Origin of the sequence: Marinobacter maroccanus (assembly GCF_002933275.1) — a bacterium.
GTDB lineage: Bacteria > Pseudomonadota > Gammaproteobacteria > Pseudomonadales > Oleiphilaceae > Marinobacter > Marinobacter maroccanus.
Genome location: NZ_PSSX01000019.1, coordinates 1 through 55,549, shown reverse-complemented (window position 1 = coordinate 55,549; position 55,549 = coordinate 1). Strand labels below are relative to the sequence as shown.

The 55,549-nt window shown below is 57.7% G+C and carries 53 protein-coding genes and 1 tRNA gene (1 of these 54 cut by a window edge); 36 read left to right on the top strand and 18 right to left on the bottom strand.

Annotated features, from left to right (window positions below; translation table 11 throughout):
* Positions 1-1,003 carry the 5' portion of a dihydroxy-acid dehydratase gene (ilvD, locus tag KEHDKFFH_RS16950; protein WP_104323001.1) on the bottom strand. 833 nt of this gene lie to the left of the window's left edge, so 1,003 of the gene's 1,836 nt are visible here — the first part of the coding sequence; the start codon lies at positions 1,001-1,003; its stop codon lies off the left edge, out of view.
* Positions 1,004-1,163: 160 nt separating this feature from the next.
* Here ilvD and KEHDKFFH_RS16945 point away from each other — a divergent pair, with 160 nt between their 5' ends.
* Both KEHDKFFH_RS16945 and KEHDKFFH_RS16940 read left to right on the top strand, forming a co-directional pair.
* Positions 1,164-2,420, top strand: a complete 1,257-nt coding sequence (locus tag KEHDKFFH_RS16945; RefSeq protein ID WP_104323000.1) for an HDOD domain-containing protein — start codon at positions 1,164-1,166, stop codon at positions 2,418-2,420.
* A 52-nt stretch (positions 2,421-2,472) separates the two neighbouring features.
* Positions 2,473-3,051, top strand: a complete 579-nt coding sequence (locus KEHDKFFH_RS16940) for an LON peptidase substrate-binding domain-containing protein (RefSeq protein WP_104322999.1) — start codon at positions 2,473-2,475, stop codon at positions 3,049-3,051.
* Between the two features lie 3 nt (positions 3,052-3,054).
* Here the strand turns inward: KEHDKFFH_RS16940 and KEHDKFFH_RS16935 are convergent, their stop codons facing one another.
* From KEHDKFFH_RS16935 to KEHDKFFH_RS16925, 3 genes are read right to left on the bottom strand one after another with little or no spacing between them, the layout of a single operon-like run.
* Entirely contained in the window at positions 3,055-4,506 is a 1,452-nt protein-coding gene (locus KEHDKFFH_RS16935; RefSeq protein WP_104322998.1) for a bifunctional DedA family/phosphatase PAP2 family protein, read from the bottom strand.
* Positions 4,503-5,501 (bottom strand): GGDEF domain-containing protein, encoded by a 999-nt coding sequence (locus KEHDKFFH_RS16930; protein WP_104322997.1) that lies wholly within the window; start codon positions 5,499-5,501, stop codon positions 4,503-4,505. The genes KEHDKFFH_RS16935 and KEHDKFFH_RS16930 overlap by 4 nt, the downstream gene beginning before the upstream one ends.
* Positions 5,501-6,514 (bottom strand): GGDEF domain-containing protein, encoded by a 1,014-nt coding sequence (locus tag KEHDKFFH_RS16925; RefSeq protein WP_104322996.1) that lies wholly within the window; start codon positions 6,512-6,514, stop codon positions 5,501-5,503. The genes KEHDKFFH_RS16930 and KEHDKFFH_RS16925 overlap by 1 nt, the downstream gene beginning before the upstream one ends.
* A gap of 185 nt (positions 6,515-6,699) precedes the next feature.
* Between KEHDKFFH_RS16925 and KEHDKFFH_RS16920 the strand changes: the two genes are divergently transcribed.
* The 10 genes from KEHDKFFH_RS16920 to lipB all read left to right on the top strand — a co-directional run bounded on the left by KEHDKFFH_RS16920 (position 6,700) and on the right by lipB (position 15,732).
* Positions 6,700-7,956 carry a glutamate-5-semialdehyde dehydrogenase gene (locus tag KEHDKFFH_RS16920; protein WP_104322995.1) on the top strand — a complete coding sequence of 419 codons (1,257 nt, stop codon included), beginning with the start codon at positions 6,700-6,702 and terminating at the stop codon, positions 7,954-7,956.
* Between the two features lie 5 nt (positions 7,957-7,961).
* Positions 7,962-8,612, top strand: a complete 651-nt coding sequence (nadD, locus tag KEHDKFFH_RS16915; RefSeq protein WP_104322994.1) for a nicotinate-nucleotide adenylyltransferase — start codon at positions 7,962-7,964, stop codon at positions 8,610-8,612.
* Between the two features lie 70 nt (positions 8,613-8,682).
* Positions 8,683-9,033, top strand: a complete 351-nt coding sequence (gene rsfS, locus KEHDKFFH_RS16910; RefSeq protein ID WP_064227041.1) for a ribosome silencing factor — start codon at positions 8,683-8,685, stop codon at positions 9,031-9,033.
* 2 nt (positions 9,034-9,035) lie between these two features.
* Entirely contained in the window at positions 9,036-9,506 is a 471-nt protein-coding gene (rlmH, locus tag KEHDKFFH_RS16905; protein WP_104322993.1) for a 23S rRNA (pseudouridine(1915)-N(3))-methyltransferase RlmH, read from the top strand.
* Positions 9,507-9,515: 9 nt separating this feature from the next.
* Entirely contained in the window at positions 9,516-11,405 is a 1,890-nt protein-coding gene (gene mrdA / locus KEHDKFFH_RS16900) for a penicillin-binding protein 2 (protein WP_104322992.1), read from the top strand.
* The gene (gene rodA / locus KEHDKFFH_RS16895; protein WP_104322991.1) at positions 11,405-12,547 is read left to right on the top strand and encodes a rod shape-determining protein RodA; all 1,143 of its coding nucleotides are present in this window, start codon (positions 11,405-11,407) and stop codon (positions 12,545-12,547) included. Before mrdA ends, rodA begins: the two co-directional genes overlap by 1 nt.
* 123 nt (positions 12,548-12,670) lie before the next feature.
* Positions 12,671-13,564, top strand: a complete 894-nt coding sequence (locus KEHDKFFH_RS16890; RefSeq protein ID WP_104323018.1) for a septal ring lytic transglycosylase RlpA family protein — start codon at positions 12,671-12,673, stop codon at positions 13,562-13,564.
* A 57-nt stretch (positions 13,565-13,621) separates the two neighbouring features.
* Entirely contained in the window at positions 13,622-14,788 is a 1,167-nt protein-coding gene (locus tag KEHDKFFH_RS16885; protein WP_104322990.1) for a D-alanyl-D-alanine carboxypeptidase family protein, read from the top strand.
* 30 nt (positions 14,789-14,818) lie between these two features.
* The gene (locus KEHDKFFH_RS16880; RefSeq protein WP_069183958.1) at positions 14,819-15,088 is read left to right on the top strand and encodes an HP0495 family protein; all 270 of its coding nucleotides are present in this window, start codon (positions 14,819-14,821) and stop codon (positions 15,086-15,088) included.
* Positions 15,089-15,093: 5 nt separating this feature from the next.
* Positions 15,094-15,732 carry a lipoyl(octanoyl) transferase LipB gene (gene lipB, locus KEHDKFFH_RS16875; protein ID WP_104322989.1) on the top strand — a complete coding sequence of 213 codons (639 nt, stop codon included), beginning with the start codon at positions 15,094-15,096 and terminating at the stop codon, positions 15,730-15,732.
* A 1-nt stretch (position 15,733) separates the two neighbouring features.
* On the opposite strand, the gene KEHDKFFH_RS16870 is transcribed toward lipB, so the two are convergent.
* Positions 15,734-16,825, bottom strand: coding sequence for a GGDEF domain-containing protein (locus tag KEHDKFFH_RS16870; protein WP_104322988.1), 1,092 nt, complete (start codon positions 16,823-16,825; stop codon positions 15,734-15,736).
* Positions 16,826-17,077: 252 nt separating this feature from the next.
* Between KEHDKFFH_RS16870 and KEHDKFFH_RS16865 the strand changes: the two genes are divergently transcribed.
* Entirely contained in the window at positions 17,078-18,523 is a 1,446-nt protein-coding gene (locus KEHDKFFH_RS16865; protein ID WP_104322987.1) for an ABC1 kinase family protein, read from the top strand.
* Here KEHDKFFH_RS16865 and KEHDKFFH_RS16860 read toward each other — a convergent pair.
* The gene (locus KEHDKFFH_RS16860; protein ID WP_064227051.1) at positions 18,463-18,906 is read right to left on the bottom strand and encodes a YqaA family protein; all 444 of its coding nucleotides are present in this window, start codon (positions 18,904-18,906) and stop codon (positions 18,463-18,465) included. The two genes, KEHDKFFH_RS16865 and KEHDKFFH_RS16860, sit on opposite strands and share 61 nt — an antisense overlap.
* A gap of 60 nt (positions 18,907-18,966) precedes the next feature.
* Between KEHDKFFH_RS16860 and KEHDKFFH_RS16855 the strand changes: the two genes are divergently transcribed.
* Together KEHDKFFH_RS16855 and KEHDKFFH_RS16850 are read left to right on the top strand one after the other, a co-directional pair.
* Positions 18,967-21,093: a methyl-accepting chemotaxis protein gene (locus KEHDKFFH_RS16855; RefSeq protein WP_104322986.1), complete on the top strand. Its 2,127-nt coding sequence runs from the start codon at positions 18,967-18,969 to the stop codon at positions 21,091-21,093.
* Positions 21,094-21,213: 120 nt separating this feature from the next.
* The gene (locus KEHDKFFH_RS16850; protein ID WP_064227053.1) at positions 21,214-21,468 is read left to right on the top strand and encodes a GrxA family glutaredoxin; all 255 of its coding nucleotides are present in this window, start codon (positions 21,214-21,216) and stop codon (positions 21,466-21,468) included.
* Positions 21,469-21,557: 89 nt separating this feature from the next.
* Here the strand turns inward: KEHDKFFH_RS16850 and KEHDKFFH_RS16845 are convergent, their stop codons facing one another.
* Complete coding sequence (locus tag KEHDKFFH_RS16845; RefSeq protein ID WP_104322985.1) at positions 21,558-22,820, bottom strand: 6-phosphofructokinase; 1,263 nt, start codon at positions 22,818-22,820, stop codon at positions 21,558-21,560.
* Between the two features lie 155 nt (positions 22,821-22,975).
* Here KEHDKFFH_RS16845 and mpl point away from each other — a divergent pair, with 155 nt between their 5' ends.
* The 5 genes from mpl to KEHDKFFH_RS16820 all read left to right on the top strand — a co-directional run bounded on the left by mpl (position 22,976) and on the right by KEHDKFFH_RS16820 (position 30,252).
* The gene (mpl, locus tag KEHDKFFH_RS16840) at positions 22,976-24,370 is read left to right on the top strand and encodes a UDP-N-acetylmuramate:L-alanyl-gamma-D-glutamyl-meso-diaminopimelate ligase (RefSeq protein ID WP_104322984.1); all 1,395 of its coding nucleotides are present in this window, start codon (positions 22,976-22,978) and stop codon (positions 24,368-24,370) included.
* Between the two features lie 46 nt (positions 24,371-24,416).
* On the top strand, positions 24,417-25,064 hold the full coding sequence (locus KEHDKFFH_RS16835) for a flavin prenyltransferase UbiX (protein ID WP_104322983.1): 648 nt from the start codon (positions 24,417-24,419) through the stop codon (positions 25,062-25,064).
* A 122-nt stretch (positions 25,065-25,186) separates the two neighbouring features.
* On the top strand, positions 25,187-26,326 hold the full coding sequence (locus KEHDKFFH_RS16830; protein ID WP_104322982.1) for an acyl-CoA dehydrogenase family protein: 1,140 nt from the start codon (positions 25,187-25,189) through the stop codon (positions 26,324-26,326).
* Positions 26,327-26,473: 147 nt separating this feature from the next.
* Complete coding sequence (locus tag KEHDKFFH_RS16825) at positions 26,474-28,216, top strand: protein adenylyltransferase SelO (protein WP_104322981.1); 1,743 nt, start codon at positions 26,474-26,476, stop codon at positions 28,214-28,216.
* A 152-nt stretch (positions 28,217-28,368) separates the two neighbouring features.
* Positions 28,369-30,252 (top strand): hypothetical protein, encoded by a 1,884-nt coding sequence (locus KEHDKFFH_RS16820; RefSeq protein ID WP_104322980.1) that lies wholly within the window; start codon positions 28,369-28,371, stop codon positions 30,250-30,252.
* 118 nt (positions 30,253-30,370) lie between these two features.
* On the opposite strand, the gene KEHDKFFH_RS16815 is transcribed toward KEHDKFFH_RS16820, so the two are convergent.
* Positions 30,371-30,457, bottom strand: a tRNA-Leu gene (locus KEHDKFFH_RS16815).
* Positions 30,458-30,711: 254 nt separating this feature from the next.
* Between KEHDKFFH_RS16815 and rnr the strand changes: the two genes are divergently transcribed.
* The 8 genes from rnr to alr all read left to right on the top strand — a co-directional run bounded on the left by rnr (position 30,712) and on the right by alr (position 39,033).
* Positions 30,712-33,285 carry a ribonuclease R gene (gene rnr / locus KEHDKFFH_RS16810; RefSeq protein ID WP_104322979.1) on the top strand — a complete coding sequence of 858 codons (2,574 nt, stop codon included), beginning with the start codon at positions 30,712-30,714 and terminating at the stop codon, positions 33,283-33,285.
* Between the two features lie 15 nt (positions 33,286-33,300).
* On the top strand, positions 33,301-34,038 hold the full coding sequence (rlmB, locus tag KEHDKFFH_RS16805) for a 23S rRNA (guanosine(2251)-2'-O)-methyltransferase RlmB (protein WP_104322978.1): 738 nt from the start codon (positions 33,301-33,303) through the stop codon (positions 34,036-34,038).
* 246 nt (positions 34,039-34,284) lie between these two features.
* Positions 34,285-34,701 (top strand): 30S ribosomal protein S6, encoded by a 417-nt coding sequence (gene rpsF, locus KEHDKFFH_RS16800; protein WP_008176389.1) that lies wholly within the window; start codon positions 34,285-34,287, stop codon positions 34,699-34,701.
* A gap of 25 nt (positions 34,702-34,726) precedes the next feature.
* The gene (gene rpsR, locus KEHDKFFH_RS16795) at positions 34,727-34,957 is read left to right on the top strand and encodes a 30S ribosomal protein S18 (RefSeq protein ID WP_007154918.1); all 231 of its coding nucleotides are present in this window, start codon (positions 34,727-34,729) and stop codon (positions 34,955-34,957) included.
* 26 nt (positions 34,958-34,983) lie between these two features.
* Entirely contained in the window at positions 34,984-35,850 is an 867-nt protein-coding gene (locus KEHDKFFH_RS16790; protein ID WP_104322977.1) for a hypothetical protein, read from the top strand.
* A gap of 20 nt (positions 35,851-35,870) precedes the next feature.
* On the top strand, positions 35,871-36,317 hold the full coding sequence (gene rplI / locus KEHDKFFH_RS16785) for a 50S ribosomal protein L9 (protein ID WP_064227062.1): 447 nt from the start codon (positions 35,871-35,873) through the stop codon (positions 36,315-36,317).
* Positions 36,318-36,550: 233 nt separating this feature from the next.
* Positions 36,551-37,957, top strand: coding sequence for a replicative DNA helicase (gene dnaB, locus KEHDKFFH_RS16780; protein WP_104322976.1), 1,407 nt, complete (start codon positions 36,551-36,553; stop codon positions 37,955-37,957).
* Positions 37,957-39,033, top strand: coding sequence for an alanine racemase (alr, locus tag KEHDKFFH_RS16775; protein WP_104322975.1), 1,077 nt, complete (start codon positions 37,957-37,959; stop codon positions 39,031-39,033). The genes dnaB and alr overlap by 1 nt, the downstream gene beginning before the upstream one ends.
* Positions 39,034-39,050: 17 nt before the next feature.
* Here alr and KEHDKFFH_RS16770 read toward each other — a convergent pair whose 3' ends face one another.
* Positions 39,051-39,407: a hypothetical protein gene (locus KEHDKFFH_RS16770; protein WP_104322974.1), complete on the bottom strand. Its 357-nt coding sequence runs from the start codon at positions 39,405-39,407 to the stop codon at positions 39,051-39,053.
* 151 nt (positions 39,408-39,558) lie between these two features.
* Here KEHDKFFH_RS16770 and KEHDKFFH_RS16765 point away from each other — a divergent pair, with 151 nt between their 5' ends.
* The gene (locus KEHDKFFH_RS16765) at positions 39,559-40,437 is read left to right on the top strand and encodes an SDR family oxidoreductase (RefSeq protein ID WP_104322973.1); all 879 of its coding nucleotides are present in this window, start codon (positions 39,559-39,561) and stop codon (positions 40,435-40,437) included.
* A gap of 25 nt (positions 40,438-40,462) precedes the next feature.
* Here the strand turns inward: KEHDKFFH_RS16765 and fnr are convergent, their stop codons facing one another.
* The 3 genes from fnr to ylqF form a co-directional block, all read right to left on the bottom strand.
* Positions 40,463-41,212 carry a fumarate/nitrate reduction transcriptional regulator Fnr gene (fnr, locus tag KEHDKFFH_RS16760; RefSeq protein WP_104322972.1) on the bottom strand — a complete coding sequence of 250 codons (750 nt, stop codon included), beginning with the start codon at positions 41,210-41,212 and terminating at the stop codon, positions 40,463-40,465.
* A 139-nt stretch (positions 41,213-41,351) separates the two neighbouring features.
* Positions 41,352-42,560, bottom strand: a complete 1,209-nt coding sequence (gene fabB, locus KEHDKFFH_RS16755) for a beta-ketoacyl-ACP synthase I (RefSeq protein WP_104322971.1) — start codon at positions 42,558-42,560, stop codon at positions 41,352-41,354.
* 110 nt (positions 42,561-42,670) lie between these two features.
* Positions 42,671-43,531, bottom strand: coding sequence for a ribosome biogenesis GTPase YlqF (ylqF, locus tag KEHDKFFH_RS16750; protein WP_104322970.1), 861 nt, complete (start codon positions 43,529-43,531; stop codon positions 42,671-42,673).
* Between the two features lie 242 nt (positions 43,532-43,773).
* On the opposite strand from ylqF, the gene KEHDKFFH_RS16745 reads away from it, so the two are divergent.
* The gene (locus KEHDKFFH_RS16745) at positions 43,774-44,238 is read left to right on the top strand and encodes a Spy/CpxP family protein refolding chaperone (RefSeq protein ID WP_241956545.1); all 465 of its coding nucleotides are present in this window, start codon (positions 43,774-43,776) and stop codon (positions 44,236-44,238) included.
* 416 nt (positions 44,239-44,654) lie between these two features.
* Here KEHDKFFH_RS16745 and KEHDKFFH_RS16740 read toward each other — a convergent pair whose 3' ends face one another.
* From KEHDKFFH_RS16740 to KEHDKFFH_RS16715, 6 genes are all read right to left on the bottom strand, one after another.
* On the bottom strand, positions 44,655-47,159 hold the full coding sequence (locus tag KEHDKFFH_RS16740; RefSeq protein ID WP_104322968.1) for an efflux RND transporter permease subunit: 2,505 nt from the start codon (positions 47,157-47,159) through the stop codon (positions 44,655-44,657).
* 48 nt (positions 47,160-47,207) lie between these two features.
* Positions 47,208-48,428, bottom strand: coding sequence for a methyl-accepting chemotaxis protein (locus KEHDKFFH_RS16735; RefSeq protein WP_104322967.1), 1,221 nt, complete (start codon positions 48,426-48,428; stop codon positions 47,208-47,210).
* A gap of 8 nt (positions 48,429-48,436) precedes the next feature.
* On the bottom strand, positions 48,437-49,489 hold the full coding sequence (lipA, locus tag KEHDKFFH_RS16730; protein WP_104322966.1) for a lipoyl synthase: 1,053 nt from the start codon (positions 49,487-49,489) through the stop codon (positions 48,437-48,439).
* A 129-nt stretch (positions 49,490-49,618) separates the two neighbouring features.
* Positions 49,619-50,896 carry an O-acetylhomoserine aminocarboxypropyltransferase/cysteine synthase family protein gene (locus KEHDKFFH_RS16725; RefSeq protein ID WP_104322965.1) on the bottom strand — a complete coding sequence of 426 codons (1,278 nt, stop codon included), beginning with the start codon at positions 50,894-50,896 and terminating at the stop codon, positions 49,619-49,621.
* 129 nt (positions 50,897-51,025) lie between these two features.
* Complete coding sequence (locus KEHDKFFH_RS20415; RefSeq protein WP_241956544.1) at positions 51,026-51,214, bottom strand: hypothetical protein; 189 nt, start codon at positions 51,212-51,214, stop codon at positions 51,026-51,028.
* An 81-nt stretch (positions 51,215-51,295) separates the two neighbouring features.
* A complete protein-coding gene (locus KEHDKFFH_RS16715; protein WP_104322964.1) occupies positions 51,296-51,730 on the bottom strand; it encodes a PACE efflux transporter in 435 nt (144 codons plus the stop codon).
* Between the two features lie 367 nt (positions 51,731-52,097).
* Between KEHDKFFH_RS16715 and KEHDKFFH_RS16710 the strand changes: the two genes are divergently transcribed.
* From KEHDKFFH_RS16710 to KEHDKFFH_RS16680, 6 genes are all read left to right on the top strand, one after another.
* Entirely contained in the window at positions 52,098-52,664 is a 567-nt protein-coding gene (locus KEHDKFFH_RS16710; RefSeq protein WP_104322963.1) for a hypothetical protein, read from the top strand.
* 159 nt (positions 52,665-52,823) lie between these two features.
* A complete protein-coding gene (locus tag KEHDKFFH_RS16705) occupies positions 52,824-53,690 on the top strand; it encodes a cell division protein (protein ID WP_104322962.1) in 867 nt (288 codons plus the stop codon).
* 635 nt (positions 53,691-54,325) lie between these two features.
* Positions 54,326-54,541: a hypothetical protein gene (locus KEHDKFFH_RS16695; RefSeq protein WP_198412815.1), complete on the top strand. Its 216-nt coding sequence runs from the start codon at positions 54,326-54,328 to the stop codon at positions 54,539-54,541.
* A gap of 2 nt (positions 54,542-54,543) precedes the next feature.
* Entirely contained in the window at positions 54,544-55,011 is a 468-nt protein-coding gene (locus KEHDKFFH_RS16690) for a hypothetical protein (RefSeq protein ID WP_104322961.1), read from the top strand.
* Entirely contained in the window at positions 55,008-55,271 is a 264-nt protein-coding gene (locus KEHDKFFH_RS16685; RefSeq protein WP_104322960.1) for a hypothetical protein, read from the top strand. Before KEHDKFFH_RS16690 ends, KEHDKFFH_RS16685 begins: the two co-directional genes overlap by 4 nt.
* A partial coding sequence (locus KEHDKFFH_RS16680; RefSeq protein WP_146084231.1) for a hypothetical protein occupies positions 55,268-55,549 on the top strand: 282 nt, incomplete at its 3' end. The genes KEHDKFFH_RS16685 and KEHDKFFH_RS16680, both read left to right, overlap by 4 nt.

The following is a 55,549-nucleotide window of genomic DNA, read 5'->3' as shown; positions in this document are numbered from 1 at the left end:
CGAGAATGCCCATGATGCCGCCGGCCCGGTGCACGTCTTCCATATGATATTTGGGCGAGTTGGGTGCCACCTTGCACAGCTGCGGGACCCGGCGTGAAAGCTGGTCGATTTCGTGCAGGGTAAACGGAACACCGCCTTCCTGGGCAGCCGCCAGCAAGTGGAGGATGGTGTTCGTTGAGCCGCCCATGGCGATGTCCATGACCATGGCATTTTCAAAGGCTGCCATCGAAGCAATGCTCAAGGGCAGTACACTGGCGTCGTCTTGCTCGTAATAGCGCCGCGCATTCTCCACAATCTGTCGACCGGCCTTCAGGAACAGCTGTTCCCGGTCTGCGTGGGTGGCCAGCAGAGAACCATTGCCCGGCAGCGCAAGGCCAATGGCTTCGGTCAGACAGTTCATGGAGTTGGCGGTGAACATGCCGGAACAGGAGCCGCAGGTGGGACAGGCGCTGCGTTCGTATTCTTCCACCTGTTCATCGGAGGCGTTGGGGTCTGCGGCAATGACCATGGCATCCACCAGGTCCAGCTTGTGCTCGGACAGCTTGGTTTTGCCTGCTTCCATCGGCCCGCCGGAGACGAAAATAGTAGGAATATTCAGGCGCATGGCCGCCATCAGCATGCCCGGGGTGATCTTGTCGCAGTTGGAGATACACACAAGCGCATCGGCACAGTGCGCGTTCACCATGTACTCTACGGAGTCGGCGATGATTTCCCGCGAGGGCAGGGAGTACAGCATGCCGTCATGGCCCATGGCGATGCCATCGTCGACTGCGATGGTGTTGAATTCTTTGGCCACACCGCCGGAGGCCTCAATTTCGCGACACACCAGCTGACCGAGGTCTTTGAGGTGCACGTGGCCCGGCACAAACTGGGTGAAGGAGTTGGCAACCGCGATAATGGGCTTGCCGAAATCCCCGTCTTTCATACCGGTAGCGCGCCAGAGGGCGCGGGCGCCGGCCATGTTGCGACCTGCGGTGGATGTCCGCGAACGATACTGAGGCATGGTGTTCTGTTCTCTCTGTTGTTACCTGATGACGTTGATCAAAAAAACAGAGGATACCAGATTAGACTCGAGGCGCATGGTTGTTTTCAGAGCCTCTGTTTACAATAGTTAACAGAGTTGCCAACTTATTTTCCGGTTTGAACCGACAAGGAGTATGCCTATGGCCGGCCAGGAAAGCCTGCCGCTTCGTCGCCTTAAAGAGTTTCAGCCGTTGAACCGGCTGACGGATGACCAACTGGTTCTGCTAGCCAGCCGCGCCGAGCGACGAACCCATGGGCCCGGCCAGCGGGTTCTTGAGCGCGGTGTCCGGGATGGTCTCGACTTCTTTCTGATTGCCGGCAAGGTGGAGCTGGAATCCCTGGATGGCCGTAAATCGATCATCGAAGCCGAGACAGAGAAAGCGCACAATCCCATCGCCCGGCTCCAGCCCAGAATGTACGACGTAACCGCCGTAAAACCCTCTGAGTTCCTGGTTGTTGAGCAGGAAATCCTCAACCAGCTGCTACGCTCGGCGCCCGTGGAACAGGTTGAAATGGATTCCGGTGAGGGCGCGGGCGGTATGGAGAGCGAGGAACATCACCTGTTGATGGAATTCCTTTCGGAGTTGAGGTCGAATCAGGTCAAGCTCCCCAGTGTGCCGGATGTGGCCTGGAAGGTCCGGCGTGCGGTCGATCGTGAGGAATCGACGGCGGATCAGGTGGCACTTGCGGTGTCTGCGGACCCGGCCATGGCGGCCAAGCTTGTCCGTGCCTGCAACAGCCCTCTGTATCGAGGATTCAGTGACGTCCGGAATGTCCGGGAAGCGGTTGTCCGTCTTGGCATGCGTACCACCCGGCAATTGGTGACAGTGTTCTCCATGCGGGAGGTATTCAAGACTCGTCAGGCGTCGTTGCAGAAAGAAATGGAAAAACTCTGGCGGCACTCCCGGGAAGTGGCAGCCCTGTGCTGGGTGCTGGCGGACCACGCCACCCGGCTGAATCCGGAAGAGGCGCTGCTGGCGGGACTGCTGCATGATATCGGCGTGGTGCCGATTCTGGTTCAGGCTGAACATCATGTGAACCTCTTTGCCGATGAGGCCAACCTGAGCCATGCGATCCGGGAACTCAGGGCGGACGTGGGCACGGCGGTCCTCGAAAACTGGTCCTTTCCGCCGGCATTCGTAGAAGCGGTCCGTCACGCCGAGGACTGGGGTTATGAATGCCGCGAGGCGTCGCCCCAGCTGGTGGATGTGGTTATCGTGGCACAATTGCATTCGATGATCGGTTCCAGCCAGAATGCCGAGTTACCTCCGTTCGACCAGGTGCCCGCATATCGGCGTCTGGGCGAACTTGAACTCAATGCCTCCCGCAGTTTGCAGCTTCTAACCGAGGCCAGGGCCCGGGTCGACGAAGTTCAGCAATTGCTGGCCATCCGGTGATTGTCCGGGCTGTGTAAACTGTGGAGTCTGCTTTCCAGTGACTGTTGCTCTTATGAATGTACCTCTGTTCCCCCTGAATTCCATCGTCCTGCCCAGGGGGAGGATTCCCTTGCAGCTGTTCGAGCCACGCTATATCGACATGCTTACCCGTTGTCTCAAGGAGGATCGTGGGTTCGTTGTGGTGCTGTTGCAGGAAGGCGGAGAGGCCGGGCGCACGGCAGCCTTTTACGATATTGGCACCTATGTGCGGATTATTGATTTCCAGCAGCTTGAGAACGGCCTTCTGGGGATTACCGTTGAGGGCGAATCCAAGGTCTCGGTGGTTCGCAGCTGGCAGCAGGAAGACGGCTTGAATGTCGGTGACGTTGAGTGTCTGATTGAGGAGGCAGAGAGCGAGGTGCCTGACCATTTCAGCGAGTTGCCTTCTGTACTCAAGGCGCTGTTCCGGCATCCGGTCATAAGGGACCTGAACATGGACATTGACTATGGCGATGCCCGGGATGTTGGATGGCGGCTCACGGAACTGTTGCCTCTGGACAAACAGGAGAAGCAGAAGCTGGTGGAGTTGCAGGATCCGCTGGAACGCCTGAGCCGACTCCAGGGGCTTCTGGAAGCGCTGGAGGAGGGCTAGGCTCTAACCCACGGGCCGGAAATTCACAACGGCCTCATCCCATGACAGCATGATATACCCGCCTGCATAGACCACCCAGACAACCGCTGCAACCACAATGGTTATATCAGGGGCCAGAGGTACCTTGTCGTAGCGGCTGTAGCTGGCCCGTACCGCCCCGGTGACAGCCAGTGCAAGCAGCAACCCCCCAATCACGTCGGTAAACCAGTGAACGCCCAGGTAAAGCCGACTCAAAGCCACGGGCACCAGTGGAAGAGACAGCAGGACATAGGATTGCCAGCGCTTCCGGTGTCGGCTTTCTCCGGCAACGAAACTTGCCAGCATGGTGACCAGCAAGGTAACGCCTGCCGTGTGACCGCTGGGGAAAGCACCGGAATCGGGCGGCCCCATGACTTCGTCCGGCCGTGGGACGCCGAGCAGGAACTTGAGGCCCCAGACCAGAAATATGGTCACTAAGACGGCCACCAGAATATGGGTGGCGGCGGCGTAATAGCCCCGGAACAGCAATGCTGCGAATGCCAGAGCACCGGCGGCGATCAGAACCGGGGCGTCACCAAGCAACGTAATGGCAATGAAGGGGCCATCCAGCAGAGGTTGGCGGAGTTGCTCAAACCATTGCAGGACGGCCTGGTCGAAGCCATCCAGCAGGCTCGTTGCGGTAGCCAGTTGCTTCCAGATGAGCAATAGGGCTGACGCGCCAAGCGCGAGCATGAACGAAGCCAGCGGAAACTCACCCTCCCGGGCAGGGCGTTGATTGGTATACAGGCGCCAGAATCGATGAGTCGCTTCGTATTGAGCCATCCACTGCTTAAGCCATTGGTAAAAACGGCTGCTTTCTCCAAGCCCCAGCTGAAATCGCAACAGCACGAAATAGACCACGGTCAGGGCGGCGAGGCTGATGCCGACCACCGCATAGAAGTGCGCTGGAGGCCTGATTTCGCTGGCCAGGGCGCTGCCCACCAGAAATCCCGGGAAAATATAGACGGGTGCCCAGGCGATGGCCGATCCGACGTTGAAGGCCAGAAAGCGAGGCCAGGACATCATCAGGGCCCCGGCCACCAGGGGAATAACCGGTCTAACCGGCCCGACAAAACGCCCGATGATCACGCTTTTACCACCGTGACGGTTAAAAAAACGCTCTCCGGTACTGATGATTCTGGGGTAACGGCTCAGCGGCCAGGCCGTTGTCAGGCGGCCCTGCAGCAACCGCCCGAGACCAAAGCTGGCCGTGTCGCCCGCAATGGCGCCCAGGCCAGCCCAGAGCAGTGCTTCTGGCAAGGGCATACCGGTTTCGCCGGCCAGTACAGCGACGGCAAACAGGATGGCGACACCCGGGACAATGATGCCGGCTATCGCGAGGGATTCGATAAATGCGGTAGAAAACAGGGCCACTGCCAGCCAGCCGGGATGCAGGCTCAACCATGCCGACAGGTCATTCAGCCAGGCACTGCTCATGTTTCGATGGTTTCTCCCGGACTGAACCAGACCGAATCCGTGCCGCGCCTGCGAGCTTCCTCCATGGCCTGATGGGCCCGCTTCCGGAGTGTGTCGGTGCGGGTATCGCCGCTGCCCCGAGTGGTGCAGCCCAGACTGACGGTGGCCGTGCCAACCACGGGCCAGTGGTGTTCGGCGATGGTCCGGCGGATCCGCTCGGCGATGACTCTCACGCCTTCTTCCGGCGTAAACGGCAGGATCAGGAAAAACTCGGAGTCTTTGAGGGTATACAGGGTGTCACCGGCACGGATCACGCCAAAGAGGTGTTCGGTCATGTCCCGGAACAGGCCCTGAACCTGATCCCTGCCGTGGAGGTCGGCCACTTCATCCGCGTAATCAATACTCAGGTCGATCACGGATAGGCAGTGCCCGGTGGCGATGGCGCGGCTGATCTCTTTCTGCAGGGTTTCATCCAGGAAGCGGGCGTTGTGAGCACCGGTTACGGGATCGGTAATCGCAAGATCCTCGGCTGACTGGGCCATGTGGTCATAGTGCCAGATGTACAGGGCTGCGACGGCCAGCAGAATGAACAGGCCTCCCGTGATGGCAATGGCTTCGGCCGGTGCCTGTTCCAGGAATAGGATGATCGACATGGGCACCAGCAGCAAAAGGGAGAGCCCGACGCCCTGGCGCAGCGGCAGGATTAGCAGGTTCAGGACAAGCAGAGGCATTGCCCAGTGGCTGATACCGGGTGCATCCATGGTCAGCAGTGCTGCCAGCATGCCGCTGTTCAGGCCGGAGAGAATGACCAGGTGCCCCGGCGCTGACAGCTGATGCCGACGACAGATAATGGTGTAAATGGCGCCGGCAAGGGTCAGGGTCGCCATCCCGGAGGCCAGGTAGAACAATTCGTAGAAGCCATAGCGGAGGTTCTGCATGGCCAGGGTGAAAATGAACAGGCAGGCAATGCTGTAGCCAAAGGCGTGGGTCCAGGTTCTCAGGCGAGTCTCTGTCATTATACCGGTCCCTGGGCTTGCGGTTGGCTTGGTTGCGCCGGCTGCGACCAGGAACTATAGGCCTGGCTTCGGTTGCCTCCCTGCTGCTGGGCCCGGCGCAAGGCATTCGCCGCACTCTGCTGAAGACTGTTGGCATCGTCACCAATATTCAGGCCGGCAATTCCAGTACTGACAGTGAGGTTCATGCCGTGTGATTCCAGAAGTGTTGCCAGGCCCTTGCGGATAGTCTCGGCGCGAGCGATAGCGTCGCTGGTGGAGATACCTGGCAGAATCACCAGAAACTGCAAATCGGCGACCCGGTAATAGGTGTCGAAATCACGGATCTGGGAGTGCAGGTAACGACCAATGCGCGGAAGTATCGAACGTATGTCCTCATCCGGATCATTGTCGCTCAGGTGGGTGTCCAGTCCGATCATGATAATGGACATGTCTGTGCCTTCCCGTTCGCTGCGCTGGATTTCCTTATGCAGGTCGGCGGAAAGATACTCCCGGCTGGCGGCCTGGGTCAGTTCATCGGTCCGGCGCAACGGGGCCAGTTGCCGGGCCTTGTAGTCACGCAGGAATACCAGCAGGGCCGAGAGCAGCATGGTGAGCAGAAATGCGCTGATCATCTGGTGGCGGTCAGCAAGGCCGACAGCCCATTGCGTCGCGATCATCGCCAGAACTGTAATAACCAGGGTGATCAGTGCCGCTGCCGCAGGCGGGACCAGTGCGAAAGCGACGAGGGGAAGGGCGTACAGCCAGTGGCTCAGGATCCAGGGGCCGGTCCAGAAGCTGGCCAGCAGAATCAGCAGAAGAATCACAAAAAAAGCCTGCTGGACCCGAGGCCAGGGCTGATTCACCCGGCTGGGATGAAAGGTCTTGCCGGAAATCACAATGCCTGAGGCTGCAGCCGCAGCCGCCGCAACCATGGGTTCTCCCAATACGGCACAGAGGGTGGCAATGGCGATCAGGGCCACGAAGCCTGCCCGCGACAACTTGCTTAACAGGAATTTTTCGGCCATCTGGGCCATTGTGTCCTTCCTTTTCCCGAACTCCCTTAAAAAACCGTCCCCGGGGAGTTGTTCAAAAGCTCCTTCAGGTTCCGAGTATGGCATATCGCAGCGGTATAATATCTGTTTGGGATGCGTACTTGAAACGGGAAAGGTAAAGTTAGGCACTTATTCCTGATTCCGCTTGAAAACAGAAAGGTATTTGAATGGATATTGCAGCATACATGGCTGAGGTTGGGCAGCAGGCCAGAGCAGCGGCTACCGGAGTGGCGCGTTCGACCACGGCCGTGCGTAATCAGGCGCTACTGGCGACGGCAGAGGCTCTAGATGCAGCCCGGGAAGAGCTGGCCCTGGCCAATGGCAAGGATTTGCAGCGGGGCCGTGAAAGCGGCCTCGATGCGGCGATGCTGGACCGGCTGGAGCTCACTCCCCAGCGAATCGATACCATGATTGAAGGCCTTCGCCAGGTGGCGTCGTTGCCGGACCCTATCGGTGCCATTACCGACATGGCCTACCGCCCCTCCGGCATTCAGGTGGGCAAGATGCGTGTTCCGCTGGGAGTCATCGGTATCATCTACGAGTCCCGTCCCAACGTGACCGTCGAGGCCGCCAGTCTGTGCCTCAAATCGGGCAATGCGACCATTCTGCGGGGCGGCTCGGAGTCGATCCATTCCAATCAGGCCATTGCCCGCTGTCTTTCCGAAGGGCTTGCAAAAGCAGGTCTGCCCGAAAATGCGGTTCAGGTGATCAAGACAACCGATCGCGCGGCCGTGGGTGAGCTGATCACCATGCCGGACTATGTTGATGTCATTGTGCCCAGGGGTGGCAAAGGCTTGATTGAGCGCATCAGCCGAGATGCCCGGGTGCCTGTCATCAAACATCTTGATGGTGTTTGCCATGTCTACATCGACAGCCATGCCGACCCTGAAAAGGCACTGGCAGTGGCGATCAACGCCAAAACCCACCGGTACGGTACCTGCAACACCATGGAGACCCTGCTGGTCGACGCCGAGATCGCCGAGGATATTCTGCCTCTTCTGGCCCAGGCTTTTGTGGAGAAAGGCGTTGAACTGCGGGGCTGTGAACGGACACGGTCCATTGTTGAGGGCGTGGCCGAAGCCACCGAGGCAGACTGGGAGGCTGAATACCTGGCTCCAGTGCTGGCAGTGCGCGTGGTTAACGGACTGGATGGCGCCATTGATCATATCAACCGCTACAGTTCCCAGCATACCGACAGCATCATCACCGAGAACTATACCCGGGCACGTCGGTTCATTACCGAAGTGGACTCCAGTTCCGTAATGGTCAACGCTTCAACGCGCTTTGCCGACGGGTTTGAGTATGGACTGGGAGCTGAAATCGGCATCTCCACCGACAAGATCCACGCTCGGGGGCCGGTGGGGCTTGAGGGTCTCACGTCCCAGAAATACGTGGTTTTCGGTGACGGGCACATCCGGACCTGATGCCCATGCATGTGATCTATGGCGGAACCTTTGATCCGGTGCATCATGGCCACCTCAGGCTGGCCCTTGAAATCAGTGACCGTCTCGGCGTGGAGTACGTCAGTCTGGTGCCCTGTCATATTCCACCGCATCGGGGGCAGACCGGGGCTTCCTCCGGTCAGCGCCTGGAGCTGCTGAGGCTGGCGGTGGCCAACGAGCCCCAGTTACGGATTGACGACCGGGAACTGGCACGGGAAGGCGCCTCCTACACGGCCGACACCTTGCGTCAGCTTCGCGCGGAGCTTGGGCTGGATGAGCCCCTGGCGATGGTGGTTGGCACCGACGCCTTTGCCGGGTTCGACCGCTGGCGGGAGTGGCAGCAGATTCCGGAGCTGGCCCATGTGGTGGTGGTCCGTCGACCAGGCCCGGCGCTGGACCCTACAGGCGAACCGGCCCGGCTGCTGGCGGAGCGAGGTGTGGGAGGCCCCGAGGCCTTGCACGGCCGTTCCTGCGGCTATTTTCTAGAGCTCGATCCGCCGCTTCTGGATATTTCCGCCACCGGCATCAGGGAACGTATTGGTGACGGCCGTTCACCCCGCTACCTGATGCCCGACCAGGTCTGGGCAGAAATTCGTCGCCAGGGGCTCTATGGTGCATGCCCCGACGGGAACTTTTAGTGCTACAATCGCGTCTGAATATGACATTTCGGGCGGCCATACCGGCAAACGCCCGTCCAACAGGGTGATTATGCAGGCAGAGCAACTGAAAGATCTGGTAATTAATGCGCTTGAAGATGTGAAAGCACAGGACATCAGCGTGATTGATGTCCGTGACCGCACCAGTGTCACCGACTTCATGGTTCTGGCATCCGGAACGTCCAATCGACATGTGAAATCCCTCGCCGACTCCGTTGTAATCGAAGCCAAGGAGCAGGGCGTGCGCGCGAGCAACGTTGAGGGTGCTGGCGTCAGCGACTGGATCCTTGTGGACCTGGGCGACGTGGTTGTTCACGTGATGATGCCTGCCACACGGGAGTTTTACGATCTGGAGCGCTTCTGGCGCGATGCTCCGGATCTTGGTGTTGCGGGCAGCGAATAATCATGCGGTTACGCCTGATCTGTGTGGGGCAGAAAATGCCCGACTGGGTCAGTACCGGATTCGGAGATTACGCCCGCCGAATGCCGCCGGAGCTACCCGTGGAACTGGTTGAAATTCCTGTCGCCCACCGGGGCAAGAATCCCGACATTCCCAGACTGATGCAGCGAGAAAGCGACGCGATCCTGGCGGCTACCGGTCCGAAAGACCGGGTGATTGCGCTGGAGGTTGGCGGTCGCCCCTGGTCGACCGAAAAACTCGCGGCTCAACTGGAAAACTGGCAACAGGATGGCCGAGATGTGAGCTTTCTGGTGGGCGGCCCTGATGGCCTGGCCGACAATTGCCGGAAGCGGGCCGACCAGCAATGGTCGCTGTCGCCGCTCACTTTGCCCCACCCTCTGGTGCGTATTGTTCTGGCAGAGCAGCTGTACCGGGCCTGGTCGATCACCCGCAATCACCCGTATCACCGGGCCTAGGGGGGCATCATGCCATGGGGTGAGTTCAAGGATACGGCAGCGGAACGCCGGCTCTTCCAGCGCCGTACTCTGGTGATGCTGGTGTTTGTGACGCTGGCCATTGGCGGCCTGATTGCGCGGATGTACCAGCTTCAGGTCGTGGAGCATGAGGTTTACACCACTCTCTCGGACAAGAACCGCGTTCAGGTCCAGTCGGTGCCGCCCCCCCGAGGGCTGGTTTACGACCGCAATGACACCCTGTTGGCGGAGAATCGGCCCGTTTTCAGTGTGACGCTTGTGCCCGAACGGGTGCAGGGCATGGACGATACTCTCGCTCAGCTAGGCACTATCCTGGAGATTTCTCCCGAAGACCGTGAACGTTTCCAGCGTCGGCTTCAGGAACCCCGCCGTCCATTCCAGGAAATTCCCCTCCGCTACGACCTCAATGAACAGGAGATGGCCCGCCTGGCTGTGCATCGCCATGAGCTTCCCGGGGTGGAGGTCGAGGCAGAGCTGGTGCGTTTTTACCCGCACAGCGAACTGACGGCCCATGCTCTTGGCTTTGTTGGCCGTATCAATCGTGACGAGTTGCAGCGGATCGATCCGGTCAACTATGCCGGCACCAACTACATCGGAAAATCGGGCATCGAACGCTTCTACGAAGAGATCCTCCATGGTGAGGTTGGCTACCAGCACGTTGAAACCAACGCCCGGGGCCGGACGCTGCGTGTCCTGGAGCGAGAAAACCCGGTGCCTGGAGAAGATCTGCAGTTGCATCTGGATCTCAGGCTGCAGCAGCGCGCTCACGAACTTCTGGATGGTCGCCGCGGCGCCATCATTGCTATCGAACCGGATACCGGTGGCATTCTTGCACTGGCCAGTGTGCCGGGTTTTGATGCCAACAAATTCGTTACCGGTATCAGCGTCAACGACTATCGGGAACTGAGTGAAAGCAAGGATAAGCCCCTGTTCAATCGGGCCTTGCGGGGGCAGTACCCTCCGGGTTCGACTGTGAAACCGATGCTCGCAGTGGCGGCCCTTGATAGCGGTGCCACCACCCGGGATTACACCATCTGGGATCCTGGTCATTTTCGCCTGAATGAAGGCGGCCGGGTGTGGCGCGACTGGAAGCGAACCGGACATGGCTGGGTTGATCTGAAGGACGCTGTGGCCGAATCCTGTGATGTCTATTTCTATGAGGTGGCGGTGGAAATGGGCGTGGATACCATGCACAGCTACCTGGCCCATTTCGGCTTCGGGGAAGACGCCACACTGGATGTTTCAGGTGCCCTGAGCGGGTTGCTGCCTTCCAGGGACTGGAAGCGGGCAGTCCGGAATGAACCCTGGTATCCGGGGGATTCCGTCAATATGGGCATCGGCCAGGGGTTCATGCTTGCCACGCCGTTGCAGCTGGCCACGGCAACTGCCTTGATTGCAAACCGGGGCCGGTGGGTAGAGCCAAGACTTCTGAGGGACATCAAGGGTGATCGGCCGGTCGAGGAGTTTCTGCCGGCCGAGACTCACGAGCCGCTGAACCTCAAGAACGCCAGTGACTGGGAATATGTGGTTGATACCATGGTTGAGGTGATGCACGGTCCGAAGGGAACGGCCCGCTCTGTGGGCCGGGGTGCCTCCTACAAAATGGCGGGCAAGACCGGTACCGCGCAGGTCTTCAGCCTTGCCGAGGATGAAGAATACGATGAAGCGGAAATCCGCGAGCGGCTCCGGGATCACGCGCTTTTTGTTGGCTTTGCGCCGGCGGACAACCCGGAGATCGCGGTTGCCGTGATCGTTGAAAACGGCGGTAGCGGCAGCGGGACGGCCGCGCCGGTTGCCAGGGCCCTTTTTGATTCCTGGCTGCTCGATTATGGTCAGGCCGATGGCGCTCTGGTCAGCGGCGTCGACGAGGTGGCCGACTGATGGCGTTCAAGGCGTTACTGGATTCAACGGCGAGTAACCCGCTTGGCAGGCACCGGAGTATCTGGACCGCGCTGCATCTGGATCCGATCCTTTTGCTGCTGCTGCTCCTGCTGGTTTCCGGCGGGCTGTTTGTGCTCTACAGCGGTGCCGACCGGAACCTCGAGGTAGTCAAGGCCCAGGGCATTCGGCTAGGCGTCGCGTTTGTGGTGATGCTGGTGTTTGCCCAGCTGGATCCCTCGGTGTTTCGCCGGTGGGCGCCGTGGCTTTACGCGGCCGGCATTGTTGCTTTGATTGCAGTCATGCTGGTGGGCGTCGGTGCCAAGGGCGCCCAGCGTTGGCTGGCAATACCGGGCTTGCCCCGTTTTCAGCCCTCGGAGTTGATGAAACTGGTGGTACCCATGATGGCGGCCTGGTACCTGTCCAGGCATTTCCTGCCGCCGAGGTTCCGGCATGTGGCCGTCGGGCTGGCCATTGTTCTGGTGCCGATGATCATGATCATGCAGCAGCCAGACCTGGGGACCTCCTTGCTGGTGGGCATGGCCGGCATTTTCGTGGTGTTTTTCGCCGGTATTAGCTGGAAACTGATCGCCGCCTTCGTGGCCATGGTGTCCGTCTCGGCGCCGCTGATGTGGTTCTTCGTCATGAGGGAGTACCAGAAGCAGCGGGTGCTGACACTCCTGGATCCGCAGAGTGATCCCCTGGGTGCCGGATGGAACATCATCCAGTCCAAAACGGCCATTGGTTCCGGTGGAGTGGATGGCAAAGGCTGGCTGCAAGGGACCCAGTCGCACCTCGAGTTCCTTCCAGAGAGCCATACCGACTTTATTGTTGCGGTGCTGGCGGAGGAATTCGGCTTTGTAGGTATGCTGATCCTGATGACGGTGTATTTCCTGATTATCCTGCGATGTCTTTACATTGCTGCCACGGCCCAGGATTCCTTCAGTCGTCTTCTGGCCGGTGCCCTCACCATGACGTTCTTTATCTACATCCTGGTGAATGTCGGGATGGTCAGCGGGCTGTTACCTGTTGTTGGTGTCCCTTTGCCTCTGATCAGTTACGGTGGAACCTCGGGCGTAACGCTCATGGCAGCGTTTGGCGTTTTGATGTCCATTCACACCCACCGCCGAATGATTGGTGCCTGACTGTGTTCCTACAATGATGGCAGCCGGGTAATGGTGATTCCGTCTGAGAACCCGTTACAATGGACGGAGGGCCATCGGGAATATGATTTCGGTGGCCAATGTGGTCAAGAGGAACTCCAGACAGTGAACTGTAAGCCCTCATTTTCTCTCCTGCTGGTGATCGTTGCGGCGATGATTCTCAGCGGCTGTGCGTCAGCTCCGGAAACGGACCATTCATCCCGCTACACCCTGGCGACCGACCGGGCGCCGTCGGGCAATTTCGATGTCTCCGGGCTTGGCGATGCGGTACCGGTTTACGAGGCGCCCCGAAGGGCCGGCAACAAATCACCCTACAAGGTCTGGGGCAAACAGTACCAGGTGCTCGACAGCAACGACGGCTATGTTGCCCGGGGCACAGCGAGCTGGTACGGCGAGAAGTTTCATGGTCACAAGACCTCCAACGGCGAAACCTTTGACATGTATGCCATGTCCGCCGCGCACAAATCCCTGCGGATCCCTGGTTATGCCCGGGTAACGAATCTTGATAATGGCCGCTCGGTTATCGTTCGGGTCAACGACCGTGGTCCTTTCCACAGCGACAGAATCATCGACCTGTCGTACGCTGCTGCCAAAAAGCTGGGTTACCAGGCTCGTGGCACAGCACGGGTGGAAGTAGCCGCCATTACGGTCAGGCCGGACGGAGCCATGTCTATTGCCGGTGAGCCCTTTTCTCCCGGAGACTCGACTGGATACGCTGAAAGCCGGGTGAAGGCAAGCGGTGACATGGCGACCGCCAACCGGTCATTGTTTGTACAACTGGGTTCCTTCAGCAGCCGGGATCCGGCCGAAAAGTTGCTCAGCCAGGTAAGAGCTGTGCTGGAAAATCCAATGCGTGTGCGGGCTGTTGATACGTCCTCAGGGCGATTCCATCGGGTTCAGGTGGGCCCGTTCAGCGATGAAGACAGCGCCCGACGCACCCAGAGCCTGCTGGAAGCCCGGGGTTTCGATCAGTCCATCCTGCTGACCGACACGCACTGAGTACAGCGAACAAGACACTTATATAAGAAACACACTTAACGACGAATGAATGGACCCATGGCCTTAAACTCTGCTTTTCGAACCCTATCTGTTGTCTTTGTGCTGATGCTTGCCCTCACGGGCAAGGCGATGTCCCAGTCGGTACTGATTCCGTCGCCGCCGCAGATTGCCGGCAGCTCTTATGTTCTTATGGAACCCAAGAGCGGACGGATCATCATGGAGGAGAACAGCCATGAGCGTTTGCCTCCGGCCAGTCTGACCAAAATGATGACCGCCTACATCGTCGAGCGGGAGCTTGATGAGGGCCGGATTGCCATGTCCGACATGGTGCCGATCAGCGTGCATGCCTGGAAAACCGAAGGTTCCCGAACCTTCGTTCGGGAAGGCACTCAGGTGTCGGTTGAAGATCTGCTCAGGGGGGTGATCATTCAGTCGGGCAACGATGCCTCAGTCGCTCTTGCGGAATTTGTTGCCGGCAGCGAAGACGCCTTCGTTGATATCATGAACCAGCAGGCCCAGTTGCTGGGCATGAAAGACACCAATTTTGAAAATGCTACCGGTCTGCCTTCGCCGGATCATTTTTCAACGGCCTATGACCTGGCCATGCTGGCGCAGGCAATCATCAATGATTATCCGGAAAACTATCCGCTGTACGCTGAAAAGCACTTCACCTATAACAATATTCGCCAACCGAACCGGAACAGCCTGCTCTGGCGTGACGACAGCGTCGACGGTCTGAAGACCGGTCACACCGAGGAAGCCGGTTACTGTCTGGTTGCTTCGGCCAAGCGCAACGACACCCGCTTCATTGCCGTCGTCATGGGTACCAGCAGCTCGGAAGCGCGGGCTCAGGAAATCCAGAAGATGCTGAATTACGGCTTCCGCTACTACGAGAGCGAGCGCCTTTTCCGGTCCGGCCAGGAGCTGATCGAAGCCCGTGTCTGGGGTGGCCAGGCTGACCAGCTTTCAGTCGGCATGACCGAAGACGTCTATGTCACCATCCCCCGGGGTTCCCGAAACGATCTGGAGTCCACGGTAGACCTTGATTCTGTGATCAAAGCACCCATCAAGGTCGGGGATGAGCTGGGGCGGGTCAAAGTGTCCTATAACGGTGAAGTGCTGGTTGATCAGCCGGTGCTGGCCCTGACCGAGGTCCCCGAGGGCGGATTTTTCAAACGAATCTGGGATGCCATCAAGCTCTTTTTCGTTCAGTTATTTCAGTAGGGTGATGTTGATCCCTGGGAGTAAAACGGCATGAGTCAGCCGAAAGCACCAAAAATTGAGTTTCCTTGCGACTACGTGATCAAGGTGATCGGCAACGCCGCGCCGGATTTCACCGAGTTTGTGGTTGAGGTTGTGGAGCAGCACGCACCCGGGATCAGCGAAACCGACATCACGGTTAACGACAGCAGCAAAGGCAGGTTCTCCTCGGTCCAACTCAAGATTGTGGCTACCGGGGAAGCGCAGCTCAAAGCTCTGTTTGAAGATCTCAAGGCCAGTGGCCGCGTGCATATGGTGCTCTGAGCCCGATGCCTGACCTGATTGTTCGATCCCTGGGGGAGCAGCCTTACCTGGAAACCTGGGAGGCCATGAAATCGTTCACCGCCGACCGCGATGACAGTGTCGCGGACGAACTCTGGTGCCTTGAGCATCCCCGGGTTTACACCCAGGGCCAGGCGGGCAAGGCTGAGCACATTCTCGCTCCCGGCGATATTCCGGTTATCCTGGTGGATCGTGGCGGCCAGGTGACCTATCACGGGCCCGGTCAGTTGGTGATTTACCTGATGATCAATCTGACCCGCAAAAAGCTGGGTGTGCGATCGCTGGTGGATGAGATTGAGCAGGCCATCGTCCGGACCCTCGCCGGTCTGGGCGTAGAGGCTGCACCCAGGCCAGATGCGCCCGGGGTTTATGTGGGCGAATCCAAAATTGCCTCCCTTGGCCTCCGGGTTCGCCGTGGCTGTTCCTTTCACGGGTTGGCACTGAACGTGGATATGGATATGGAACCCTTCCGGCGCATCAACCCCTGCGGCTATGCCGGTATGGCCATGTCCCAGGTCAGTGATTTCGTTCCGGGTGTAACCCTGGCCGACGTGCAGCAACGATTGTCAGAGCAACTTGTCAGCGGTCTGGCCCACCAGAATGTCGAGTTTCGCGAGGGGTGGTAGTTCAGGCGGCGGCTTCGTTCTCGTAACCGCATACCCGGTTTCGCCCCTCGGATTTGGCGCGATACAGGGCTTCATCTGCCCGCTGCAGCAGGCGGTCGATGGACTCGGATCCCCGAATTGATGCCACACCCACGCTGATGGTGGCCTGAACCTGGCCCTGCTCCGTGTTAACGGATTTGGCGGCAAAGGCTTCCCGGATCCGGTTGGCAGAAGACATGGCCTCTTCGGTAGTGGTTTCCGGCAACAGCACCAGATATTCCTCACCGCCCCAACGGGCCAGGGTGTCAACCTTTCGGCATTGCTCCCGCAGGGTTCTGGCAACCAGCATGATCAGCTCGTCCCCCACATGATGTCCGTAGTTGTCGTTAACGCTCTTGAACAGGTCGATATCCATCAGCAGCACAGAGAAGGGCCGGGCATTGCGAAGGTAGCGCTGGTACTCGATGTCCAACTGCTCCAGGGCTTCCCGTCGGTTGGCCAGGCCGGTCAGGGCATCATGCTTGGCTGCATATTCAAATTCCGCAGCCAGCTTCAGCAGTCCCAGCTTGCTGCGTCGGCGGCTCTGGTCAAGTATGTAGCAGGTGACCATTTCAAAGCCCAGTACCGCCACCATAGTGATTCGGAAACTGGTGCTGTGAGGTGGTTCAAACAGCAGGTCTCCCAACGGGCTGAACAGGAAAATGACGGCAGCGAATCCGCCACTGCAGGCGAGCACGCCAATCCGGGATTCACTGATATAGAAAATGATGGGGGGATAGGCAAACAGCCAGATAATGGCGGAACCATCTTCAACGGCGTGGATCGCCAGATAAGTGAACAGCACCGTGATCAGGGTAATGAACCCCCGGCGTTGCAAGGTTTTGTTGCCGGAAAGCAGATAGGTCACAGAGTTGACGGTCAGCAGCACGGCGAAGCCAATCAGCAGTGGTGGCGTAATCGGATCGTTCTGCAGGCTTGAGCGCCAGGCGAAGAAGAACAGCAGGGGAACGGCAACGGCCGTCAGCCAGTTGATCAGGATCGGGACAGGAATTTCGCCTTTGACCCGGAACTGGGACAGTTCCGTATCCGGCGTTTTTCTTGCGGACTGCGGCATGTTCGGATCTTGTTCTTGTGATAGTCGTTGTCGGACCTTACGTATGAAGAAATACTAGACCGGTTTCCTGCCAGAAACTGTGTCGAAACGTAAACGATCCGGTTGGTCAGGTGTAAACCGGCGACGACGTTGACACATTGGCCCCGTGGCCGCGGAAAGCCGGTCGACTCGGTTAGGTCAGCTACCCTGACTATCCGTATAATGGTGTAAGTCGCCAAACGTGGTGAAATTCTCTGATCCGAACAGGTCACTATGTCTTCCAGACGTTCAGGAAATTCGGTTTCCCGCATCAAGACTGGCAGTTTCGAACGCAGGCTGAGCCTGACTCGTGCCGGGTTGTTTGCTGGTACCCGTATGGCTTCCCATATGGCAACCAACTGGTTCAGCAGCCGGGAAAACCGGGAGAAGCGGCACCGGGCCATGCTGTCGAGCCAGGCTCGGTTCCTGGTGGATGAGCTGGGTCAGCTGAAGGGCAGCGTGGTCAAGATCGGCCAGGTTATGGCCCTGTATGGCGAGCATTTTCTGCCCGAAGAAGTCACCGAAGCGCTACATACCCTGGAAGACCAGACCACCTCACTGGAATGGCCGGCCATTGAGCGTGTATTGAAAGATGAACTGGGGGCGGACCGCCTGGCTCAACTGGATGTGGAGCCCGAACCCATTGGCGCGGCATCGCTGGGGCAGGTGCACCGGGCCTGGCGCAAAAGCGACGGCCTGGAACTGGTGCTGAAGGTGCAGTACCCCGGCGTTGCCGATGCAGTAGACAGCGATCTGAATGCCGTTGCCCAGCTGTTGCGGGTAGCGAGGCTGGTCAGTTTCGGCCCGGAGTTCAATGACTGGCTGGAAGAAGTCCGGCAGATGATGCATCGGGAAGTGGATTATCGCCTGGAGGCGAAAACCACCGAGAAATTCCGCACTATGCTGGCGTCGGATCCAAGGTTCATTGTGCCCAGGGTCCTGCCCGAATTTTCAACCGCACACGTTATTTGCTCGACCTACGAACATGGTCATTCGGTCAGCTCCCAGGCGGTCAAAGAGCTTCCGCTGGAGCGTCGGAGCGCCCTTGGCAAGGCCGCTCTCGAGCTGTTTTTCCGGGAGCTGTTTGTCTGGGGGGAAATACAGACGGATCCGAACTTTGGTAACTATCGAATCCGTATCGCCGGCGAAGAGGGAGATGATCCGGGATACGATCGCATTGTTCTGCTCGATTTCGGGGCTGTTCAGGCCTATTCGGATGACTTTCTCAAGCCGGTTATCCAGATGATCAGAGCCTCCTACGAGAACGATCTCCAGGCGGTCATTGATGGCGGCGTGAAATTGCGCTTCATGAGCACCGAGTGGCCGGCGGAGGTCCTGGAGAAGTTTGGCCAGGTCTGCATGTCGGTGCTCGAGCCCCTATCCAGTGACAAGGAATCCTGGCCGGATTATGCGGTGAACAGTCAGGGCCAGTATCGCTGGAAGCAGAGCGAATTGCCGTCCCGGGTGGCCCGTCAGGCGGCACGGTCGGCCATCAGTCGCTATTTCCGGGTGCCTCCCAAGGAGTTTGTTTTCCTCAACCGAAAACTGATCGGGGTCTACACCTTTGTCGCGGTACTGAATTCCGAGTTCAATGGCGAGCCGCTGCTCAGGAAATACCTCTACGGAGAAGGTGACGACGCGCCGGATGCTTCTGCCACAAGCCAGAGTACGAAGGCGTAGCGGGCGCCCTTACCGATACCCACCAGGATGACAAAGTTGAGCCAGGGCACGCGCATGATCCCGCCAACCAGGGTCAGCGCATCGCCCCCGAGGGGCAGCCAGCCCATCAGCAGTGACCACTGGCCATAACGGTTAAAACGGTTCCGCGCCTTGTGCAGCTGCATCTCGCTGACCGGAAACCAGCGTTTATGCTTAAAGCGATCCACCTGCCGGCCGATAACTCCATTAACGACCGAGCCCAACGTGTTGCCCAGTGTTGCCCAGAACCAGAGCCACCACCAGGAGTAGCCCTGTGTTATCAGAGTGCCGAGCAGGACTTCCGAGTAGGCAGGCAGCAGCGTGGCGGCAGCGAACGCGGTCAGAAATAGCGTCAGGTAGGCCACCGGGCCCTCCGTGCTTTAATATGAAATGAACCTCCAACACTCCGCAGGTCCGGCCTTACCATGAAACAGTTATCGCTCCGCTTCAAGCTCTACACCCTCGTTGTGTCCCTGCTCCTGATTATGGGTATCAGCATCGTGGTTACGGCCCAGTTGTCACTCGGAGACATGGAAGAGAGATTGACGGCCGAGACCCGGGATACGGTGCAGGGTATTGTGATGGATCAGCTTGGCGCAACCGCCGGCAAATATGGCGAACTGGTCAGTGGCCAGTTTGCGACAGCCTTTCGGACCCCGGAAGTCGTCCGCAATGTCATTATCCGAAACATTCAGGCTGACAGCTCTGGTCGTATCAGCCGGACAGCCCTGCAGGAGACCGTTGGCGCAGTTCTGGAGGAGCAGAAAAGCCTGAGTTCGATCTACGCCCAGTTCGAGCCTGATGGCTACGATGGCCAGGATCGCTACTTCACCGGTGGTGTTGAAGAACACAGCAGCGATGAGGGCACCCTGGAGATCTATTACTACCGGGATCCGGACGGCCAGGTCCAGTTCAGCCGCACGGAAGACCCGGCTACCAAATATCTGGACAGCCTGAACGAATTCGGGATCCGGGAAGCAGAGTGGTACCTGTGTTCGCGGGACACCAAGTCACCCTGCATCATGGAACCCTACGAATACGAAATCAGCGAAGGCTACTCGGAGTTGATGACCAGCCTGGTGGTTCCGATTCTGGATGACGGAACATTCGCCGGCGTGGTGGGTGTCGACATCAATCTCTCGACACTGCAACGAACCATTGCCGGTGTCAGTCAGGAACTGTTCGGCGGCCAGTCCCGTGTCACGCTGATCAGTGAGCAGGGGCTTATCGCGGCCTCCAGTCATTATGAGGAACAGCTTGGCCGGCCTCTTCAGGAAGCCGTGCCCGAGCATGGCGACACTTTCGCAGGGCTGCACCGGGGTGAGGGCACCTTTGATGACGGGCAGACCCTGGCCGTGGCGTATCCTGTTAAAATCCGGTTGCCGGATGTCGAGTGGTCGCTGCTGATCGAGTTGCCGCGGGATGCCGCGCTCGCCAGCGTTTCGGAAATTACCGGTCTGTTGTCAGACGAAGTCGCCGCGACAGCCACACGCCAGACCCTGGTGGGGATCGCGGTGGTGGTTTTCGCCATCGTGGCGCTGGTGCTCCTGGTGCGCTCGGTTACCCGGCCACTGGATGAAATCCGGGATCGCATGAAGAACCTGGCCAGCGCCGAAGGGGACCTGACCCGTGAACTGGAAATCGACACCCATGCCGAACTGATCGAGCTCGCCGGCGGGTTTAATGCCTTCCTGGCCCGGCTGAGGGAAATGATCAATGACCTGAAGGGCGTCAACGCCAAGGTCCGGGAACAGGCCAGGGATGTGGGCAGTATTGCGGTTGAGACCGATGAGCAGACCGGCCGGCAGCACCAGGACATCGACAGCGTGGTGACCGCCATGAACGAAATGTCTGCCGCTGCAGGGGAAGTGGCCGGATTTGCCGGCGAGGCGGCGGATAATGCCCGTATGGCCCAGGACGGCATCCGGTTTACCCAGGATACCCTGTCATCGGCGGTGAATGGCGTGAGCGCGGTCGCCAACGATATGGGTGAGGCCAGTACGGCAATCGGACAGGTGGCCAATCGCAGTGAGGACATCAACCGGATTCTGGATGTTATTCGTGGCATCGCCGAACAGACCAACCTTCTCGCTCTCAACGCGGCCATCGAGGCCGCCAGGGCCGGCGAACAGGGTCGCGGATTTGCCGTGGTTGCCGATGAGGTCCGCACTCTGGCCTCCCGGACGCGGGAATCCACCGATGAAATCAGCACCATGATCGATGGGCTCAAGCAGGATGTGAATGGCGCCGTTTCGGTGATCCAGAGCGGCGTTGACCGCGCCACATCGGCGGTCGATGGTACCCAGGAGGCGGCCCATTCATTGGCTACGGTGGTCGACCGGATCGGGACCATCGTGGAGCACGTAACCCAGGTGGCCACGGCAGCGGAAGAACAGAGTTCGGTGAGCGAGGAAATCAATCGCAACCTTACGCACATCGGCGATGCCGCCAATGATCTCCGGGAGCTTGCCGGTCGGGTCAAGGGCAGTGGTCAGGCCCTGGACAACGAGGTGCAGGTTCTGGAGCGCGAGCTGAGCCGCCTCAGAACATGATGGCCCGCTACTATAGCGGCGATTCAAAGCATCAATTTTCAATTACCGGGTGCCGTGTCATGATTCGTTTATGCGATTTTAATCGTTGAATATACCGCCAGAGACCATGGGGAGGTGTTTATGGAGCAGGTCACGATTTACGGCCGCTCAAGTTGTGGGTTCTGTGTGCAGGCCAGGCACCTGTGTGAGGCCAGAAACATTCCCTATGTCTGGGTCGATATGATCGAGAAGGGTATGAGCAAGCAGGATATCGCCGACAGGATTGGCCGGCCCGTCTATACCGTGCCCCAGATTCTTGTCGGTAGCCAGTATGTGGGCGGTTTTGATCAGTTCTATGCCTACGTGCGCGACCACCAGGCAGAACTGGCCCGCTAACAAACGGCCGGGGTCTTCCAAAAGAACGAAAAAAGCCTGACAGAGGCAATCTGTCAGGCTTTTTTGCTTCCTGATGGGGCCGAAAAGGCCTACAGCTGGAAATCGGTTTTGAGCTTCTTCTCGGTCAAGGTGTTCTGGAGTTTGGCGACTCGTGGCAGGCCATTATCGAACGGCGGGAAGCTCTCACCGGCAATCAGCGGCTCCAGGTAGTCCCGGCAATCCTGGGTGATACCAAAACCGTCGTCGGTGATGAAATGAATGGGCATCTTCTTTTCCTGGTTTGCCACCTCACTGAGGGGCGCTTCGCCAATCTTCCAGCGGTAAGGCTTCCCCTGTTCCCGGACGATGGTGGGCATCAGGGCCTGCTTGCCTTCCAGGGCCATTTCCACTGCGGCCTTACCAACGGCATAGGCCTGTTCCACGTCAGTGGCGGAGGCAATGTGGCGGGCGCTGCGCTGGAGGTAATCCGCTACGGCCCAGTGATACTTGTGGCCCAGTGCCTGCCTGACCATATTGGCGAGGGCCGGTGCAACACCACCAAGCTGGGTGTGGCCGAACGCGTCCTTGGCACCGGCATCCGCCAGGAAGCGACCGTCTTCGTACTGGGCACCCTCGGAGGCCACCACAACACAGTAGCCGTATTCCTTCACACAATGATCCACGCGCGCCAGGAAGCTTTCACGGTCAAACGGAATCTCCGGGAACAGGATAATATGGGGTGGTTCGCCCTCGCCCTGTCCGGCCAGGCCGCCGGATGCGGCAATCCAGCCGGCGTGGCGCCCCATGACTTCCAGGATGAACACCTTGGTGGAGGTTTCGCACATGGACTTGATGTCCAGGCTGGCTTCCAGGGTGGAGGTGGCAATGTACTTGGCAACGGAACCGAAGCCGGGGCAGCAGTCGGTGAAGGGCAGATCGTTATCCACGGTCTTGGGCACGCCGATGCAGGTAATCGGGTAGCCCATCTTGTCGGCGATCTGGGAGACCTTGTAGGCAGTATCCTGGGAATCTCCGCCGCCGTTGTAGAAGAAGTAGCCGATGTCGTGGGCCCGGAAAACCTCAATCAGCCGCTCGTATTCGCGACGGTTCTCGGAAATGTTCTTGAGCTTGTGGCGACAGGAGCCAAAAGCGCCCCCCGGAGTGTGAATCAGTGCCTGGATGGCATCGTCGCTCTCGAGGCTGGTATCAATCAGTTCTTCCTTCAGCGCCCCGATAATGCCGTTGCGTCCGGCAAACACCTTGCCGATTTTGTCCGGATGCTTGCGGGCGGTCTGGATGACGCCACAGGCACTGGCATTGATGACGGCGGTGACACCGCCGGATTGAGCGTAGAATGCGTTCTTGATGGCCATCTCGGGCTGGAGCCTCCTGCTGGTTCGACAATGGCGCAGATGATACGCCAATCGACGGCAATTTTCATGAGCAGGATTGCGGATAGCGTGGCTCTTGACGGGGTGGGGCGGATACGGGAGGCTTGTCGGGTTTCAACACAGAGGGCAGTTGCCGAATGCACATTCATATCCTCGGAATCTGTGGCACCTTCATGGGCAGCCTGGCCGTTCTGGCCCGGGAGCTGGGCCACACTGTGACCGGCTCCGATCAGGGCGTTTATCCGCCCATGAGCACCCAGCTGGAGGCCCAGGGCATTGGCCTGATGGAAGGTTACAGTGCGGATCACCTGGAGCCGAAGCCGGACCTTGTGCTCATCGGTAACGCCATGTCCCGCGGCAACCCGGAAGTCGAAGCGGTGCTTAACCGCAATATCGACTACATGTCCGGGCCCGAGTGGCTGAGCCGCGAGGTGCTCAGGCACCGTTGGGTGATGGCGGTGGCCGGTACCCACGGCAAGACCACCACGACGTCCATGCTGCTCTGGATCCTGGATCAGGCCGGGTTTGAACCGGGTTACCTGGTTGGTGGTGTTCCTCGGGACTTTCCCGTGTCGGCCCGGCTGGGCAACAGCGACTTTTTTGTGATCGAGGCGGACGAATACGACAGCGCCTTCTTCGACAAGCGCTCCAAGTTTGTCCATTACCGTCCCCACACCCTGATCCTGAACAATCTGGAATTCGATCACGCGGATATTTTCGAAAACGTTGAAGCCATTGAGCGCCAGTTCCATCACCTGGTGCGAACAGTCCCCTCCCAGGGCCTGATTATCCGTCCGGCGGTGGACCGTCACCTGGATAATGCCCTGGCAATGGGCTGTTGGAGCCCGGTGCAGGACACCGCCATCGGCAGCGAAACCCCGCGCATGTCGGACTGGCGGGCCGAGCTGCTGTCGGAGGACGGCAGCCGTTTCCTGGTCATTCATCACGAGCAGCCGGTAGCAACGCTGAAGTGGGATCAGACCGGTCTTCATAATGTCCGCAATGCCCTGTCTGCGATTGCTGCGGCACGCCATGTGGGCGTTACCCCGGATCATGCGGTAGCAGCCCTGTGCCGGTTCTCCGGCGTCAAGCGGCGCATGGAGCTGCTGGCGGATATCGACGGCGTGCGTGTGTACGACGACTTTGCCCACCATCCGACCGCCATTGCCACCACCCTTGAGGGCTTGCGCAACCAGGTCGGTGACGAGCCCATCCTGGCGCTCATTGAACCGCGCTCAAACACCATGAAGCAGGGCGTCCACCAGCAGACATTGTTGCCCAGCGCGGAAACCGCAGACCGGGTTCTGTGGGCCAATCTGAACGATATGGACTGGCTGCCGGAACTGATTGCCGGTTGGCAGGAGCTGAATACCGGTTCCGATCGGCATCGGGTGGAGGCTACAGTGGAAGACTTGCTGGCGCGCACCCTGGAAGATCTTCCCAGCCCCTGCCACATTGTGATCATGAGCAACGGCGGCTTTGGTGGCATTCACGGTAAACTTATTGCCGAGCTTGAGCGTATCCGTGGCTGATCCGGCGCAACTGGCGACTCCCCCTGACTGACAAGTGGCGACATCCATGAGCAACGACCATAACCGGCCAACGACCGTTAACCTGGCCTTCACTGGCGCTTCCGGTGCCCAGTATGGCCTGCGCCTGTTGCAGTGCCTGGTGTCAGCAGGCTGCCGGGTGAATGTCATGGTCAGCCGGGCTGCGCAGGTGGTGATCGCCACGGAAACCGATCTGAAACTGCCGGGAACGCCGCCGGCGATGCAGGAAACATTGTCTGCCTATGCCGGCGCAGAATCCGGGCATGTTCTGGTGTTTGGTCGGGAAGACTGGTTTGCCCCGCCGGCTTCCGGCTCCGGGGAGAAAGCGCCGCTGGTGGTTTGCCCCTGTAGTACCGGCACTCTCTCGGCCCTGGCGACCGGTGCCAGTAACAACCTGATTGAGCGGGCCGGCGATGTGGCTCTGAAGGAGCGTCGTACGCTCATTCTGGTTCCCAGGGAGGCACCTTTCTCCGAGGTGCATCTGGAGAATATGCTGAAACTGACTCGCATGGGTGCCGTCATCATGCCGGCGAGCCCCGGCTTCTATCACAAGCCCCAGTCGCTCGGGGATCTGGTGGATTTTATTGTTGCCCGAATCCTCGATCATCTGAACCTGCCCCAGGACCTGATGCCCCGCTGGGGCGAGGCCCGTGCCGAGGACAAGCGCAAGGGCTGAGGCTGCTCGCAGCGATGGTTTTGGTCAGCCCGATTGATGCTTTTCATCATTGAGCAAATGGGCCTCCGGGCAGAGACTTGGTGAACGACAATCACAACACAGGTTATTCACCGAGGTTCACCATGATTCCACGCACTCTCTTCGACGCCGACCTTGAAGGCTTTCGCGATTCTGTCCGCAAGTTCCTGGAGCAGGAGGCAACGCCTTACCATGATCAGTGGGAGAAAGACGGCCAGGTTAGCCGCGAGCTCTGGCAGAAGGCCGGTGAGCTGGGTTTTCTTTGCCCTTGTCTACCAGAAGAGTTTGGCGGCGTAGGCGCGGATTTCCGGTACAGCGCGGTGTTGATCGAAGAGGTAGCCAGGGCCGGCTTGACGGGCATAGGTTGGGGCCTGCACTCTGACATTGTTGCGCCTTACGTGCTCAACTACGGCTCCGACGAGCTGAAAAATTACTATCTGCCCAAACTGGCCAGCGGCGAAATGATTGGCGCCATTGCCATGACGGAGCCGGGTGCCGGCTCGGACCTGCAGGGCGTGAAAACGACGGCGGTGAAAAACGGCGATCATTACGTGCTGAATGGTTCCAAGACCTTCATCACTAACGGCCAGCTTGCTGACGTGGTTATTGTTGTTGCAAAGACCGATCCCAAGGAAGGCGCCAAGGGCATCAGTCTGTTCATGGTGGAAACCGCGTGGGAAGGTTTCGAAAAAGGTCAGAACCTGAACAAGGTTGGTATGAAGGCCCAGGACACCTCCGAGCTGTTCTTTCAGGATGTGAAGGTACCTGAGAAGAATCTGATCGGTCCGGGCGAAGGCCAGGGCTTTTTCCAACTGATGCAGGAGCTGGCGGCCGAGCGTCTTCAGGTGGCTCTGGGTGCTGTCGCCGCTGCCGAAGCCGCCTGGCAGTGGACACTGGGTTACGTCAAGGAGCGCAACGCCTTTGGCAAGCCGGTGATCGCGTTCCAGAATACCCGCTTCAAGATGGCGGAAATGAAAGCAGAAATTACCGCTGCCCGGGTGTTCACCGATCGGTGCCTGGAGCTGCATCTGGACAAGAAGCTCGACATTCCTACCGCGGCGATGCTCAAGCAGCTCACAACAGATCTGCAGTGCAAAGTGATGGATGAGTGCGTGCAGCTCCACGGCGGCTATGGCTACATGTGGGAGTATCCGATCGCACGGGCCTGGGCGGACTCACGGGTGCAGCGGATCTACGCCGGCACCAACGAAATCATGAAGGAAATCGTTGCCCGTTCATTCTGAGCATGGCCTGAAGTTCTGGTCATAAGGGCAACTGAGGGCAGTGCTGGCACTGCCCGTTCATTCTGAGCATGGCCTGAAGTTCTGGTCATAAGGGCAACTGAGGGCAGTGCTGGCACTGCCCGTTTCCTTTGATCAGGAGAGGCACAGATGAAACAGCCATTGTCGCGAGATACCAGTCTCGAAGTGACCAACCTCGAAGAACTTGCACCGATGGCTGACTATTCACTGATGGATAGTCTGAACCGTGATCCGGATGCCACTCCTGATGGCGTTGACCACCGGCCAAGGCAGGTTTTTTCAGGCCACTATGTTCCGGTCAGGCCCACGCCCATCGAGACCCCTGAATACGTTGCCCACAGCGAGAGTTTATTCCGCGAACTGGGCTTTGCCGACAGCCTGGGCCAATCCGATGACTTTATCAGGATGTTCTCCGGAGACCTCTCACTCGTGCCGGAGCCCATGAGCAAAGTCGGTTGGGCCTGTGGTTACGCGCTTTCCATCTACGGCACCGAATACACCCAGCAATGCCCGTTCCAGACCGGCAACGGCTATGGCGACGGCCGAGCAATTTCAGTACTGGAAGCTGTTCTGAACGGTCAGCGCTGGGAAATGCAGCTCAAGGGTGGCGGCCAGACGCCCTATTGTCGCGGTGCCGATGGACGGGCGGTTCTGCGTTCCAGCGTGCGTGAATTCCTGGCGCAGGAGCACATGCACGCGCTGGGTGTGCCGACCTCCCGGTCTCTGAGTCTTTATGTATCGAAAACGGAGAGAGTGCGGCGCCCCTGGTACTCCGAGGGCTCCCATTCCCTGGATCCGGACCAGCTCATTTCGGAGCCGGTAGCCATCTCCACGCGTGCGGCCCCGTCCTTCATTCGGGTGGGCCAACTTGAACTCTTTGGTCGCAGGGCCCGAAAGCAGGAACACCCCCGTGCGCTTGAAGAACTCGAGCAACTGGTACTGCACCTGATTGATCGCGAGTATAACGGGGTTATTGATCAGTCCCTCGATACTCCCACAAAAATCGTGATGCTCGCGCGGGCGTTCCGCAGCCGTCTTGCTTCCCTGGTGGCGAACTGGATCCGGGTTGGTTACTGCCAGGGCAATTTCAACAGTGACAACTGCGCCGCCGGCGGCTTCACACTGGATTACGGCCCCTTCGGCTTCTGTGAAGTGTTTGAACCCTTTTACCAACCATGGACCGGTGGCGGACAGCACTTCTCTTTCCTGAACCAGCCCGCGGCAGCGGAAAGGAACTTTAAAAGTTTCTGTTCAGCCCTGAGGCCTCTGCTAGGCGCTCACGAGGATGAACTGGCTCAACTCGACGAGATTCATAGCGGCTTTCCGGAGGTGATGCAGGCGGAAATGGAGAGGATGTGGGCAGCGAAGTTGGGCCTTGAGGTTTTTGACTCTGAACTCTTCAGGGAGTTGATGATGCTGATGACACAGACACCTGTGGATTACAGCGTCTTTTTTCGCGAGCTCTCTTCAATACCCGACGATATCAGGTCAATCGAAAAGAGCTTTTACAGGCCAATGAATGAAGCGGGAGGGGCCGAGTCGGAAGGGCTGTTGAAGCGCTGGTCCGAGTGGCTTGCCAAGTGGAGATCACAGATTGGAATCGACGGCGCTGGCAACGGTTCCCGGCTCCGCGAGGAACTGTCCCGAAATATGAAGCTCGTGAACCCGAAATACACCATGCGCGAGTGGTTCGTGGTTACTGCTTATCAGCAAGCAGCCGAGGGTGATTACCGGCCGCTAAGAGCGCTGCAGGATGTATTAACGCAACCCTATGCCGAGCAGTCGAATTCCGTTGAGTCGCACTACTACCGGCTGAAGCCATTGGAGTTGTTCGATCTTGGCGGTTTGTCCCATTACAGCTGCTCGTCGTGACCAGTGTCCCGTCTGGCTCAGTAGTTCAGCGACTTAGCCAGACGGGCCACTCGTTACCAAACTTTACAAATTGCCAAACCTATCAAGGTCTCCGGCCATCACATCCCCTAAAGTAGCGGCACAACCTCTAACAAGGATAAACGGTTGCCGCGATGAAACGCCTCATTGGTCTCTCTGTATCTCTTCTCTCCCTTTTCCTGGCCGGCTGCGGTGAGGAATCCGACGAGCTGCCCGTGGACGGGCGGGATTTCGATGGCGTGGAGTACAGTGAGCCTGCACCCTATACCGGTAAGGTCATCGACGGATACCTTAAGAATGCCCGGGTGTGGCTGGATATGGATGGTGACAGTCAGTTCACGCCGGGGCCCCTGGTCATCGAGCTGGATAACGGCAGTGAAGTCACCCTAGCCTCGGGTGAACCCACCGCAATGAGTGGCGCCGGCGGTCGTTTCGCAATGGATATTTCGGAGCTGGTTCTGGACCCTGCAGTCGGCCCCGATCTTGATCCACGGGACTATTCACTGCATGCCGTGGCCATGCCGGGTAAAACCCTTGAGGAAACTCGTAACGGTAACGTCCCGGTGGCCAGTGCCTATCTGATGTCGGCGTCTCCCGGTGTTCGCAATATCACGCCACTGACAACACTGGCCCGCTATCGGGGCATCGTCGGGCTGGGTTCGTTCCTGGAAACGCCTTCAGGCATCGCTGCCAGCCTGGCCGATCTGAATCTGGTGCGCGATTATATCCTCGCCCGGGACGAGCGCTCACACGCCTATGCCAGGGCATTGGCACGGTTCATGGCCAGCCAGATTCCAGCTGCCTATAACGATCTGCTGGCAGCGGGAGACAGTGACGGCACGGAGCGATTCCTGAGCAAGGAAGCGGCGTTTCTACTGGGTGTGTCTCTGGTACAGAATGCCGGCGATGTCATCGCCGTGGTTGATGCCGCCGCCCAGGGTGATTTTGCCAATGTCGACGTTGATGCCCTGACCCTGCCCGAAGTGGATGTGGAACTGAGCGACCCGGTGCTGCTGACCAGCCAGAAGGTCTACGCCGAGCCCGCCAATCAGGACACTCTGCCTGCCAGTCGCTCCGGCCTGCAGATCTCCGCCGAGCTGGCCTTCGATTACAGTGAGAGCGGGCGACTGCTATCGGTCTCCGCGAACGGCTGTCTGGCACCCTCCATGCCGGAGCTGGCAAGACTTATCGGTGTGAATGGCTATATGGCGGACCTGGACACCCAGTGGTTGCCCTCCGCCGCGCTTTCGGAGCAGAGCCGCTTGAATTTCGACGACGAGGGCACGGATGAACGCCTGATTTTCGATTGGGACAACCGGCGTATTTACTTCGAGACCAGTACCACCTGCCATGTGCACAGGGGGATTGTGGCAGATTCAACGGAGCTGGGCGGCCCTCCAGAGGTTACCTATAGCTGGACGAGGGACAGTGGTGATCTGGTGGAATTGGTTGCAGAGATTCGTGACGGGGCAACCCGTACGCTGGTTCCGGAAACCGAAAATTCGTCGTCCGTGTTTCCCGGTTACCGGATTTCAGAGCAGGGCAGTGAGGTGGAAGCCGTAACGTTTGCCGCCGGTATCAACAGCTGTGCCCCTCAGGAGGATGCCGCCGAAGCAAACCAGGTTGTAACCGGAGTTCAGGCGTACCAGTTTTCAGGCTATGAACCACAGCCAGAAGGTTTTACCGATCCGGTTCTTGAGTTCGATCGAAGGGAGTTTTCTGAAGATGAGCCGCCGTATCTGCGACTGTTGCGCTATGGATTCCTCGATCCGATTCGGCTCCAGCTGTCCCGGGTGACCGGTGATGGCAGTTTCGAATGGGCGATGAATTACCCTGCAGCTGACGGACCAGGCTTTGTTGCTGAACAACCGAATCTAATTCGCGATGCCTACCTTAAACCATACAATGCGGGTGGTGACTGTGGGCGCGAGTTCGAGGGTGTGCCCAATTCCGCTTATGCGCGGGTGGAGTATAGCTACCAGCGTTTGTCTGAGTATCTGGTTGGGTTGCTGCAATAGGCAATATTGCGCCCGTTTTTTTCTGACTGCAGGCAAAGGAATTACAGAAATCGGCGATTATTCAAAGGGATCTGGAATTTGGCCGGCTAGCCAATTTGCCACTTCCTGAGGGAGGAAGTGGTGCCGAGGAGAGGACTTGAACCTCCACGGGGTTGCCCCCACTAGCACCTGAAGCTAGCGTGTCTACCAATTTCACCACCTCGGCAGGTGATTTGCAGTTCTGCGTTTAGTTCGTTGAAAACTTGGCAGTTCTGCCGCAGCTGAGGTGTTGCCCCTCAACCGATGGCGCGTACTTTAATAATTCCGGAAAACGGTGTCAAACGTTTTTTATCAAAAACCTTGAGTGGTATTTGTGCCTATATTCTTTGTGTGGTTAGGCACTTCCTTTATACCGGCGTTATACTCGGGTTCAAATTCAATCCAGAAACACCGCATTTCGGTACCAGGACAAGGACACGAATGGCTTCGAGAAAAAAGACAGACAGAGATCCGCACGCAGGTCGTGAAGCAGAAAAATACGACAATCCGATCCAGAGCAGAGAGTTCATCATCGAGCATCTCAAGGAGCGCGGTGCCCCCGCGACTCACGAGACGCTTTGTGAAGAACTCGGACAGAATTCCCCGGAGGGTATCGAGGCTCTGCGTCGGCGTCTCATTGCCATGTGTCGAGACGGGCAGCTGATCTGTAACCGGCGTGGCGCCTATCTCCCCATTGAAGAAGCTGATCTGGTTACCGGCCGGGTGATTGGCCACAAAGACGGCTTCGGCTTTCTGGTGCCGGATGACGGCGGTTCTGATCTGTTTCTCACCGCCCGGCAGATGCGCCAGGTGTTCCATGGTGATCGCGTGGCGGCACGGGTCGATCGCGTTGACGATCGCGGTCGACGCGAGGGCGTGATCGTTGAAGTCCTGGAATACCGGACCAGCCAGACGGTGGGACGCTTTTTCCAGGAAAGCGGCATCAGCTTTGTTGTTCCGGAAAACGCGCGGATCAACCACGAAGTGCTGATTCCCCCGGAGAATTGTGGCAATGCCCGCCATGGCCAGTATGTTGTGGTGGATATAGTTCGCCAGCCTACGGTGCGCACCCAGCCATTGGGCAAGGTGGTTGAGGTCCTTGGCGAACACATGGCGCCGGGGATGGAAATTGACGTTGCCATCCGTTCCTACGACATTCCCCATAGCTGGCCGCCCGCTGTCGGTGAGCAGACGGCAGAAATTCCGGAAGAGGTCACAGAGAAAGATAAGGCCAACCGGAAGGATATCCGCAATCTCAGGCTGGTAACCATTGACGACGAAACGGCCCGTGATTTCGATGATGCCGTCTATTGCGAGCCAAGGCCCCGTGGCGGCTATCGCCTGCTGGTTGCGATCGCCGACGTTTCACACTACGTGCGCCCCGGAACGCCGTTGGACGAAGAGGCGGTCAATCGCAGTACTTCAGTCTATTTTCCGGACCACGTGGTGCCTATGCTGCCGGAAAAGCTGTCCAATGGCCTTTGCTCGCTGAACCCCGGGGTGGATCGCCTCTGCATGGTGGCCGATATGACCATCAGCGCCGCGGGTAACATCAGCAGCTACAACTTCTATCAGGCGGTCATGTTCAGTCATGCGCGGCTTACCTACAACAAGGTAAGCACCATGCTTGAGCACCCGGACACCGAGCAGGGCTACAAGCTGTGTGAGCAATACGCCAATGTGCTCCCGCAGTTGCACAATCTCTATGGCCTTTACCAGTTGTTGCGCAAAGCCCGCACTGAGCGTGGTGCGATCGATTTCGAAACCACCGAAACCAAGATCGTGTTTGACGCCGACCGGAAAATCGAAGAGATCGTGCCGGTGCAGCGCAACGATGCCCACAAGATCATCGAGGAATGCATGCTGTGCGCGAACGTTGCGACAGCGCGATTCCTGAAAAAACACAAACTCCCGGCACTTTACCGGGTGCACGATGGCCCTTCAGAAGAGCGGCTCAACGCGGTTCGGCTGTTCCTGGGTGAGTTGGGGCTGCAGTTGGGTGGCGGCGATAACCCCACGTCTGCGGACTACCAGGAACTGTTGAACAGTATCAAGGACCGCTCGGATGCCAACGTGATCCAGACGGTGATGCTGCGTTCACTCAGCCAGGCGGTCTACAGTCCGGAAGAGGGCGGCCATTTTGGCCTTGGTTATGCGGGTTATGCCCACTTCACGTCGCCGATCCGACGTTACCCGGATTTGATTAATCACAGGGCCATCAAATCGGTGATTCACGGAGGGCAGCCGTCCAAGGATGTGGTTCCGCCTCCGAAGCCGGATCCCGAGCTTTCAGAGTATCCCTACGATTTGGCCCGCATGGAGCAGCTGGGTGAGCATACATCCATGGCAGAACGGCGTGCCGATGATGCCACCCGGGATGTCATGGCCTGGCTGAAGTGCGAGTACCTGAGTGATCATGTCGGTGAGGACTATGATGGCGTGATCGCTTCGGTGGTGCCCTTCGGCTTCTTTGTTGAGCTCTCGGGAGTTTACATAGAGGGACTGGTGCACGTGTCGACGCTGAGCGGCGACTTTTTCCATCACGATTCCGCCAAACACCGTCTCATCGGTGAGCGCACGGCAATGAGTTTCCGGCTTGGTGATGAGGTCCGGGTGAAGGTCGTCAGGGTCGGCATGGAAGACCGGAAGATAGACCTGGAACTGATCAGCGAGCCGGTTCACCGGCAGGCAGATCGCGACGCACTCAAGGTCCCTGATAAAGGTGAGCGAGGAAAGGGAAAACGCGGCCCTGGCAAGGGTAGCAAGCCCTCCGGCAGAACCAGGCCTGGCCAGAAAGGTGCTTCCGGCGGCGAGTCTGGCCCGAAGCGCCCGAGGAAACGCCCGGTTGCGCAGAAGAAAAAGCCGGGCCCCGAGGCCTTTGATGACGATGAAACTCCCTCTGCCAGGGACGAACTGGTAGCTCGAGCTGCAAAGCTTGCCCTGAAGAAAGGCAAAAAAGGCAGTGGCGCTGGCAAAGGCGATAAGAAAGCCAAACCGAGCAAATCAGGCAAGTAACAGGAAGCAGAATCAGTGTCCGGAGAATTTGTGTTTGGCTGGCACGCGGTTGAGGCTGTCCTCAAGCGCGAGCCAGAACGTTTACAGCAGGTCTGGATTCAGACCGGCAGGCAGGATAAGCGGGTCAAGAGCATTACCGATGCCCTGGATAGCATGGGTGTGCGTTGGAAAGTTGTGCATCGTAAAGAGCTCGACGAGCGCGTGTCCGGAGTGCATCAGGGGATTGTCGCGGCCGTCAGTGAGAGCCGGGAGTGGACGGAAGACGATCTGCTGGCGCAGCTGGCGGGCAGTGACAAGCCGCCGTTTCTGCTTGTACTGGATGGCGTGACCGATCCCCATAATCTTGGCGCCTGCATGCGCACCGCCGATGCCGTGGGAATTCAGGCGGTCATTGTCCCCAAGGACAAGTCCGCTTCGCTGACCCCGGTTGCCCGTAAAGTCGCCTGCGGTGCTGCCGAGACCGTGCCCTTTGTGCGGGTTACCAATCTCGCCCGCTTTCTGCGTAGTCTGCAGGATCAGGGGGTCTGGCTGATCGGCACCGCCGGTGAGGCGGACGCAACGCTCTACCAGGCCGATTTCAAGGGCCCGGTGGCGCTGGTGATGGGGGCGGAAGGCAAGGGCATGCGCCGGTTGACCCGGGAGCACTGCGACCAGCTGATCAATATCCCCATGCTCGGCCATGTAGACAGCCTCAACGTGTCCGTGGCTACGGGTGTTTGCCTATACGAAGCCTTGCGTCAACGGCTTGGTTAACCCTTGCACACAGGGCCTTCCCCGCCTAGAATACGTGACCCTTTTTTTAAGGGGTGGTTTTGTATTGCCTGAATGCAGGCAATCCGGGGCCAAGCTTTTGATCAAGCCTTTCTTGTAAAGCCTTATTGATAAAGCAAAAAGAAACCGGCAGCAGAATGCTGTCAACTCCTTGCTTTCAAGTTTGTCGGTCGCGGGTTCAAAGCCGTGCCGGTGAAAAGGAAGCTGTTTAAACCGTAGGGAGAACTCATGCGTCACTACGAAATCGTTTTTATGGTACATCCGGATCAGAGCGAGCAGGTGCCCGCGATGATCGAGCGTTATACCGGCGTCATCACTGAAGATGGCGGCAAGGTACATCGCCTGGAAGATTGGGGCCGTCGTCACCTGGCATACCCGATCAACAAGATTCACAAGGCTCACTACGTACTGATGAACGTTGAATGTTCACAGGCCGCGATGGACGAGCTGACTCACAACTTCCGTTTCAACGATGCAATCATCCGCGACATGATCCTGCGCCGCGATGGTGCGGATACAGACCTGTCCCCGATGAAAGCTTCCGAGTCCCGTGAAGACCGTCGTGGCGGCGATGATCGCCCGCGTCGTTCAGCCGAATCTGACGAGCCACGTCAGCGTGCTGAAACCCAGGACGAAGAAGAGTAATTAACCGGAGTTGAGGAGTTAAGTTATGGCTCGTTTTTTCAGACGTCGTAAGTTCTGCCGCTTCACGGCAGAGGGTGTTAAGGAGATAGATTACAAAGATCTGGACACCCTGAAAGGCTACATCACTGAAACAGGCAAAATCGTGCCCAGCCGCATCACCGGCACCAAAGCACGTTATCAGCGTCAGCTGGCTACCGCTATCAAGCGTGCCCGCTACCTGGCACTGCTGCCGTACTCGGACAGCCACGATAACTAAGTAACAGAAACACAGGACTTGGGACCATGCGTGCACTTGCACAGTATGTAATGCGCGGTCCCCTCCAGGCCGGCGGGGTAGCAGCAGTCACAACTGCCGTACCCTTGTTGTTCTGGATTGGCGCAGCCGTTGTCGGCCTGGTAATCCTCAGGCTCGGCATCAGTCAGGGGCTCAATATCGGGCTCTGGGCATTACTTCCGGCGCTTGGCTGGAGCATTTTCGGGCAGGACCCGACTGCTCTGGCTGTGTTGCTTCAGGTTATGCTCATGGCGTCACTGATCAGAACCACGCTGTCCTGGGAAAAAGCTCTGCTTGCGGGAAGTTTTTTCGCAATCGTCACAGGCCTGACGTTGCCTGTGGTTTACCCGGGGCTGCTGGATGATCTGGTCCAGGCCGGGGTGAGTTTTTACCAACAGTACAATGCCGAAATTGCGCAGAGTCTCGGCGATGACCTCGATAGGGTTATCCGGGACACGATGAATGCGAGCATGGCAGGCACCTACCTGGCAACGGGTGTGGGCATGACCATGCTGGCGCGGGCCTGGCAGGCGGGGCTTTATAACCCCGGCGGATTCCGCAAGGAGTTTCACGGCCTGCGCCTTTCACCGCCAATTGCGGTGTTGTGTGCGGTGACCATGGTGGTTGGTCCGTTCCTCGGACTGAACTCCATGCTGCTTGCCTGGGCTGCGGGAACGCCGCTGTTCCTGGCCAGCCTGGCACTGGTGCACGGTGTTGTTGGTTTGAAAAAGCTCAGTGGGAACTGGTTGGCGATGTTCTATGTTGCGCTGATCCTTTTGGGCCCAAGTCTGATGATTCTGTTAGTGGTTCTGGCTTTTGTGGATAGCTGGCTGGATATCCGGAGGCGTATAAGCCCTGCCGGGCCGGCTGAATAAAGCACGAAGAGGTTAACGAGATGGAAGTTATTCTGCTCGAGAAAGTTGCAAACCTTGGCTCCCTGGGTGACAAGGTAAAGGTTAAGGCCGGTTACGGTCGTAATTTCCTGCTTCCTTATGGCAAGGCTGTACCTGCCACAGAAGCAAATCTGAAGGCGTTCGAAGAGCGTCGTGCAGAGCTCGAGAAAGCAGCCGCTGAGAAGCTGTCTGCCGCTCAGGCTCGCGCCGAGGCTCTCGAGGGTGCTGCTTTCACCATCAGCTCCAAAGCTGGTGAGGAAGGCAAGCTGTTCGGCTCTATCGGTGTGCGCGACATTGCTGACGCGATCACTGCCGGTGGTACCGAAGTCGAGAAGAGCGAAGTTCGTCTGCCGGAAGGCCCGATCCGGGTGACTGGCGAGTACGAGATCGAGCTTCAGCTGCACTCCGACGTTGAAGTAACGGTCAAGCTGGCGGTTGTTGCCGAGTAAGCCGTTTTCTTTGAAAACGGCGTTGGGGTTTTCCCGGCTCTGGTAATGCGCTGGTGGCCGTCGCTGCCTCTTCTGGGGCCGAGCGATGGCCAACCTGACAGGCCCGAACCGCATCCCGCGGCTTTCGGGCCTGTTGCTTTCTGGTATGCTGTTAAGTCCCTGTAACCCTCTCCCATTGCTGCGGCAGGTCGCTTAAACTGTCGTGGTTACGATGTCCAACTGAAGATGTGTTCATGGCCAAGCCCAATCTGAAGCCCGCGAGTACCGATCTCGAAACCAGTCGTATCAAGGTGCCTCCCCATTCTGTGGAAGCAGAGCAGGCGGTATTGGGCGGCCTGATGCTCGACAACCGCCGGTTTGACGAGATTTCGGAAGTGATTTCGGCCGCCGATTTCTATCGACAGGACCACCGTCTGATCTTTGGCGCCGTTGAGCGCCTCGCCAGTGAGAGCGAGCCGCTGGATGTTGTTACCCTGGCCGAATTCCTGGAGCGCGCCGGCGATATTGAAGATGCCGGTGGCTTGTCCTATCTGGCGGAATTGGCCGAGAAAACCCCCGGTGCCGCAAACATCCGCGCCTACGCGGATATTGTCCGCGAGCGCTCCATTTTGCGACAGCTGGTGGAGGTGTCCGGCAAGATTTCCGACTCGGCCTTCAATCCGCTCGGCCGGAACAGTAATGAAATTCTGGACGAAGCCGAGCGCAGTGTGTTCCAGATTGCCGAAGCGCGGGTCAAGGAAGGTTCCGGTCCCCAGGCCATTAACCCCATTCTTGCCAAGACCCTGAGCCGGATCGAGGAACTGTTTGAATCTGGCGAGCAGACCACTGGTCTGACGACGGGCTTCAAGGATCTGGACGAGCAGACCTCGGGCATGCAGCCCTCGGATCTGATCATTGTGGCGGGTCGCCCCTCCATGGGTAAGACGACCTTCGCCATGAACATCGTTGAAAATGCCCTGATCAGTACCGGCACGCCGGTTCTGGTGTTCAGTATGGAAATGCCGGCGGATGCCCTCGCCATGCGTATGCTCTCGTCCCTCGGGCGCATTGATCAGACCAAGGTCCGCGGCGGCAAGCTGGAAGAGGACGACTGGCCCCGGTTGACCTCGGCAGTGAGCCTGCTCAAGGACAAACCGCTTTATATCGACGATACGCCGGGCCTGAGCCCCACGGAAATGCGTTCCCGGGCCCGGCGTATTGCCCGGGAGAACGATGGCAAGATCGGCCTGATCATGGTCGACTACCTGCAGCTGATGCGGGTGCCCGGCAACACCGAAGGTCGTACGGCCGAAATTTCGGAAATCTCCCGGTCCCTCAAGGGCATTGCCAAAGAGCTCAGCTGCCCGGTGGTGGCGCTGTCCCAGCTCAACCGGAGTCTTGAGCAGCGGCCCAACAAGCGCCCGGTAAACTCGGATCTGCGGGAATCGGGCGCCATCGAGCAGGACGCCGACGTGATCATGTTCGTGTACCGGGATGAGGTCTATAACGAGGATACCACTGACAAGGGCATTGCCGAGATCATCATCGGCAAGCAGCGGAACGGCCCCATCGGCACTATCCGCCTGGCATTCATCGGCAAGTACACCAAGTTCGAGGATCTGGCCCACGGTGACTACAGCGATTATGGCGGGGAGTATTGATGCCCCGTAGCACCGTTGCCCGGATTGACCTCGAGGCCCTTCGCCGGAACTTCCAGACTGCCCGAAGCCGCGCCGGTGGGGCGCAGGTGATGGCGGTGGTCAAGGCCGATGGCTATGGCCATGGTATCGGGCCGGTGGCTTTGGCCCTGGATAGCCTGGCGCCGAAATATGCAGTGGCTTGCCTGGAAGAGGCGCGGGCTATTCGGGAAACCGGCCTGGTGCAGCCGGTGGTTCTGCTGCAGGGAGTGCACGCCGAAGCGGATATCGAGGAGTGCGCCCAGCAGGGGTTTGAACCGGTTTTTCACAGTTTCCAGCAACTGGCGTGGCTGGAACGCCTTGAAGCACGACCGGTGTTCTGGCTGAAAGTGAACAGTGGGATGAACCGTCTGGGCTTTCACCCGGACGAGCTGGCCGGAGTCATGAGCCGGCTGCAGGCCATCAGTGCTGATCAGGGACTGCTGGGCTTTGTGACCCACTTCGCCTGTGCCGACGATCCCGAGAGCGCCATGACGGCGCATCAGACATCGGTGTTTGAACAGGCCACCGCGGCTTTCCCGGGGCTGATGAAGAGCGTTGCCAATTCGGCGGCCCACTTCCATCCGGAACAGCCGATGTTTGACTGGAGCCGCCCGGGCATCATGCTTTATGGCGGTTCGCCAATGGTTGGCAAGACCGGCCGGGAGCTTGGTCTGGAGCCGGTGATGTCGCTTGAGGCGCCGTTGATCAGCACCCGTGTGGTGCCGGCGGGAGAATCTGTTGGTTACGGCGCCAGCTGGGTTGCCGACTGTGACACCCGAATGGGCATGGTGGCAATTGGTTACGGTGATGGTTACCCCCGGCATGCGGGTACCAACACCCCCGCTGCCATCAACGGCCAGCGGATCCGACTCATCGGCCGGGTTTCCATGGACATGCTGGCCGTTGACCTCACCAATGCGCCGGATGCGAAGGAAGGCGACAATGTCGAACTCTGGGGGCGCACGGTTGGGGTTGACGAGGTGGCCGCCTGCGCAGGCACCATCTCCTATGAGCTGATGACCGGCATTACCGGGCGGGTGCCACGGCAATACCGGTAACATCGTGGGGTGCTTTGTCAGCCCTGTTCCGGTTCGTGAATGATTTCCTCGATAAAGTCGAGAATGGCAGCCAGGCTGCGGTCGTCCAGCTTTTTGAGCACTTTGTGCACGACCATCTTGCTGCCCTTGAGCATGCTGCTGATGCCCATTCTGGCCATGCCCATCATCATGTTGCTGGCATGCAGACGGCGAAGTGGCTCCAGGAAAAAGAAATCCAGACCTTCTTCGGTCATGTCCACAATCAGGTTGAAGAGTTTGTCGATGGCTTCCTTGTCGGCCTTGCCCCGCTCGCGCAGTTCGCCGACGGTATAAAGGGCCCGGGTTCGCAACTCATCGGGGATTGGCGCCACAATGTGGCTCTGTTGTTTCAGCATGACAGTTCCTGTTGTTGTATGCTCTTGAAAGAAATAGCAAAGCATTAAGTCCAGACTGCATCACAGTGTATGGGCCGGAATGAATAAGCCATTGGCCAGACCGGTTCCGAAATACCGTCACATTAGTGATATCCGGAGGCATTGAATCCTCGTGCATGTACTTGTTGTTCACGATTACGGCCCCTTGGGGAAGGTTTTGCTGGAGCGCCTGCGGGAAACTCACCTGCATGTCAGCCCATTGCTTGTCAGCGACCCCTCCAACGCGGATCTCGATGCGCTGGAAAACTGGATTCCTGAAGATACCGACCTGATTGTAAACGCACTCTGGATGGCCGATCCCGAGGTCGCCGAGAAAGACCCTGAGGGCGTCCATATGGCTGCGTTTTCGCTGCCGGTGGCGATGGCCGAGTTTGCCCGTGATCGCGGCATGGCGTTGCTCCAGCTCTCCTCCTGCTACGTATTCGATGGCCGTAAGCAGAGCGGGTATATCACATCCAACCCGGGGCAGCCGGTAAACGAGCTGGGTAACTGGCAATGGGAATGCGAGCAGGCGCTGCGAACCCTGCTGCCGAGACACATCATCCTGCGGACTGGCTGGAGCCTGGCGCGGTTCATACGAAAGGTTCAGGCCAGTACCGCTGCTGGTGAGGTGCTGTCATTGCCGGGGCGCTGCCGCGGCCAGCCTGTGGCAGTTCGGGACCTGGCCCGGGTGATTGAGGCGGTGGTTCTTCAGCTGGACTGCGGAGCCGAGGTGTGGGGTACCTATCAGTACGCCGGTGCCGAGGAAATCAATTTATACGAGCTGGGCCTGGCGATTGCCGGCCTTCCAGGGATTCCCGAAGGTATCCGGGTGGTGGATGAGGTGCCAGAGTGGGGGCATCTCGAGCCGGTCAATACCACACTGATCTGCACCAAGATCCGCAATACGTTCGGCATCAAACAGATGCCGTGGCGCTCTGGGCTGGTGGACGAGCTGACCATGCTGAAAAAGAACAACGGCAGGGAAGTGGAGAGTGAGCCCGCCAGCTAACGCCTCTGGCGGGCCTGGAACTTTCTCAGTTATTGCCTTGGCGGGAGAATTCCCGGCTGACCATCTGCAGGGCTTCGATATCCAGAAGTTCGACTTCCCGGCCTCGCGCCTTAATGATTCCCTGGTTCTGGAAGCGCGTGAATACCCGGCTCACGGTTTCGACGGCAAGGCCCAGGAAGTTGGCGATGTCGTTACGGGCCATGGGCAGGCTGAAGTTGGTCGGCGACATCCGGCGACGCTGGAATCGGCTGGACAGCGACAGCAGCAGGGCGGCAATGCGCTCTTCAGCGGTGTTCTTGCTGAGCAGCATAGCCAGTTGATGGCTGTTCTGGATCTCCTGGCTCATCAGGTGGTACATGTGGTGCTGCAGCTCCGGCAGTTTGCCGGTCAGCTCTTCCAGTTTGTCGACCGGGAACTCGCATACGCTGGTCCGCTCGAGGGCTTTCGCCGTGCAGGCGTAGTGTTCACTGCCAATGCTGTCCAGGCCTACCAGTTCACCGGGCATGAAAAAGCCGGTCACCTGCTCCTCACCGCTTTCAGTGATAATCGACGTCTTAATGGACCCGCTTTTCACCGCAAAGCATGAGCGGTAGGGCGTGCTCTGGTCGAAAATATGTTCACCGCGGTTGAAGATGCGCCCCTGCTGGACAATGTCTTCCAGCCGGTCGAGATCGTTTTCTTCAATCGCCAGTGGCAGGCAAAGATTGCTCAGGCTGCACTGGTGGCAGGACGCCTTGAGGGGAGAAGCCTGACGAAACGGAATTGCTTGAGCCATACGTGATAATCCGTCCGATTTGATCCATGTCAAGTGTGTACCTTAATACGGATGACCGTCTTTGCCAATAATCAAGCATAACGATATCAGAATATATTTTAAGCAAATAAGGGCCCGTGGGCCCTTATCACGACTACGCTCAAAGCGTTTCGAAAACCAGCGACGCGTTGGTCCCACCAAATCCGAAGCTGTTGGACATCACGGTGTTCAGCGAGGCTTCGCGACTTTCCGGACCTACAATAGGAATATCGCTGATTTTCTCGTCCGGATTGTTCAGGTTCTTGGTGCCGGCAATGAACCCGTTCTGCAGCATCAGAAGCGAATAGATGGCTTCCTGAACACCGGCAGCACCTAGCGAATGACCGGACAGCGATTTGGTCGAGGAAATGGCGGGAATGTCGGAACCGAAGGTTGCCCGCACCGCGCCCATCTCCGCAACGTCGCCAACGGGGGTGCTGGTGCCGTGGGCGTTGATATAGTCAATCTTGCCCCGGATGGTGGCCATGGCCTGCTTCATGCAGCGCTGAGCGCCTTCACCTGAGGGGGCGACCATGTCGTAGCCGTCCGAGGTGGCGCCGTAGCCGGTGAGCTCGGCAATGATGTTGGCGCCCCGTTTCCTGGCGTGTTCCAGCTCCTCCAGCACCATCATGCCGCCACCGCCGGCAATCACGAAACCGTCCCGGCCGGCATCAAAGGGGCGGGAGGCCGTTTCAGGGGCGTCGTTGTACTTGGTGGACAGCGCTCCCATGGCATCGAACATCATGGTCAGGCTCCAGTCCTCTTCTTCACCGCCGCCGGCGAACACAATGTCCTGCTTGCCAGCCTGGATCTGCTCCATGGCGTGACCGATGCAGTGGGCGCTGGTGGCGCAGGCGGAAGACATGGAATAGTTCACACCCCGGATCTTGTAAGCCGTGGCCAGACAGGCGGACACTGTACTGGTCATGATGCGGGGAACCATATAGGGCCCGATGCGCTTCACGCCTTTCTCGCGCATGATATCGGTGGCTTCCACCTGGCTCGAGCAGGAAGCGCCACCGGAGCCGGCAATCAGGCCGGTGCGGTCGTTGGAGATCATGTTTTCGGTTAGCCCCGCCTGGGCAATGGCCTGCTCCATGGCCAGAAAACTGTACATGGCGGATGGCCCCATGAACCGGCGGATCTTGCGGTCAATAACGGATGTGTCCACATCCACCGAGCCTGCAATCTGGCTGCGGAAGCCCATTTCCTTGTAGGTTTCGTTGAAACGGATGCCTGATTTTCCGCTCTTCAGGCTCTGGGTGACCTCGTCCAGTGAGTTGCCGAGGCACGAAACGATGCCCATGCCGGTGACGACGACGCGTCTCATAAGTTCCTCCTTACCGATCGGCCGATATGGCCGACCTTGCGATCAATAACGTTATTTAACAGTCTAGGCGCTTTGGCCCGGATACGATATTTGACCTTGGTAAGGGGAGGTTAGTTTGCGGCTTCTCGAGCTTCGCGCTCGACCATTTCCGGGGTTTCCAGGGAAATGCGTCCCAGCTTGCCCGATCGGAATTCGTTGAGCAGTACCTCCGAGACCTTGTGCAGGTCCGGAACACCACCGCGGCCGAAAAATCGGCGCTTCGCCGCAATGCCGTCCATCATCGCAAGTGCGTCTTTCGGTAGTTCTTCAAAACCGTAGCGGGCCCTGACGAGCTCCGGGTAGGCTTCCAGCAGGTACTCGGCTTCAAACATGGCCACATCCTCAAAATCCAGAACCGCGCTTCGAATCGCCCCGGTAACCGCCAGGCGGTAACCACAGGCTTCGGGCGACAGTTTCGGCCAGAGGAAGCCGGGGGTGTCGTAGAGCAGAATGTTATTGGGCAGTTTGATGGCCTGCTGGGCCCTGGTCACGGCCGGTTCATTCCCGGTTTTGGCTGCGGGGCGTCCTGCCAGGGTGTTGATCAGGGTGGATTTGCCGACATTCGGAATGCCGAGAATCATCACCCGCAACGCACTCTTCTGGCGATCGTGATCTGGCGTCATCTCTTCCGCCAGTTTGAGGATGGACAGTGCCTCGTTGCGCTGGTTGTGGGTGAGAGTAATGGCGCGTACCCCACGCTCCTTCTCAAGCCAGTTTAACCACTGCTCGGTGATCTCTGGATCCGCCAGGTCGCGCTTGTTCAATACCTTGATCAGTGGCGTTTCACCACGAAGGGCCGGCACCAGCGGGTTTTCGCTACTGAAAGGAATGCGCGCATCAACCACTTCGATGATGAGATCCATCTGTGGCATGACTTTCTTGATCTCCTTTCGGGCCTTGTGCATGTGCCCTGGAAACCAGTTGATGGCCATCGTATCTGCTCCGGATTGGGTTGAACGGCGCCATTATGAAGGGGAATGACTAAACTTTCACATTTGTTTGAATCCCCGTGTGTGGCGGCTTTTGGCGGAGGATACTGAGAAGTATGTACAAAAAGAGGGCTGATCGGGATGAAAAACCGTATCCGTATGTTTTAGGGTGTAGTCCCTGAACGATGAAACCAATGTATGTCGGTGGTATTCAGATTGTGGCCACCCTGTTAACGGAGACATTTATGAAGCTTGTAAAACTGTTTGGTACTGCCCTGGTAGCCCTGAGCATTTCAGTTCCGGCCGTGGCTCAGCAATCTGGTGGCCAGCCGGATCAGGTTGATCAACTGGCCCAGATGGTAGGGCTGACCGAAGATCAGCAAACTGAAATCCGTGCCATCCTCGACGAGATGCAGGGTGAAATCGGGGAGCTTCGCCAGGAAGCCCGTGCACTGCAGCAGCAGATGCAGGGTGAGATCAAATCAGACTTTGACGAAGCGGCGATTCGCGAGCAAGCGGAAGAGCTGGGCGATGTGACCGGCGAGATCGCGGCTCTGTCCACTCTGATGCAGGCGAAGGTCGACAGCGTGTTCACCCAGGAGCAGCGCGACGAGCTGGATAAGCGTATGCAGCAGATGCAACAGCAAATGCAGCAGCGTCGTCAGATGCAACAGCAGATGCAGCAGGGGCAAGGTCAGGGCATGCAGTAATCCTGCTTTCCCTCTAGCTGGAATTGAGAAGGGCCGCATCTTTTGGTGTGGCCCTTTTTTTGTGCCCCTAGCCTGCTGGTTTGGCGGGAGGAACAGGGGTGTGGAGCCCTCCCAAAAAACGCTACTAGCACATCCATGTGCGCTTGGCTGTGGCCATCCCTGGCCACAGACATTTTTGGGAGGGCTCCACACCCCTGTTCGTCAAACGGTTCAGTAATCGCTAACTGATCATAAGGTTGGCTGAAAGATTTGGCGCGGAGTGTCTTCCTATAACTCCTATTTCTGAAGCTTGGCGGGTGTGGGCCTTTGACAGAATGTCGGCGGCCAAGGATGGCCGACGTCAAGCGCACATGGATGTGCTCGTAGCGGTTCTGGCAAAGGCCCACACCCGCCGAGCCACCCCCGAAACCGGAAGGCTAGGAGCCCAAGCCCAAAGCCCCGCCAGAGCCAAAGGGCTTAACCAGAACAATCAGCCGGGGAAGCAAGGTAAGAGCCCCAACCAGAGCCATGAACATGGCAAACCCCGTAAACAACCCGAAGTAGATGGTCGGGATGAAGTTGGACAGCACCAGTATCGAGAACCCGGAGATGATGGTCAGAGAGGTGAAGAACATGGCCTGGCCGATGCTTCGGTGGCAGCGGTGCATGGTGGCGATGTAGTCGCCGTCTTTCTGGAACTCGGTTTTGAAGCGGTGGATGTAGTGGATGGTGTCGTCCACGGCAATGCCGACGGTGATGGCCGCCACGGTGATGGTCATCATATCCAGGGGAATGCCCAGCCAGCCCATCAGGCCGAGCACGGAGCCTGCGGCGATGAGGTTGGGGGCGATGCCGATCAGGGCCAGTTTCAGTGAGCGAAACAGGATCAGGAACATCACCATGATGGCCGCGAAGACCACTCCGATGGTCTTGATCTGGGAATCGAACAGGCTCTGCAGCATGTTGTTGTACATCACGGTCATACCGGCAAAGAGCACTTGGTCTTCCGAGTAACCCAGTTCCGTGGTCAGGTGATTATGGATGCGGTTCAACAGCTCCTGTCGACGCAGTTCTGGCATGGTCTCGAGGATCCGGATGCTGAAGCGGGCCTGGTCGTGTTCCTCGGAGATGTAGGGCGTCAGCAGGGTGTCCTGCAGGTCATCGGGCACCGCAGCGGGAACAAACGCCAGCTCCAGGGCATCCAGGGGCTCGCCCTGGTTGATCCTGGCGAGAATATCCAGAGTGGTGTTGATCGACAGCACCTTGCCGGTTTCCGGTAATCCGTCTAGATACTTGTGCACGGCTTCCAGTTCTTCCATTTTCTGGTAGGTGTACCAGGTATCCCGGTACTCCTCGCCGGCACCACAGTCCTCCACGAACGGGTCACAGTCGCTGGCAAACGGGTCGCCGGTGCCGGCGCCTTCCGGTGGCGGGTCGTCGGTGATGACCACGTCCAGTGGCGTGGTGCCGCCCAGGCGGTTGTCGATGGTGACCATGCCCTGATGGATTTCAGTGGAGGATTTGAAATAGTCGATGAAGCTGTTTTCCACCGTCAACTTGCTCAGGCCGATAACGCAGAGCACCGCAATCACTCCGGATCCGAACAAAACCGTCTTGCCGAAGTGTTCCGTGAACCTGGCAAAAGCATCGGTGAAGGGAATCCGGTCAGAAGTTACGCGGCTGTCCAGTGGCGGTGGCAGCAGGGTCAGCAGGGCCGGGAATATGACGAAGGTAATAAGGAAAGCCACTGTCAGGCCCAGGGTCATCATCCAGCCGAAATCGATGACCGGGCGAATGCCGCTGAAGGTGAGGGAGCCGAAGGCGACGATGGTGGTGATGGCCATGTAGAAGCAGGGCTTGATCATCGCCATCACGGTGTTGCGCAGGGTCTCTCTCGGGCTGGCCTCAGGATCGTCGTGCTGGAATTCCCGGTAGCGCACGATCAAGTGGATGGTGAGCGACAGAGTCATGATCAGCAGAAGGGAGATAAAGTTGGAGGAGATGACCGTCACCGGCCACTGGGCCCAACCCAGAAAGCCGATCATCAGCCAGACCGTAAAGCCGCAGCACAACAGTGGCACCAGCACCCAGCGCCACTGTCGGAAGATGATGGCCAAAGTGAGCAGCAGAAAGGCGAGCACGCCGAGCCCGAAGGTCGACAGGTCGTTTTCGATGAAACGGATCATGTCCGCCACAATCATGGGCACGCCGCCCAGGTGGATCTCGGCGCCATCCCGGTAGTTGTCGAGGATGGAGCGAACGGTGCGGATGGTGGCATCGCGCTCCACACCGAGGGTTTCGGTAAAGTTGATGAATTCCTGTTTTACCTGTTCCAGTTCGGCCAGCTCGGCCTCGGAGGCTTCGCCGGCGTCGGCCTTGTCTCGCAGATCGTTGCGTTTTCTCAGCAGCTCAAAATAACGATCCGGCGTGGGCAAGTTGACCTGTATCGCAGTTGTGCGTCCGTCTTCACTGATCAGCAGGTTGGGGTAGAGCGGATTGTTCAGGAGCGCCTCGCGGGCCGTGGCTGGCGCCACGTCGTGTTCGTCCAGGGTCTTGATCTCGCTGTCCACGGTGTCCAGTGTCAGATCCGGGCTGTGGAGCAGGGGGACGTTCAGAATGCTGTTGGTGGAGCCTACCGCTTCCAGGTTCTGCAGTTCATCCCGCAATGCCCCCAGTCTTGCCAGGCCATTTTCAGAGAACAGTTCGCCTTCGGGGGTATAGGTGACGATCAGGAAATCGTCGGAGGTGGTGAAGCGGCGGTTTACCTGGCGATACTGTTCGAGAGAGCGGTCGTTTTCCAGCACCAGGGACTCGGCGGAAGCATCCAGGCGGAATTCGCCAAACTTGAAGGCGGCGAGGGCCAGCAACAGGGCAAAAGCCGCGAGAATAATAAAGGGATGCGGAAAAATCAGGCGGTCATACAGGGCGCGAAGACGATTCATGAACAACTACTCTGCCAGTTCAAACGAGTGCAGAGTGTGCCATAAACCTCAGTGAACCGTGACCTTTGACGAGGCTTCTTCCAGGGAATCGATCAGCTTTTTCAGGCGGCGAGTCATTTCCGCGCTTTCCGAGAGCTGGGTCACCATGTTCTGGGTGGTTTCGCGAATGCCCTGGACGTTGGCCAGCACGTCGTCGGTGCCGGCGGTCTGTTCCGCAGAAACGTTGGCGATTTCCTGGTTGGTATGGTCGATCCGGCTCACAACTTCATTGATGGCTTCCAGGGCACGGCGGCCTTCTTCGGATTCCTCAACACAGCGGGTGGCATCCTCGGAGCTGCCGGTCATCTGGTTCACGGCAGTATTCATGGCATTGAGCAGGCGATCGATGGTGCCCTGAATCTGATCGGTGGAGTCCTGGACCCGCTGGGCCAGTTTGCGCACTTCATCGGCCACCACGGCAAAGCCTCGGCCCTGTTCGCCGGCCCGGGCCGCCTCGATGGCCGCGTTCAGGGCCAGCAAATTGGTCTGTTCGGCAATACCCCGGATCTCGGTAATGGCGTGGCTGATTTCATGGCTGTTCTCGGCCAGGGCTTCGACGCTGCTGGCGGAATTGCGAACGACATCGGCAAGCTTGCGGATACTGTCGGCACTCTGGCCGACACGGGTGCTGCCGTCCCGGGCTGCATCGCTGGCCTCGTGGGACAGGGTCTTGGCAATTCCGGCCTGTTCGGCGATGCCGGTGAAGCTTTGCAGCATGGTTTCGATAACTTCCGCGGACCGGTCAGCGCCCTGCTGTTGGCGGCCCAGATCATCCCGGCGGGCTTCGGCGGCCGAGGTGAGTTCCTCAACTTCTCGGTGCAGCCGTTCTGTGGCTTCCTTCATGCTTCGGACGACGCCCACGGTGCGGTCCTGCATGGCATTGAAGGCGCTGGCCATTTCGCCGATTTCGTCCGTGGAGTCCACCACCGCCCTCTGGCTCAGATTGCCCGAGGCCTGAACGTCGACCATGGTGTCTTTCAGGCGGTTCACGTGGCGCTCGATAAATGAAATCAGCAGCTGGGAACCGGCCATCTCGAGTACCATGAGCACCGCCACCACCAGTGCAAAGCCGGGCGCCGTATCAGCGAAGACCTGATCGAAGGTCTTGCCGGTCTGCCCGGCAATGGTGTGCATGGCGTAAAGAACCAGCAAGCAGAGAACTGCAAAAACGACAATGTTCAGCAACCAGAATTTGTACTTCAGCCGGGCATTTCGCAGCAGTGTCAGCATGGATGTTCTCAGTCGATGGCCTTCACCGGAATCTGCATGGCATTGGAGGCCTGGGGGACCTCGGGCACGGCGAGACCAAGATTGTTTTTATCGAATACCTTATCGGCCCGGTAGCTCGACCGGACCATGGGGCCGGACGGCACTTCCATGAAGCCCTTCTCCAGGCCGATTTCCCGGTAACGGTTGAACTCTTCCGGGGTGACGTAGCGCTCCACCGGCAGATGATTCGGGGTGGGGCGCAGGTACTGGCCCAGGGTCAGGATATCCACACCGATGGCGCGCAGGTCGTCCATGGTTTCCAGGATTTCCTCTTCGGTCTCACCCAGGCCCAGCATCAGGCTGGTCTTGGTGAGCACATCTGGACGGTGTTTCTTGGCGTGTTCCAGAACCCGGAGAGTTTTTTCATAGCCGGCGCGTGGGTCGCGGACCCGGCTGGTCAGCCGTTTGACGGTTTCCACATTCTGGGCGAAGACATCCAGGCCGGAATCCACAACCTTCTCGACGTCGGACATGACGGCGTCAAAATCCGGCGTCAGTGCTTCAACAGCGACTTCGGGGGTGCGCTGTTTGATGGCCGAGACACAGGCGGCATAGTGCGCAGCGCCGCCGTCGTCGAGATCGTCACGATCTACCGAGGTCAGCACAATGTAGCGAAGGCCCATGAGCTCTACTGATTTTGCGGTGTTCTCCGGCTCTTCATGATCCAGCCAGCCTTTCGGGTTGCCGGTATCCACCGCGCAGAACTTGCAGGCCCGGGTACACACGGAGCCCATTACCATGATGGTGGCCGTGCCGGCGGTCCAGCACTCACCGATGTTCGGGCAATGGGATTCCTGACAAACGGTGCTCAACCGGTGCTCACTTACGTTCTTGCGCACCGCCTCATAGCGCTCGCCTCCGGGCATGCGCGCCCGTAGCCATTTGGGCTTCCGCTCAGGCTTCTCCGCTGATGTGGCTTCCTGCTTCGATGACCGCTTCACGCCGTCCTTGATGGCTGAAAAGCCATGTTCATTGCGGAATTTGGAACCACTGGTAATGCGGGCTTTTGCGCTGTCGCTCATTGCAACCGGACTCTCGATTCGGGCATGGGGAACCCTTAAGAGTAATGGGCTGGCGGGGGAGATACAAGACAGATAGGGGCAATCACGGGGGTGCCGGGCACGACATTGGTCGTACCCGGTTGACTGTTATCAAGCCTGGGCTTTGTCCAGGGCCTGGGTAATGTCGGCAATGATGTCGTCGACATGCTCGATGCCGATGGACAGTCGCACCAGATCTTCGCTTACCCCGGCACTCTTCAGTTCCTCAGGGTTCAGCTGGCGGTGGGTAGTTGTCGCCGGATGACAGGCCAGGGACTTGGCGTCACCGATGTTCACCAGCCGCAGGATCAGCTCCAGGGCATCAATGAACTTTGCCCCGGCTTCCCGGCCACCTTTGATGCCGAAGCTCAGGATGCCGGAGGCCTTGCCGCCGCAGATCTTGTCGCAGGTCGCCTTGTAGGGGCTGTTAGCCAGGGTCGCGTAATTGACCCACTCTACAGACGGGTGGTCCTGAAGGAAGTTGGCGACTTTTTCTGCGTTCTCGCAATGACGTTCCATACGCAGCGCCAGAGTTTCCAGGCCCTGCATGATCAGGAAGGCATTGAACGGCGCCAGGGCAGCACCGGTATTGCGCAGTGGTACCACACGGCAGCGGCCGATGAAGGCAGCAGGGCCCAGGGCGTCAGTATAGACCACGCCATGGTAGGACGGGTCCGGCTCGTTCAGCATCGGGAACTTGTCGGCGCTGGCCTTCCAGTCAAACTTGCCGGAGTCCACCACCACGCCGGCGACGGTGGTGCCGTGGCCGCCGATGTACTTGGTGAGCGAGTGGATCACGATATCGGCACCGTGCTCGATGGGGCGGCACAGGAACGGTGTGGCAACGGTGTTGTCCACCATCAGCGGAATGCCATGCTTGTGGGCAATCTCGGCCCACCGCTGGATGTCGACCACGTTGCCCGCCGGGTTGCCGATAGACTCGCAGAACAGGGCCCGGGTGTTTTCATCAATAGCCTTTTCCACGGCATCAAAATCATCATGGCGAACCATCCTGCACTCAATGCCCTGATTCGGCAGGGAGTGGGCAAACAGGTTGTAGGTGCCGCCGTAGAGCTGGCTGGTGCTGACGATGTTGTTACCCACCTTGCAGATGGTCTGCAGGGCGTAGGTGATGGCAGCCATGCCAGAGGCCACGGCCAGGGCGCCAACACCGCCTTCCAGTTCCGCCATCCGCTCTTCCAGAACCGAGTTGGTGGGGTTCATGATGCGGGTGTATATGTTGCCCTGAACCTTCAGATCAAACAGATCGGCACCGTGCTGGGTGTCATCGAAGGTGTAGGACGTGGTCTGGTAAATCGGCGTGGTTGCCGCTCGTGTAGTGGGATCGCTTTTGAAGCCTGCGTGCAGCGCGAGGGTTTCCGGTTTCATGTCAACGGTCCTTGCTGGTGTGTTGTTCTTTGTGGGTTTCAGCCCGTGAGTATGCCACAGAGTTTGTTGTGAGAGGATCGTTGCAGCCCGACTGAAAGAGAAACGGATTGAGGCGAGGCGTATACGGCGCTAGTCGTCGCGCTGCCTCTTTTCAGCCCTGAGATAGTCGCTGATGGATGGATAGAAGAAAATTCCCAGGCAAACCCAGAAAACGCTGATCGAAAGGATGGCCGCCTTAACGCTCGCGCCAGCGAACCCAAGGGCAATGGGAACCAGAACAACGGCCAGGAATACCGTGAGTGCATGGCGGGATTTCATAATGCGATACAGCCTTAAAAACGCATTTGGAAGAAGTCTCTATCCTATCCGACTCCTGGCCCCAGGATTGTCAAAGTTTGTTTAAGTGACGTTGGATTTCTTGGCATCCGTGTCAGGAAATATGGTGTCGTAGCACCAGGTGAATACGAACGCATACACCAGATAGAACACCACGAACGCCACATCCACAATCAGCGCCTCCAGCAAACCGATGCCCATCCACCAGGCAATAATCGGCAGGAAAATCAGCATCAGACCCAGCTCGAAGCTCACCGCATGGAGGAAGCGGATCCGTAGTGATTTACGGGTTGAACCGGTAAGGTGGTTCAGTCCGTGATCGAACCCCAAGTTGAACAGGTAGTTCCAGATAGTCGCGATGGTGGCGCCCACCACACCGAGAACTCCTGTTTTCCCCATATCGAACCCGAACGTCATGGCAGCGAGGGGAACGGAAAGCAGCAGGCCGATAACCTCAAAGGAGATGGCCTGACGAACTCTGTCTTTGGTTGATCTCATAGCAGGTCTTGTACGAAGGCGGGTCGTCCCGCGTTCACTGCCCGGAAAGGGTGGGGTCGTCCCCAGAAACTGAAAAAGCCCGACGCTTTCGCGACGGGCTTTTCAGAATACTGGTAGCAAGGGGCGGAGTCGAACCGCCGACCCCAGCATTATGAGACCTGTGTGAGGCGTACAGTAAAGGACACAGGCGTTCAAAATCAGCTACTTGAGTATTCTGCCCAGTCTTTAACTGTCACTGTTGGACATGGTGGTAGTCAAAGGGACAATCTGCCTTGAACGGATGTGCTGATTTATTGGACATAGAGTAATCAGCGGTCTATCAATATAGTTAGGATTAAAAATAGCTAAAAATACATGGAGGTTTCCAATGAGAAGTTTTCGTTTCCTATTCGTTCTGCTTGTCTTGGCTCTGTCTGGCTGCTCTTCCCTGTCCCCTCAAGAAACACAGTTGGCAGTTAAAGAACTTGTGAATCAGGTTCAGGTTGCAGTGAATACAATCCGAGCGGAGTCAGACTCTTCGTCCGTGTTACCTGAACTTAAAACTGCCGAGTTGAAGATCTCTTCAAAGGCTGAGCGTGGGTACGGCGGGAAAGTTGCATTATTCGTTTCTGGCGGAGGTTCTCGCGATGAGGCCTACCAGAACTCGATTACTATAATTCTTGAACCGATGACGCAAGGTCAGGGTGTAAAGAGCAAAGGGCTGGGCAATGACATTGCCGAGTCTGTATTGGCTGCGGTTTCTGGACTGGAAGAGTTAGAAGGCTTGCAGCTTAAGTCAATGACTGTAGTAGCCGGGCTCGAGATTATTGAGACGATTGAAGGAGGAATTGAATACGAACTTGCAGGCATCTCGTTGGGAGCTGACGGATCGAAAGCGCTGACCACTGGAAATTCCCTTAAGTTAGTCTTCGAAGATACAGAGAAGAATATTTGACATAGTGCAATAGGCTTTTTTAGGAGTTGGTGGGAGTGAAACTTGTACGATGAGCCCCGTATGATTGTTAAGTTAAGGTCAAAGGTTCTAAAATTCACAAGCTTACGTATTCTGTTCAGCTATACATACGTAGTCTTAGGCAAGTAGGCAATTGACACTATGTTTTGGAATAACGTGATCATTAATAGGCCTGTTATGGTTCAAGAAAAAATAGTTGTTAATAACCGCAATATACCTGAACCTATGAAAAGGGAGATAAGACAGAGGTGCGGTTTTGGCTGTGTCCTTTGCGGGAGCATTATCTATGACTATGATCACATGGAGAATGATTGGGCTGACGTAAGAGAGCATGTGTCAAACGATATTACTTTACTTTGTCCTAACCATCATCGCGAAAAAACAAACAATTTGATTTCACGGGAGCAAGTAGTAGAGGCTAATAAAAAGCCATTCAATATTGAGAATGGATATTCTAGTCCTTATTCGTTGAATTTTTCCGGTGGAGTTGCGTATGTTGTCATTGCAAATAATATTTTCACGAACGATTCGCTGTTGAATATTTATGGCGGCCAGGTTAACCCCTTTGTTATCCCTATTCTGATCGATGCCGTCCCAGTAATAGCATTTAAGATAGAGGATGAGAAGCTTTTGCTGGATATTACTATTGTTAATGAATTTAATGAGCCTATTTTTTTAGTAAGAGATAATCAGTTAGTAGTAAATTCAGAAGCTTGGGATGTTGATATGCGTGGCTCTAGCTTGATCGTAAGAGAAGGGCATAAGAAGATTGTTATAGAGATGGAGTTCTGTATCCCAAACAAAGTTATAGTAAAAAAAGCTAAAATTAAATTTAACGGTGTCGTTCTAGACCTGAAAGAAGATCATTATATTTTGAATGGAAAGAAAAGCGGGGTTTTTAGTCATAACGCGTTGTCTAGCTTGGTCGGTTTTTCTATCGGTCAAACAAATAGATTTCCTCGCGGCGTTATCCATATTCAAAAAGTAAAACGTTGTTCCAATGTGTAATCCATTCGCTATTTAATAGGCTTATGATTGTCTATAGACTAAAAGCGACATCAAAGTACATAGTCAGAGCTGAATTTCAGTTCCTGAGTCAGTTTTTAATTTGGGCGGTATTTCAATAAAAAGTGCTTAACTTTTTAAAAGCAATTATGTCCCTCTTCGACGCGGCTCCTAGTAGGAGCTATTTTACTTACCTACTAATGTCTGACAATCCCGCTATCCTCGGAACCAACGACTCAAAACTTCCTTTGTTAATGCTATCCCTCGGCGCGACTGTCTAACTTTGAGTCAACTTCGTCATATTGTGGACTGGTCTGTCCTATCTCCGGTGCTATTTCGCCTGACGCGATCCAGAGAGCGTATTGAGGGAAAAGCTGAATTACTGCTTCGATTTCCTCTGTCTTGAGCTCCCGCTCGGGCTTATTTCTGATGTTTTGCCAAGTATAGCGACCTATTCCCGTCTGCGCTTCCAGCTCGGGGTTCTTCATCCCTGAATGTTTGATGATGGTTATAACCCGTTCTTTGATCATGAGCAAAAGGTATAAAAATGACTTAAGCCAATATGGCTAAATCATTCTAACTAAGCTAATATGGCTTAAGTAGATATGGAGTTAGCCGTTTATGGACGTTTTTGACCAATGACCATGATAGACGAACAACTAGCCGAACGCATTAAACAGCTCAACTGGCCCGTCCTTATGGACTGGCGCGAGTTCGCCGACTGGGTCCGCGTAGACCAGGGCGTAGTAGAGGGCTGGATCAAGCGCGCCTACATCCCGACCCACAAGATCGGTCGTCACCGCATGGTCAACATTCCCCGTCTCCTGGAACAGATGGAAGAAGAGGAGGTATGACCATGAAGCCCTTGAACCGCGTCGGCCAAAAAACTCAGACCATCGTTCGTGTTGCTCATGAGAAGGGCCGTACCCTTTCCTGCACCTTCTACTTCTTCAACGGTTTTGAGTTCGTCGCTTCCTCTGACCGCCTGGGCCCCGCCCGAATGGTCAGACCCGGAACCGTGGCCGTCAGCAAGTCAGGCCGCCAGTGGTTGGCGGTTGGCGGCGACCACACCAACGGTGCAGCCGGCTGGCGCTTCGTGTCTTCCCAGGTCGATCAACCGCCTGTTGGTGGCGACGTGGTCCGGTTCATCGACAACCCCAGGGCCCTGAAGATCCGCGCCAACCTCGATGCCTACCTGAACTACTACCAGAGCGTGAAGGGCGCTCTTCCTCGCTCTGTCGTCCTGCGTCGCGAACAACTGAAAGCCTGCGGGGCAGCGCCAGGGCAGTTCTATAAAGGTGTCTGCCTGGAGGCCTACGCATGACCCCCGCTATCCGAGAACTCAAGAAACACCAGATCCGGACCCTGTTCAACGTGGCCATCCAGCTCCTGGACAACGGCGAACGGGAAACTGCCTTCGAATGCCTGATCAAGATTCAGGGCATGATGGCCGCCTTCGACCAGCTCGACAGCACCCTCTGTGCCTACGCCAAGCTGGCCGAATCCGCCTTCATTACCTACGCGCAGTCCAGATCCATCAGCCCCTTCATGCACACCGTCCGGATGGAGGCCTCTGTTCAATGATCAAGCGCATCCACCAGAAGCCAGGGCAGGGCAGGATTCTGGCACCGAACCAAAAGCACACCAGTTTTGCCTTCCAGGGCCCTCGTCCGTCCTCTGCGCTCACTGTCCAGGCTCTGGAAGGCCTTTTTGACAATCTCCTGCACCAGTTAAGCCATCTGCAGGAAGTCCGCACCGACTACCCGTGCGACTACATGGCCCGCTGCAAAGCCGGCTTCACCGACGCCCTGATCCACGAACTGGAAGCCAGCGGCCATCACAGCCCGGCCTTTGACCGCCTT

What these genes read in the sequence shown, in the direction of transcription:
- KEHDKFFH_RS16945 (WP_104323000.1), top strand. Translation starts at nt 1,164, where the DNA reads ATGGCCGGCCAGGAAAGCCTGCCGCTTCGTCGCCTTAAAGAGTTTCAG.
- KEHDKFFH_RS16940 (WP_104322999.1), top strand. Translation starts at nt 2,473, where the DNA reads ATGAATGTACCTCTGTTCCCCCTGAATTCCATCGTCCTGCCCAGGGGG.
- KEHDKFFH_RS16935 (WP_104322998.1), bottom strand. Translation starts at nt 4,506, where the DNA reads ATGAGCAGTGCCTGGCTGAATGACCTGTCGGCATGGTTGAGCCTGCAT.
- KEHDKFFH_RS16930 (WP_104322997.1), bottom strand. Translation starts at nt 5,501, where the DNA reads ATGACAGAGACTCGCCTGAGAACCTGGACCCACGCCTTTGGCTACAGC.
- KEHDKFFH_RS16925 (WP_104322996.1), bottom strand. Translation starts at nt 6,514, where the DNA reads ATGGCCCAGATGGCCGAAAAATTCCTGTTAAGCAAGTTGTCGCGGGCA.
- KEHDKFFH_RS16920 (WP_104322995.1), top strand. Translation starts at nt 6,700, where the DNA reads ATGGATATTGCAGCATACATGGCTGAGGTTGGGCAGCAGGCCAGAGCA.
- nadD (WP_104322994.1), top strand. Translation starts at nt 7,962, where the DNA reads ATGCATGTGATCTATGGCGGAACCTTTGATCCGGTGCATCATGGCCAC.
- rsfS (WP_064227041.1), top strand. Translation starts at nt 8,683, where the DNA reads ATGCAGGCAGAGCAACTGAAAGATCTGGTAATTAATGCGCTTGAAGAT.
- rlmH (WP_104322993.1), top strand. Translation starts at nt 9,036, where the DNA reads ATGCGGTTACGCCTGATCTGTGTGGGGCAGAAAATGCCCGACTGGGTC.
- mrdA (WP_104322992.1), top strand. Translation starts at nt 9,516, where the DNA reads ATGCCATGGGGTGAGTTCAAGGATACGGCAGCGGAACGCCGGCTCTTC.
- rodA (WP_104322991.1), top strand. Translation starts at nt 11,405, where the DNA reads ATGGCGTTCAAGGCGTTACTGGATTCAACGGCGAGTAACCCGCTTGGC.
- KEHDKFFH_RS16885 (WP_104322990.1), top strand. Translation starts at nt 13,622, where the DNA reads ATGGCCTTAAACTCTGCTTTTCGAACCCTATCTGTTGTCTTTGTGCTG.
- KEHDKFFH_RS16880 (WP_069183958.1), top strand. Translation starts at nt 14,819, where the DNA reads ATGAGTCAGCCGAAAGCACCAAAAATTGAGTTTCCTTGCGACTACGTG.
- lipB (WP_104322989.1), top strand. Translation starts at nt 15,094, where the DNA reads ATGCCTGACCTGATTGTTCGATCCCTGGGGGAGCAGCCTTACCTGGAA.
- KEHDKFFH_RS16870 (WP_104322988.1), bottom strand. Translation starts at nt 16,825, where the DNA reads ATGCCGCAGTCCGCAAGAAAAACGCCGGATACGGAACTGTCCCAGTTC.
- KEHDKFFH_RS16865 (WP_104322987.1), top strand. Translation starts at nt 17,078, where the DNA reads ATGTCTTCCAGACGTTCAGGAAATTCGGTTTCCCGCATCAAGACTGGC.
- KEHDKFFH_RS16855 (WP_104322986.1), top strand. Translation starts at nt 18,967, where the DNA reads ATGAAACAGTTATCGCTCCGCTTCAAGCTCTACACCCTCGTTGTGTCC.
- KEHDKFFH_RS16850 (WP_064227053.1), top strand. Translation starts at nt 21,214, where the DNA reads ATGGAGCAGGTCACGATTTACGGCCGCTCAAGTTGTGGGTTCTGTGTG.
- KEHDKFFH_RS16845 (WP_104322985.1), bottom strand. Translation starts at nt 22,820, where the DNA reads ATGGCCATCAAGAACGCATTCTACGCTCAATCCGGCGGTGTCACCGCC.
- mpl (WP_104322984.1), top strand. Translation starts at nt 22,976, where the DNA reads ATGCACATTCATATCCTCGGAATCTGTGGCACCTTCATGGGCAGCCTG.
- KEHDKFFH_RS16835 (WP_104322983.1), top strand. Translation starts at nt 24,417, where the DNA reads ATGAGCAACGACCATAACCGGCCAACGACCGTTAACCTGGCCTTCACT.
- KEHDKFFH_RS16830 (WP_104322982.1), top strand. Translation starts at nt 25,187, where the DNA reads ATGATTCCACGCACTCTCTTCGACGCCGACCTTGAAGGCTTTCGCGAT.
- KEHDKFFH_RS16825 (WP_104322981.1), top strand. Translation starts at nt 26,474, where the DNA reads ATGAAACAGCCATTGTCGCGAGATACCAGTCTCGAAGTGACCAACCTC.
- KEHDKFFH_RS16820 (WP_104322980.1), top strand. Translation starts at nt 28,369, where the DNA reads ATGAAACGCCTCATTGGTCTCTCTGTATCTCTTCTCTCCCTTTTCCTG.
- rnr (WP_104322979.1), top strand. Translation starts at nt 30,712, where the DNA reads ATGGCTTCGAGAAAAAAGACAGACAGAGATCCGCACGCAGGTCGTGAA.
- rpsF (WP_008176389.1), top strand. Translation starts at nt 34,285, where the DNA reads ATGCGTCACTACGAAATCGTTTTTATGGTACATCCGGATCAGAGCGAG.
- rpsR (WP_007154918.1), top strand. Translation starts at nt 34,727, where the DNA reads ATGGCTCGTTTTTTCAGACGTCGTAAGTTCTGCCGCTTCACGGCAGAG.
- KEHDKFFH_RS16790 (WP_104322977.1), top strand. Translation starts at nt 34,984, where the DNA reads ATGCGTGCACTTGCACAGTATGTAATGCGCGGTCCCCTCCAGGCCGGC.
- rplI (WP_064227062.1), top strand. Translation starts at nt 35,871, where the DNA reads ATGGAAGTTATTCTGCTCGAGAAAGTTGCAAACCTTGGCTCCCTGGGT.
- dnaB (WP_104322976.1), top strand. Translation starts at nt 36,551, where the DNA reads ATGGCCAAGCCCAATCTGAAGCCCGCGAGTACCGATCTCGAAACCAGT.
- alr (WP_104322975.1), top strand. Translation starts at nt 37,957, where the DNA reads ATGCCCCGTAGCACCGTTGCCCGGATTGACCTCGAGGCCCTTCGCCGG.
- KEHDKFFH_RS16770 (WP_104322974.1), bottom strand. Translation starts at nt 39,407, where the DNA reads ATGCTGAAACAACAGAGCCACATTGTGGCGCCAATCCCCGATGAGTTG.
- fnr (WP_104322972.1), bottom strand. Translation starts at nt 41,212, where the DNA reads ATGGCTCAAGCAATTCCGTTTCGTCAGGCTTCTCCCCTCAAGGCGTCC.
- fabB (WP_104322971.1), bottom strand. Translation starts at nt 42,560, where the DNA reads ATGAGACGCGTCGTCGTCACCGGCATGGGCATCGTTTCGTGCCTCGGC.
- ylqF (WP_104322970.1), bottom strand. Translation starts at nt 43,531, where the DNA reads ATGGCCATCAACTGGTTTCCAGGGCACATGCACAAGGCCCGAAAGGAG.
- KEHDKFFH_RS16745 (WP_241956545.1), top strand. Translation starts at nt 43,774, where the DNA reads ATGAAGCTTGTAAAACTGTTTGGTACTGCCCTGGTAGCCCTGAGCATT.
- KEHDKFFH_RS16740 (WP_104322968.1), bottom strand. Translation starts at nt 47,159, where the DNA reads ATGAATCGTCTTCGCGCCCTGTATGACCGCCTGATTTTTCCGCATCCC.
- KEHDKFFH_RS16735 (WP_104322967.1), bottom strand. Translation starts at nt 48,428, where the DNA reads ATGCTGACACTGCTGCGAAATGCCCGGCTGAAGTACAAATTCTGGTTG.
- lipA (WP_104322966.1), bottom strand. Translation starts at nt 49,489, where the DNA reads ATGAGCGACAGCGCAAAAGCCCGCATTACCAGTGGTTCCAAATTCCGC.
- KEHDKFFH_RS16725 (WP_104322965.1), bottom strand. Translation starts at nt 50,896, where the DNA reads ATGAAACCGGAAACCCTCGCGCTGCACGCAGGCTTCAAAAGCGATCCC.
- KEHDKFFH_RS20415 (WP_241956544.1), bottom strand. Translation starts at nt 51,214, where the DNA reads ATGAAATCCCGCCATGCACTCACGGTATTCCTGGCCGTTGTTCTGGTT.
- KEHDKFFH_RS16715 (WP_104322964.1), bottom strand. Translation starts at nt 51,730, where the DNA reads ATGAGATCAACCAAAGACAGAGTTCGTCAGGCCATCTCCTTTGAGGTT.
- KEHDKFFH_RS16710 (WP_104322963.1), top strand. Translation starts at nt 52,098, where the DNA reads ATGAGAAGTTTTCGTTTCCTATTCGTTCTGCTTGTCTTGGCTCTGTCT.
- KEHDKFFH_RS16705 (WP_104322962.1), top strand. Translation starts at nt 52,824, where the DNA reads ATGTTTTGGAATAACGTGATCATTAATAGGCCTGTTATGGTTCAAGAA.
- KEHDKFFH_RS16695 (WP_198412815.1), top strand. Translation starts at nt 54,326, where the DNA reads ATGACCATGATAGACGAACAACTAGCCGAACGCATTAAACAGCTCAAC.
- KEHDKFFH_RS16690 (WP_104322961.1), top strand. Translation starts at nt 54,544, where the DNA reads ATGAAGCCCTTGAACCGCGTCGGCCAAAAAACTCAGACCATCGTTCGT.
- KEHDKFFH_RS16685 (WP_104322960.1), top strand. Translation starts at nt 55,008, where the DNA reads ATGACCCCCGCTATCCGAGAACTCAAGAAACACCAGATCCGGACCCTG.